At 59.0% G+C, this 57,671-nt stretch carries 42 protein-coding genes and 1 tRNA gene (1 of these 43 running past the window's edge); 20 read left to right on the top strand and 23 right to left on the bottom strand.

The genetic code is table 11. The features are described 5' to 3' along the window. Window positions 1-132, top strand: the final stretch of a protein-coding gene (locus tag NW833_RS05925; protein ID WP_414411864.1) for a hypothetical protein. The gene continues 309 nt to the left of window position 1, outside the view; 132 of the gene's 441 nt are visible here — the last part of the coding sequence; the start codon falls outside the window, past its left edge; its stop codon occupies window positions 130-132. A 72-nt stretch (window positions 133-204) separates the two neighbouring features. Here NW833_RS05925 and NW833_RS05920 read toward each other — a convergent pair whose 3' ends face one another. After that, window positions 205-321, bottom strand: a complete 117-nt coding sequence (locus NW833_RS05920; RefSeq protein ID WP_414362630.1) for a photosystem II reaction center protein I — start codon at window positions 319-321, stop codon at window positions 205-207. Between the two features lie 333 nt (window positions 322-654). Between NW833_RS05920 and NW833_RS05915 the strand changes: the two genes are divergently transcribed. Both NW833_RS05915 and hemB read left to right on the top strand, forming a co-directional pair. After that, a complete protein-coding gene (locus tag NW833_RS05915) occupies window positions 655-1,632 on the top strand; it encodes a lysophospholipase (RefSeq protein WP_414411863.1) in 978 nt (325 codons plus the stop codon). Beyond that, the gene (hemB, locus tag NW833_RS05910) at window positions 1,629-2,615 is read left to right on the top strand and encodes a porphobilinogen synthase (protein ID WP_414405813.1); all 987 of its coding nucleotides are present in this window, start codon (window positions 1,629-1,631) and stop codon (window positions 2,613-2,615) included. Before NW833_RS05915 ends, hemB begins: the two co-directional genes overlap by 4 nt. Here hemB and NW833_RS05905 read toward each other — a convergent pair whose 3' ends face one another. Further along, window positions 2,616-3,173 carry a hypothetical protein gene (locus NW833_RS05905; RefSeq protein ID WP_414411862.1) on the bottom strand — a complete coding sequence of 186 codons (558 nt, stop codon included), beginning with the start codon at window positions 3,171-3,173 and terminating at the stop codon, window positions 2,616-2,618. It abuts the gene before it with no gap. Window positions 3,174-3,370: 197 nt separating this feature from the next. On the opposite strand from NW833_RS05905, the gene NW833_RS05900 reads away from it, so the two are divergent. After that, window positions 3,371-4,300 carry a TIGR01777 family oxidoreductase gene (locus tag NW833_RS05900; protein WP_414411861.1) on the top strand — a complete coding sequence of 310 codons (930 nt, stop codon included), beginning with the start codon at window positions 3,371-3,373 and terminating at the stop codon, window positions 4,298-4,300. 45 nt (window positions 4,301-4,345) lie between these two features. On the opposite strand, the gene NW833_RS05895 is transcribed toward NW833_RS05900, so the two are convergent. From NW833_RS05895 to NW833_RS05885, 3 genes are all read right to left on the bottom strand, one after another. Then, window positions 4,346-7,144 (bottom strand): cation-translocating P-type ATPase, encoded by a 2,799-nt coding sequence (locus tag NW833_RS05895; protein WP_414411860.1) that lies wholly within the window; start codon window positions 7,142-7,144, stop codon window positions 4,346-4,348. Window positions 7,145-7,430: 286 nt separating this feature from the next. Then, window positions 7,431-9,008 (bottom strand): serine/threonine-protein kinase, encoded by a 1,578-nt coding sequence (locus NW833_RS05890; protein ID WP_414411859.1) that lies wholly within the window; start codon window positions 9,006-9,008, stop codon window positions 7,431-7,433. 72 nt (window positions 9,009-9,080) lie between these two features. After that, window positions 9,081-10,298: an HhoA/HhoB/HtrA family serine endopeptidase gene (locus NW833_RS05885; protein ID WP_414411858.1), complete on the bottom strand. Its 1,218-nt coding sequence runs from the start codon at window positions 10,296-10,298 to the stop codon at window positions 9,081-9,083. Between the two features lie 205 nt (window positions 10,299-10,503). Here NW833_RS05885 and NW833_RS05880 point away from each other — a divergent pair, with 205 nt between their 5' ends. From NW833_RS05880 to glgP, 3 genes are all read left to right on the top strand, one after another. Then, window positions 10,504-11,025, top strand: coding sequence for a nucleoside deaminase (locus tag NW833_RS05880; RefSeq protein ID WP_414396719.1), 522 nt, complete (start codon window positions 10,504-10,506; stop codon window positions 11,023-11,025). A gap of 127 nt (window positions 11,026-11,152) precedes the next feature. Further along, window positions 11,153-12,325 carry a SpoIID/LytB domain-containing protein gene (locus tag NW833_RS05875; RefSeq protein WP_414411857.1) on the top strand — a complete coding sequence of 391 codons (1,173 nt, stop codon included), beginning with the start codon at window positions 11,153-11,155 and terminating at the stop codon, window positions 12,323-12,325. A gap of 290 nt (window positions 12,326-12,615) precedes the next feature. Then, window positions 12,616-14,817, top strand: coding sequence for an alpha-glucan family phosphorylase (glgP, locus tag NW833_RS05870; RefSeq protein WP_414411856.1), 2,202 nt, complete (start codon window positions 12,616-12,618; stop codon window positions 14,815-14,817). Window positions 14,818-14,892: 75 nt separating this feature from the next. On the opposite strand, the gene ftsH is transcribed toward glgP, so the two are convergent. Then, the gene (gene ftsH / locus NW833_RS05865) at window positions 14,893-16,803 is read right to left on the bottom strand and encodes an ATP-dependent zinc metalloprotease FtsH (RefSeq protein WP_414405805.1); all 1,911 of its coding nucleotides are present in this window, start codon (window positions 16,801-16,803) and stop codon (window positions 14,893-14,895) included. Between the two features lie 170 nt (window positions 16,804-16,973). Here ftsH and NW833_RS05860 point away from each other — a divergent pair, with 170 nt between their 5' ends. Beyond that, window positions 16,974-17,447: a phycobilisome protein gene (locus NW833_RS05860; protein WP_414396686.1), complete on the top strand. Its 474-nt coding sequence runs from the start codon at window positions 16,974-16,976 to the stop codon at window positions 17,445-17,447. On the opposite strand, the gene NW833_RS05855 is transcribed toward NW833_RS05860, so the two are convergent. The 10 genes from NW833_RS05855 to NW833_RS05810 form a co-directional block, all read right to left on the bottom strand. Further along, a complete protein-coding gene (locus NW833_RS05855) occupies window positions 17,444-17,695 on the bottom strand; it encodes a ferredoxin-thioredoxin reductase variable chain (RefSeq protein ID WP_414396683.1) in 252 nt (83 codons plus the stop codon). The genes NW833_RS05860 and NW833_RS05855 overlap by 4 nt on opposite strands. Window positions 17,696-18,145: 450 nt before the next feature. Beyond that, window positions 18,146-18,754 (bottom strand): precorrin-6Y C5,15-methyltransferase subunit CbiT, encoded by a 609-nt coding sequence (cbiT, locus tag NW833_RS05850; RefSeq protein WP_414405802.1) that lies wholly within the window; start codon window positions 18,752-18,754, stop codon window positions 18,146-18,148. Between the two features lie 108 nt (window positions 18,755-18,862). Next, window positions 18,863-18,935 (bottom strand) — tRNA-Thr (locus NW833_RS05845). Between the two features lie 60 nt (window positions 18,936-18,995). Further along, a complete protein-coding gene (locus NW833_RS05840) occupies window positions 18,996-20,606 on the bottom strand; it encodes an apolipoprotein N-acyltransferase (RefSeq protein WP_414411855.1) in 1,611 nt (536 codons plus the stop codon). An 88-nt stretch (window positions 20,607-20,694) separates the two neighbouring features. Further along, entirely contained in the window at window positions 20,695-21,333 is a 639-nt protein-coding gene (locus tag NW833_RS05835; RefSeq protein ID WP_414411854.1) for a DUF305 domain-containing protein, read from the bottom strand. Between the two features lie 91 nt (window positions 21,334-21,424). Further along, a complete protein-coding gene (locus NW833_RS05830) occupies window positions 21,425-26,197 on the bottom strand; it encodes a response regulator (protein WP_414411853.1) in 4,773 nt (1,590 codons plus the stop codon). A gap of 145 nt (window positions 26,198-26,342) precedes the next feature. Further along, window positions 26,343-28,697 (bottom strand): methyl-accepting chemotaxis protein, encoded by a 2,355-nt coding sequence (locus tag NW833_RS05825; RefSeq protein ID WP_414411852.1) that lies wholly within the window; start codon window positions 28,695-28,697, stop codon window positions 26,343-26,345. 299 nt (window positions 28,698-28,996) lie between these two features. Continuing rightward, window positions 28,997-29,515 (bottom strand): CheW domain-containing protein, encoded by a 519-nt coding sequence (locus tag NW833_RS05820; RefSeq protein WP_414411851.1) that lies wholly within the window; start codon window positions 29,513-29,515, stop codon window positions 28,997-28,999. 100 nt (window positions 29,516-29,615) lie between these two features. Then, on the bottom strand, window positions 29,616-29,981 hold the full coding sequence (locus tag NW833_RS05815; RefSeq protein WP_414410687.1) for a response regulator transcription factor: 366 nt from the start codon (window positions 29,979-29,981) through the stop codon (window positions 29,616-29,618). A gap of 296 nt (window positions 29,982-30,277) precedes the next feature. Continuing rightward, complete coding sequence (locus NW833_RS05810; RefSeq protein ID WP_414411850.1) at window positions 30,278-31,417, bottom strand: response regulator; 1,140 nt, start codon at window positions 31,415-31,417, stop codon at window positions 30,278-30,280. A 172-nt stretch (window positions 31,418-31,589) separates the two neighbouring features. Between NW833_RS05810 and NW833_RS05805 the strand changes: the two genes are divergently transcribed. Further along, entirely contained in the window at window positions 31,590-31,883 is a 294-nt protein-coding gene (locus NW833_RS05805; RefSeq protein WP_414396663.1) for a YggT family protein, read from the top strand. Here the strand turns inward: NW833_RS05805 and NW833_RS05800 are convergent. Together NW833_RS05800 and NW833_RS05795 are read right to left on the bottom strand one after the other, a co-directional pair. Continuing rightward, entirely contained in the window at window positions 31,880-32,992 is a 1,113-nt protein-coding gene (locus NW833_RS05800) for an electron transfer flavoprotein subunit alpha/FixB family protein (RefSeq protein ID WP_414411849.1), read from the bottom strand. The two genes, NW833_RS05805 and NW833_RS05800, sit on opposite strands and share 4 nt — an antisense overlap. 29 nt (window positions 32,993-33,021) lie before the next feature. Then, entirely contained in the window at window positions 33,022-33,846 is an 825-nt protein-coding gene (locus NW833_RS05795) for an electron transfer flavoprotein subunit beta/FixA family protein (protein WP_414410684.1), read from the bottom strand. Window positions 33,847-34,399: 553 nt separating this feature from the next. Here NW833_RS05795 and argS point away from each other — a divergent pair. After that, window positions 34,400-36,196 (top strand): arginine--tRNA ligase, encoded by a 1,797-nt coding sequence (gene argS, locus NW833_RS05790; RefSeq protein ID WP_414411848.1) that lies wholly within the window; start codon window positions 34,400-34,402, stop codon window positions 36,194-36,196. A gap of 86 nt (window positions 36,197-36,282) precedes the next feature. Here argS and psaB read toward each other — a convergent pair whose 3' ends face one another. Both psaB and psaA read right to left on the bottom strand, forming a co-directional pair. Continuing rightward, the gene (gene psaB / locus NW833_RS05785) at window positions 36,283-38,517 is read right to left on the bottom strand and encodes a photosystem I core protein PsaB (protein WP_414396655.1); all 2,235 of its coding nucleotides are present in this window, start codon (window positions 38,515-38,517) and stop codon (window positions 36,283-36,285) included. 21 nt (window positions 38,518-38,538) lie between these two features. Then, the gene (gene psaA / locus NW833_RS05780) at window positions 38,539-40,806 is read right to left on the bottom strand and encodes a photosystem I core protein PsaA (RefSeq protein WP_414411847.1); all 2,268 of its coding nucleotides are present in this window, start codon (window positions 40,804-40,806) and stop codon (window positions 38,539-38,541) included. Window positions 40,807-41,200: 394 nt separating this feature from the next. Between psaA and NW833_RS05775 the strand changes: the two genes are divergently transcribed. From NW833_RS05775 to NW833_RS05750, 6 genes are read left to right on the top strand one after another with little or no spacing between them, the layout of a single operon-like run. Next, window positions 41,201-42,466 (top strand): metallophosphoesterase family protein, encoded by a 1,266-nt coding sequence (locus tag NW833_RS05775; RefSeq protein ID WP_414411846.1) that lies wholly within the window; start codon window positions 41,201-41,203, stop codon window positions 42,464-42,466. A 2-nt stretch (window positions 42,467-42,468) separates the two neighbouring features. Then, the gene (locus NW833_RS05770) at window positions 42,469-46,029 is read left to right on the top strand and encodes an AAA family ATPase (protein WP_414411845.1); all 3,561 of its coding nucleotides are present in this window, start codon (window positions 42,469-42,471) and stop codon (window positions 46,027-46,029) included. Window positions 46,030-46,047: 18 nt separating this feature from the next. Then, a complete protein-coding gene (locus NW833_RS05765; RefSeq protein ID WP_414411844.1) occupies window positions 46,048-47,241 on the top strand; it encodes a DNA double-strand break repair nuclease NurA in 1,194 nt (397 codons plus the stop codon). Further along, complete coding sequence (locus NW833_RS05760; RefSeq protein WP_414405786.1) at window positions 47,241-47,837, top strand: hypothetical protein; 597 nt, start codon at window positions 47,241-47,243, stop codon at window positions 47,835-47,837. Before NW833_RS05765 ends, NW833_RS05760 begins: the two co-directional genes overlap by 1 nt. Beyond that, window positions 47,834-49,546 (top strand): helicase HerA domain-containing protein, encoded by a 1,713-nt coding sequence (locus NW833_RS05755; RefSeq protein ID WP_414396639.1) that lies wholly within the window; start codon window positions 47,834-47,836, stop codon window positions 49,544-49,546. The genes NW833_RS05760 and NW833_RS05755 overlap by 4 nt, the downstream gene beginning before the upstream one ends. 16 nt (window positions 49,547-49,562) lie before the next feature. Further along, window positions 49,563-50,135 carry a hypothetical protein gene (locus NW833_RS05750; RefSeq protein ID WP_414411843.1) on the top strand — a complete coding sequence of 191 codons (573 nt, stop codon included), beginning with the start codon at window positions 49,563-49,565 and terminating at the stop codon, window positions 50,133-50,135. Between the two features lie 371 nt (window positions 50,136-50,506). On the opposite strand, the gene NW833_RS05745 is transcribed toward NW833_RS05750, so the two are convergent. Together NW833_RS05745 and hisA are read right to left on the bottom strand one after the other, a co-directional pair. Then, window positions 50,507-51,700, bottom strand: a complete 1,194-nt coding sequence (locus tag NW833_RS05745; protein WP_414411842.1) for a M20 metallopeptidase family protein — start codon at window positions 51,698-51,700, stop codon at window positions 50,507-50,509. Window positions 51,701-51,817: 117 nt separating this feature from the next. Then, window positions 51,818-52,603, bottom strand: coding sequence for a 1-(5-phosphoribosyl)-5-[(5-phosphoribosylamino)methylideneamino]imidazole-4-carboxamide isomerase (gene hisA, locus NW833_RS05740; RefSeq protein WP_414396631.1), 786 nt, complete (start codon window positions 52,601-52,603; stop codon window positions 51,818-51,820). 63 nt (window positions 52,604-52,666) lie between these two features. Here hisA and NW833_RS05735 point away from each other — a divergent pair, with 63 nt between their 5' ends. Further along, entirely contained in the window at window positions 52,667-54,013 is a 1,347-nt protein-coding gene (locus NW833_RS05735; protein WP_414411841.1) for a 16S rRNA (cytosine(967)-C(5))-methyltransferase, read from the top strand. 9 nt (window positions 54,014-54,022) lie between these two features. Further along, on the top strand, window positions 54,023-54,832 hold the full coding sequence (locus NW833_RS05730) for a TrmH family RNA methyltransferase (RefSeq protein WP_414411840.1): 810 nt from the start codon (window positions 54,023-54,025) through the stop codon (window positions 54,830-54,832). On the opposite strand, the gene recA is transcribed toward NW833_RS05730, so the two are convergent. Beyond that, a complete protein-coding gene (gene recA, locus NW833_RS05725; RefSeq protein WP_414411839.1) occupies window positions 54,829-55,962 on the bottom strand; it encodes a recombinase RecA in 1,134 nt (377 codons plus the stop codon). The genes NW833_RS05730 and recA overlap by 4 nt on opposite strands. Before the next feature lie 166 nt (window positions 55,963-56,128). Between recA and lgt the strand changes: the two genes are divergently transcribed. Together lgt and tsaE are read left to right on the top strand one after the other, a co-directional pair. Further along, window positions 56,129-56,983 (top strand): prolipoprotein diacylglyceryl transferase, encoded by an 855-nt coding sequence (lgt, locus tag NW833_RS05720; protein WP_414411838.1) that lies wholly within the window; start codon window positions 56,129-56,131, stop codon window positions 56,981-56,983. Then, a complete protein-coding gene (tsaE, locus tag NW833_RS05715) occupies window positions 56,958-57,581 on the top strand; it encodes a tRNA (adenosine(37)-N6)-threonylcarbamoyltransferase complex ATPase subunit type 1 TsaE (RefSeq protein WP_414411837.1) in 624 nt (207 codons plus the stop codon). The genes lgt and tsaE overlap by 26 nt, the downstream gene beginning before the upstream one ends. Window positions 57,582-57,671 lie beyond the last annotated feature (90 nt).

Here is a 57,671-nt window from a genome sequence, read left to right as displayed (position 1 = left end):
TTCTGTAGCTTCAACACCGACTTCCGGGTTGCTCCTGGCGATCCTGCCGGCGTTTGGCAGTTCCGCATCACCGCCTTTGACCAGCAGAATCGCTCTGGATCCCAAACCCTGCTCATCACAGCGCTGCCGTAGGCAAGCCAGGCCGCCGTGTTGGGTTGAAAGCTACCGCAGCGGGGATGCGTTGGGCACCCCCTCAAGGTTCCCTCACTCCAAATCCCGACGGTTGGGGTTACGGGCCGGATCGTTGCTCAAGAAGCCAAAGACAAACAGCCCGACAAAAAAGATCACCACTGCGTAAACTGAGATTTTCAGTAACAGCATAGTTTCAACAACCCATTTCCAACTAGACAAAGCTGACAAGCAGTAGAGCAATGCTCAAGGGAAAGGAGAAGCCGTAGCGACGGGATCCCGTCAACTTGAGGCTTGGCAAAACTTCTTCACAGGATCATACCTCCCCAGCGCCTCTTTTTAACCCGAAAACTCTTTCCCCCCTGCTCCCGGAAAAAGCAGAAAGCTTGAACTGACACGGATCCCCGGCAAGAGGTGAAATTGTTAAGAAATATTTTAAAGCGAAAAGCAACATTGCGGTCGCTTAGCGACAGGGGAGTGGGAAGATGGGATCTGCGGCTTTGCCGGCTGGTATCTCATCTGCCTATGCCCTTCGACTTGTCCGGTCATCCAGGTCGCCAGTTAGGCCACTGGGAGGCTCCAGAAGAGCGGCTGCCAAGTCAGACGAGACCTCCGTCGCCTCAAGAGATCTATCGATCCCAGGAACTGGAGCTTTCGGACGGCACCACGGTTTTTCTCCGCCACTGGTCACCGGGATCCCCGCGCGGGCGGGTGTTGCTGTTGCACGGCAAAGGGGATCACGGCGGCGGGTTTGGCCCCTTGGCGGAAGAACTAGTGGCCCGGGGCTGGGAGGTTTTGGCGCCTGACATGCGGGGATTTGGACGCTCAGATGGCATCCGCTGTTGGATCGATCACTTTGGTCAGTACCGGGCGGATCTAGAGGCAATCGTCGAGCAAGTTTGGCCCCAGCCAGGGATCCTCCAAGTCTGGTGCGGGTACAGCGCAGGGGCCAATTGGGCTACGGAATACGCGCTCGCTCACCCCGACCAAGTGCAGGGGCTGATCCTCATCTCCCCTGCCTTTCGTATCGACCACTATTTCAACCGCTTTACCTGGGGTCTTCTGCAGGTTTTGGACAAGGTTGTGCCCCAGTTGGCCCTGACTGGCCTCTACGAGCCGGTGCGGGTGACTTCCCTACCGGAGCAGCAGGCGGTCTTGGCTGCAGATCCTTACGTGTGTGGCGTTACCCGGGCCCGGTTTACGGCGGAGTTGGTGCGTAGCGGGCAGCGCTGCCTTGGGCAGGCCCACCGCCTGGAGCTGCCGGTTCTGGTGCTCTACACCTCCGCCGATATCGTCGTCAACCCTGCCGGCGCCGTGGAGTTTGCCCGCCGGCTGCCCCAGGGAGAGATCTACGATTTCTCCTGCTCACGCCACGACCTTTTACACGACTGCCAAGCCGAAGCCGTCCAGGAGACTCTCTACCAGTGGCTGGATCGGCACTTTCCCTGCCGCTTGGGCCCTCGTGGCAAAATAGAGAGGCCCTCTTTCTGCTTGCTCCCATGAGCCTAGACCTAATCTACCGTCCCCGCCGGCTGCGGCGCACTGAGGCCCTTCGCCAACTGGTTCAGGAAACCCACCTGCGGGTGCAGGATCTCATCTACCCGCTGTTTGTTATGGAGGGAGAGAACCAGCGGCAGGAAGTGGAATCCATGCCCGGCTGCTACCGCTACACTCTGGATCTGCTCCTGAAGGAGGTGGAGGAAGCAGCCAACTTGGGGATCCCAGCGGTGGCTCTCTTCCCAGTGGTGCCGGAAGAGAAAAAGGATCCCACGGGGCGGGAGTCCTTTAACCCAGAAGGGTTGATCCAGCGGGCGGTGCGGCGGCTGAAGCAGGAAATCCCCGAGATCCTGGTGATAACGGATGTGGCCTTGGATCCCTACAGCAGCGAGGGCCACGACGGCATCGTGCGGGACGGGGTGATCCTCAACGACGAGACAGTGGAGGTGCTGGTTAAGCAGGCCCTCTCGCAAGCGGAAGCGGGAACCGATATTGTTGCCCCCTCCGACATGATGGACGGTCGCGTCGGCGCCATTCGCGAGGCCCTGGACGAGCAAGGCTACACCGACGTGGCCATCCTGGCCTACTCGGCCAAGTATGCCTCTGCCTTCTACGGCCCTTTCCGCGATGCCCTGGGATCTGCGCCCAAGTGGGGGGACAAGAAAACTTATCAGATGGATCCCGCCAACGCCCGCGAGGCCCTCAGAGAAGTGGAGCTGGACGAGGCGGAAGGGGCGGACATGGTGATGGTGAAGCCGGCCTTGGCCTACCTGGACATCATCTATCGGGTTAAGGAAGCAACAAATCTGCCTGTGGCTGCCTACAACGTTAGCGGCGAATACGCCATGATTAAGGCTGCCGAGCAAAAGGGCTGGATCGACGGCAAGAAAGTGATGATGGAATCGCTCTTGGCCATGAAGCGAGCCGGCGCTGACATGATCCTCACCTACTTCGCCAAGGAGGCGGCCCTGCTTTTGCGGCAGTCCTAGCTAAGGCCTTCTAGACAACTGGGGAGATTGTCCAATCCAGGCAAGAGGCACCTCTTTCTCCGTGTCGGCTACTAGAGCGCTGGGATCCACCAGGCGCACCTGGATTTGATCCGGCGGCACTCGGTTGAGGCGTTCCTTGATGAGGGCCTGCTGCTGCAAGGGATCCATGCCGCGATCCAACTCCTCCCGCAGTCGCGAGATTCGCGCTGAGAGGACTTCGAGGTTCTGCTCCAAAACCTTTAGACGGTGATGCTGGGCCAATTGCACGGGCAAAAGGCGGTACAGACCGCTGAGAGCAGCCGCCGTAAACAGGAGATTCACTCCGATGCGACAGAGCAGTTCCCAAGCTTGAGGCTCTGGCCGTCTCCGCAGTCGGGGCGAGGTTCTAGAAGGCCGGACAGGGATCGTCCGTCGGTTGGCAGCTAGCGTTCCCTGCCCCCGCACCCGAGCTAAGGATCCCTGGGAGCGACTGGAAAGGCGCAGTCTAGGCCCAGCAACTTGCTCCACCTGTAGAGGCAAGGAGCGAGCCAGAGTGCGGGAAGCAGACTTAGGTGCCATAAGGAGGTAAAGAGCCGCCGCTGCTACCAGGAAGCGCAGCTAGGGCTTATTGAAGCCGATTTTTCCGAGCATGTCAGGGGCTGGCCCACGACTTTTCTGTCTTTTAGCGCCAACTCAGCGCGGCGGAGGCGGGGTAAACCGCAGACGCGCTAGGCTAGAGGTTCGACAGGGGGAATGCAAGGAGTCGGGATCCGCCTATGCGCATAGCGGTTACGGGTGGGAGTGGCTTTATCGGGCGCCGCTTGGTGGCCCACCTGCTGGAGCGAGGAGATGAGGTGTTGGTTTTGAGCCGCCGCCCTGAGCAGGCCCGCCGCGTTCTGGGAGCCTCCTCCAACCTCAAGCTGCTGGGGTACAATCCCTATCAACCGCAAAGCTGGGCCTCAGCTCTGGAAGGGTACGAGGCAGTCGTCAACTTGGCCGGAGAACCCCTGGCTTCTTCCCGCTGGACAGAAGCTAAGAAAAGAGAGATCCGCCGCAGCCGCGTGGAGACCACCCAGGCCCTTGTCCAAGCCCTCGCCTCCCTTGGCCAGAAGCCCCAGGTGATGATCAGCAGCTCGGCGGTGGGCTACTACGGATCCCGACCCGAAGGAGAGCCCCTGACGGAGGCAGATCCCCCTGGCCAGGGCTTTTTGGCAGAAGTCTGTCAGGCCTGGGAAGCGGCTGCCCGCCCGGCTGAGGAGCTGGGGATCCGCTTGGCCATCCTGCGCACGGGGATTGTCCTAGGGCCCGATGGAGGAGCCCTGGGTCAAATGCTTGCCCCCTTTCAGTTCTTCCTCGGCGGCCCCATTGGCTCTGGCAAGCAGTGGGTCTCCTGGATCCACCGCGACGACTGGGTGAGTCTAGTCTGCTTCCTGCTGCAGCAGGGATCCGGCGTCTTCAACGCCACTGCCCCTAACCCAGTGCCAATGGAAGAGTTCTGCCGCACGTTGGGGCAAGTTCTGGCCCGCCCCTCGTGGCTGCCAGTGCCAGCCCTAGCCTTAGAACTGCTGCTGGGCGAAGCAGCTCAGGTGGTTCTAACGGGGCAGAAAGTGATCCCCCAAGCCGCGCTGCAGCTGGGGTTCACCTTCCAATATCCCCACCTCAAAGAAGCCTTGCGGCAACTCCTCATCCCCCAGGGCAACCGCTGAGCGTAGCCATCTAGGAGGCAAGCCCTTGCCGCCGTCCCCCAAGATTTAGGTTTTCCTGGGTAAGCGGGCCAGCGAAGCGCCTTCCGGATCCACCCGGTTGGCCAGTGCTGCCACCACAATCATTGGCAGGCTCACCACCAAGCAGAAGCCCCACTGCTCCCAAGTTAGCGGTGCCGTGTCGAAGAGAGTGTTGAACAGGCTCCATTGGCTGAAGAGGATCTGCAGCAGGATGGCCGCTCCAATGCCGATGGTGATAGCCGCCACATCCATCAGGCGTTCGTGGCGTTCCAACTGGCTGGCGCGCCCGCGGCCCAAGAGGGTAGGGATAGCCTGGCTGAGGCTGAGCAAGTAGAAGATGCGCCCAATCACCAGCGTCTGAATGGCCATGCTGCGGGCCAGGTTGAGGTTGCCGGTGGTTTGTTCGATGTATTCAAAAACCCCGAAGATCAAGAGCCAGTTAAAGGCTGAAACCAGCAGAATGCGTTGCAGCAGCCGGGGAGAAAGCAAATTGGCGTCGGGATCCCGCGGTGGTTGGGTCATCTCCCGCCCCGTGCTGGGCTCAAAGGAGAGGGGCACCGTCATGGTGATGGAGTTGATCATGTTGAGCCACAACACCTGGATGGCCAAAATGGGCAGCTCGCGGTTGAGGAGGACGCTGAGGAGAAGGGTCATTGACTCCCCTCCGTTCACCGGCAGGATGAAGGCGATGGCCTTGAGCAGGTTGTTGTAAACGGTGCGCCCCTCTTCGACGGCGGCCTCGATGGAGGCAAAGTTGTCATCGGTCAGGATCATGTCGGCGGCGGCTTTGGCCACTTCGGTGCCACCCCTTCCCATGGCGATCCCCACGTCCGCCTGCTTCAAGGCCGGGGCGTCGTTAACTCCATCGCCAGTCATGGCCACGATATGGCCCTGCGACTGCAGAGCTTCCACCAGGCGCAGCTTTTGCTCCGGGGCCACCCGCGCAAAGACGGATCCCTCGTTGGCGGCGGTAACAAACTCCTCTGGGCCGAGCTGCTCCAGATCCCGGCCGCTGTAGGCTTTTACCGGTTTGCCACCCCCCAGGCCCATCTGCTCGGCAATGGCTTGGGCGGTGAGCACATGGTCGCCGGTAATCATCTTCACCTGGATCCCGGCGCTCTGGCAGGCGCGCACGGCGGCAATGGCCTCCGGCCGCGGCGGGTCAATCATCCCCTGCAAGCCCAAGAAAATCAGCCCTTCCTCTAGATCTGAGTGATCCACCTGAGTTTGGCTGCTGGGGACGGTTTTTTGGGCAAAGGCCAGAACTCGCAGCCCCTGCCGCGCCAAGGCCTCCACCTGCTGGCGAATCGGCTCTGCTTCCAAGGGCTGGATCTCCCCTTGGGATCCCATCTGGCTGCAGCAGCGCGGCAAGAGAGCTTCTGCGGATCCCTTGACGTAAATGCAATGCTCCTCCGGCCCCAATCTGTGTAAGGTAGCCATGTACTGAAACTGGGATTCAAAGGGGAGGGTATCTAGGCGAGGGCGGCAGCGCTGCAGATCTTCTCGATTCAAGCCCCCTTTCTGAGCCGCCACAAGCAGAGCCGCCTCGGTCGGATCCCCTACAACTTCCCACTGGCCGTTGTCTTTGGGTTGGAGGCGGGTGTCGTTGCAGAGGCAGCCAGCTACGAGGCAAGCCTCAAGAGCAGGCAATTGATGGATTTCGATGGGGGAATCAGCCGCCGGGGACAGGATCTGGCCCTGGGGGCTGTAGCCGCTGCCGGTAACCCGGTAGAGCTGGGATCCGGCGTAGATGGCCTGCACCGTCATCTGGTTTTCTGTAAGGGTGCCGGTTTTGTCCGAGCAAATTACCGTGGCGCTGCCCAGGGTTTCCACTGCCGGTAGCTTGCGAATAATGGCGTGGCGTTTTGCCATGCGGGAAACCCCAATGGCCAGGGTTACGGTAACTACTGCCGGCAAGCCTTCGGGGATAGCACTCACCGCCAGCGCCACTGCCGCCTCAAAGACAGTCGCTGCCGCTTGGCCCTGCACCAGCCCCACCAGGAAAGTAAGCGCAGCCAAGGTGAGGATAATTTTCAGCAAAGTCAGGCTGAACGCCTCAAACTTACGTGTCAGGGGAGTTTGCAGGGATCCCCCTTCCTCGATCAGCTTGGAGATGCGGCCTGTTTGGGTCTGGTTACCGATGGCCACCACCACCCCCGCCCCTTGGCCAAAGGTCACGAAGCTGCCGGCATAGGCCATGTTCTGGCGCTCGGCCAACGGCGTGTCTTCGGGGAGGGATCCCAGCCGTTTTTCCACCGGCACCGATTCTCCCGTGAGGGCCGATTCGTCCACCCGCAAGTTGCGCACGCTTAGCAAGCGCAGGTCGGCGGGCACCCGGTCTCCCGAGCTCAAGAGCACCACATCCCCTGGCACCAGCTCCCGTGAGGGCACCCGCACTTTCTGCCCCTCCCGCATCACGGTGACTTCAGTGGCCACCGACTTGGCCAGGGCAGCAATGGCCTCCTCCGCTTTGGACTCTTGGATGTAGCCGATGAGGGCGTTGATCACCACCACCGCCCAGATCACGATGGCGTTGCGCCAGGATCCCAGGAACGCCTTGATTGCCCCGGCCACCAGCAGGATGTAGAGCAGCGACTGGTTAAACTGCTGCAGGAACTTAAGCCAGGCCGGGGTAGCTGCCTTGGCCTTCAGCTCATTGGGGCCATATTGCTGCTGCCGCCGGGCCACCTCGGCTTGAGAGAGGCCCTTTTCCAACAGCCCTGCCAAAGACAGCTCCTCTCCGAAAAGTTTCTGGATGACTTGCTCCTCTGGCAGAGCATGCCAGGCAATGACCGAGAGCGGCTCGGGAGATGAAGATCTTGCCATGATCGGTGAGCCACCACAACACAACAGTAGGAGGGGCTTCCCGCCCTTCTCTCTGACAGCCTAGCGGATGCCGTCTGCCCCTTCCCAGCAAGACGCTCCCCAAGCGGCTCTCTCCAACCCTGAGGCATGACAGCTACCCCTGCTGTCCCCTGACCATAGCCGAGTTTGCCTACGACGGGAAGCTGGCCCTCTCATTTCCTCTAGCGGGAGCGCTACTCCATGTAGCTAGCCAAAGTGCACCTGTTGCCTTACCCCCCAGCCCTTCTCCCCAAGAGGGATGCTCTATTTACAGGCAAGCTTTGAACTTTTTCAGCACCGCTCGATCTAGCATCAGTAGGGCCGCGCGCACTCCTCCTGAGTAGCCCCAGAAAAAGCCCACTGGCAGATGGCCCTTGGGCGCTTCCAGGTTGGTTTTAAGCTCCTCGTACCCCAGCCAGCGGCCCTGCACCCACCAGCCGACTCTTTCTCCCATGCACTCTTCGCGGGGCAAGGCGGAGAAAGATCTCGAACGAAGCCCTCCTCTTCCCTCCGAGTCACACTCCTGCCAGAGCTGCTTCTGGACAGTAAAGCCAAAGCGCCCATGGCTGGCCTGCATCCAGAGTTGGTCGATAAGCCGCAACATAGGGCACGGGAAAGCCTCAACATCCTTGGGGTCGAAAAAGCCTACCTGGGAGCGCCCACTGAGTTTGAGCATCAAAGCTGTCGTCCACCGATCAGCTTCCCCCCACTGGCCGGCCCGCAGCCGATCCCACAGCCCTTGCAGGGCAGGCGCCGCTTCTCCCACCCAGTCTGGCCAGGGGAGAGTTGCAGGCAGGGATCCCTCTCGAGAGACCTCAGGGAAAATCAGGGCTCTGGATCCCGCCTCCCCTTTTGTTGGGGCAGGGGTGGGGGGTGCCACCATTTGCTCCAGCTCTTCTGCGGAGTGGTTGGCCAGGAGCTGCTCCAGCTCATCTTGGGGTTGCTGCTGGGCCAGAAGCTGTTCCAGTTCCCGCAGTTCTTGGGTGCGGATGGCAGGCTCAAAGGTAGCTGGCTGCTTCTCTTGCAGGGCTGAGTCTGCCGACAGCAGGGCCAGCCACTCAGCTACCGTTTGCGGGCGGTCTTCGGGGTGGAGGGCCATCCCTTTGAGGATAGCAGCCTCCACATCTTCAGGAATGCTGGGGTTGAGGCGGCGGGGAGGATCCAACTGCCGACCTGTGGCCCGCACCGGCGCACAGAGGGGCACCATCCCCGTCAGCATGGTGTAGAGGGTAGCAGCCAAGGCATAGACATCGGTAAAAGCCCCGCGGCGGCGCAGGCTGTCGTACTGCTCCAGGGGAGCATAGCCATCGGTGCCGTAGGAGGTGTGGCGTTGGATGAGCCCCTGCCTATAAGTCCGCGCTAGCCCAAAGTCGATCAACACCGCCTGTCCGGATCCCTCCCGCACCAAGATGTTGGCGGGCTTTACATCGCGGTGCAGGATCCCCTGTTCGTGCAAGCACATGAGGGCAGATCCCACCTCCCGCGTCAGGCGCAGAGCCTCTGGCAGGGGCAACGGCCCCTTTTGCTGCAAAAGCTGGTGCAGCGTCTGGCCGCGAACGTACTCCATCACAATGCACCAACAATCCCGCTCCCAAATGACCTCCTCCACCTTCACCACGTGGGGGTGACGGCAGCGGGCCAGTTGCAGCGCCTCGTTCATGAAGTTTTGTTGAAAGCGAGGATAGTCTGGATCCTTGCGGAGGCTGTCGCTCAAGACCTTGATAACCACCTGCTCGGCGCGAACGCTATCCCAGGCCCGGTAGGTGATGCCGAAGCCCCCTTCCCCCAAAACAGCCTCAATGCGGTAGCACCCCCCCTGCAATGTTTCGCCAACTGCCCAAGCCATGCGCACCCCTCTTCCCCGCTCCTAGAGTCATTCTGTTACGGGGATCCATGACTTGAGGGCTTGGAAAGCTCCCTAGAAGTCTGGGGGCAGCACCCCCGTTTTCACCTGGAAGATGCGCACTTGTCCATCGCGGATGACCCGCAGCGTCAGGGTCTTGCCCACGCCGGCGGCATCCACCAACTGCTGCACCTGCTCGGCGTCGCGAATAGGTTGGCCGTCGATCTCAACAATGACATCCCCTTCGCGCAGGCCAACTTGCTTAGCCGGCGAGCCCGGAACCACCTCCCCAATCAACACCCCTTCCTGCACCGTCAGCGGGCTGAGCCGCGCTGGGTCGCGGTTGAGGCGGGCTACCAAATCGGGGTTGAGGGTAATCATGCGAATACCCAGGAAGGCGTGCTCCACCCGGCCGTCGCGGATCAGCCGCTCGGCAATTTCCATGGCGCGGTTGATGGGAATGGCAAAGCCAACACCCTGAGCCCGCTGGAAAATGGCCGTATTCACCCCAATAACCCGACCTTCCGCATCCAGCAAGGGACCGCCAGAGTTGCCAGGGTTGATGGCAGCGTCGGTTTGCAGGAAGGTCACCCGCTTGTTGGCAGCCCCGATTTGCCCAGAGGAGCGTCCAACGGCACTGATGATCCCCGCCGTTACCGTGTTGTCCAGGCCCAGTGGGTTGCCAATGGCAATGGCCCAGTCTCCTGGCCGCACCTGGTCAGAGTTGCCCAGGGTCACCGTGGGCAGATTTTCTCCCTCGATCTGGATCACAGCGATGTCGGTCACCGGGTCTGAGCCTTTGACTTTCCCTTCAAAGGTGCGCCCATCGAGCAGATGCACCCTAACCCGCTCGCTACCCTCCACCACGTGGGCATTGGTGAGGATCAGGCCGTCGGCGTCGATGATGAATCCGGATCCGGTGCCTTCCTGCTGGAACTCTTGCGGCAGTTGCGGGAAGAAGTGGCGGAACAGGGGATGGTTAAACAGCTCCGGATCAAGGGGGTTGGCCACGGTGCGGGTGGCGTCGATGCGCACCACTGCCGGCCCCACCTTTTGGGCAACCGCGGCAATAAAATTGGAGGGCCGGACGGCGTCAGCAGGAGCAGCAGAGTTGGCAGCCTCGGGGCGAGGCAGAAGGGATCCCACCCCCTCACTGGTCCGCTGCGACCAAGAGGCAAGGGGAGTTTGCTGCAGCCACTCCTGCCCCCTTGGCGACGACAGCCAAACTCCGTAGGCGAGGCCGCCGCTAAACAAAGCCATTGCCAGAAGTGTTTGCCGTAAAAGCCGCGCCATGATCTCTCCCACAGCTAAGCCCTATTGCCAAGAAAACGAATGCAAGCATAGGGAAGGCTTAGACCCAATCCGCTGACTAAGGCCAGCTTGGTTAACCCCGCCTCTATACCCTATCCTACCTGGCCCCCCGTTACCCTTTAGATGAGTGAGAGCCCTGTGCTCAACTTAGCAAATCTAGCAGGCAACAGCAGTGCTCAAACGCTCAATGACGATCGGCAATTTGGGCAAGATCCCCTCTTTTTTGCCCCAGGAGCGGGATCCGTGGCAGCGCCACCGCGCCTGGATGCAGTTAGCTCTAGAAGAAGCTAGGCAAGCGGGGGAGGCGGGCGAGGTGCCCGTGGCAGCTCTGGTGGTCGGGCCAGGGGAAGAGTTGCTGGCCCTGAGCGGCAACCGGCGGGAGCGGGATCGGGATCCCACGGCCCACGCGGAGATTTTGGCCCTGCGGCAGGCGGGGCAGCGCCTGGGCGATTGGCAGTTGCAGGGCTGTCGGCTGTACGTGACCCTGGAGCCCTGCCCCATGTGTGCGGGGGCGATCAGCCAATCGCGGCTGGCCCAGGTGATCTACGGTGCTGACGATCCCAAGGCCGGCGCACTGCGCAGTGTGCTCAACTTGCCTGCTTCTGCTGCCAGCTTCCATTGCCCAGAAGTCATCGGGGGGGTCTGCGAGGCTGAGTGTCGTCGTCTATTGCAGGAGTGGTTTAGCCGCCGGCGGGGGAGCTCTTGGTGAGGAGCGAGAGCCCAAGAAGGTGCCTCTACAGGCAGTTTTTGATATATCGTCATAACGGGTTGGCCAGCCTTGCGGGCAATCGGGAGGTTTTCTGCTTCCAAGTAGTCTCGTGCGGAGGATAGGGGCTGTGCCTGAAAAGCAGTTTTCTGCTCCACTAGCTCGGCTAGCTGGCTTTCTGGTTTGGGCTTGGCTTTGCTTGACCTTCCCAGTTCAGGCGCGGGTGCTGCTGCGGGTGGGCATTGCCGTCAACAAGCCACAGGTTAGGCTTGGCAGCTCTACTCCGGCCCGTCTCCTAAACCCCCAAGGCCAGCTGCTAGCTGAGATCCCGGCCATGCAGCCCCTTCAGGCCATTCGGGTAGGCTCAGCAGTAAGCGTAGCTGGTCACCAGGCAGAGCGCCTCTATCTCCAGCCTACGGAGCCGGAGGGGCTGGTGTTCATTGACCAGAACTGGTACCGCGGCTGGGCAGAGCTGATCCCCGGCGAGAGGGGAGTGATCGCCATCAATCAAGTGGGTTTGGAGGACTACGTTTCCAGCGTGGTGGGCAGCGAGATGGGTCACCGTTTCCCGATGGAGGCCCTCAAAGCCCAAGCCGTGGCCTCCCGCACCTATGCCCTCTACCATCGCAGTCGCCGTTCTCACCAGCCTTTTGACATCGGAAATGGCGTCGATTGGCAGGTCTACAAGGGGGTGGCGGCTGAATCCAACCGCACCCAAGCGGCGGCCCGCGAGACGGCTGGGCAGGTTCTCGTCCACCAGGGGCAGTTGATCAATGCCGTTTTCCACTCCTCTAGTGGGGGGCACACAGACGATGCCGGCAATGTTTGGCTGGAGTCGCGGCCCTACTTGCAGGGAGTGCCCGACTTCGATCACCACTCGCCCGTGTTTAGCTGGACGGCCACCATTCCTGCTCACCAGATCCAGCAGTTGGCCGACGGGATCGGTGCCATCCGTTCCATCGAGATCCTGCGCAGCTCCCCTTGGGGACGGGCCATTACCCTGCGCCTAGTGGGATCCCAGGGCAGTAAAGACATCAGGGGTAACGAGTTTCGCAAGGCCCTGGGGTTGCGCAGCACAATGATCACCATCAGCCCGCGTGGGGAGACAGCCACCACCGCCAGCCTGACTCCTGCTAGGGCAAGCTTCCCTGCTTTCTTCGAGATCCAAGGGCGCGGCTACGGGCACGGAGTGGGCATGAGCCAGTGGGGAGCTGCCGCCCTGGCTAGCCAAAACTACTCCTACCAACAGATCCTCAGCCACTACTACCGCAACACCAGCTTGGCCGTGGTGGAGGGACGCTAGGTTCAGTGGGAGCTCCTATCGAAAGAACTCATTGGGTAGCGAAGGCAGCTAAAGCTTTTCCGAGCTTGTGGCAATTACCCTCTGTTAACCGGATGCAGCGCCATCTCTCCAGACGGGCCGAAGACTGGCCAGCAGCCCTCTTTAAGATTGAAAGCTGAGCTGCTGGGATAATAAAGGCTGAGGAAATCTGGCTTGGAGCTACTGCAGGTTGTAGAGATCCTGCTGAATCTAAAATCAGTTAGAAACGCTTACCAGTACAATCAAACTTCGCCGCCCCAGGTATCTATCCTATGTCCCTTGCTGCTCTAGCCTCTGCTTTTCCCGAACGTTGCCCGGCCCTGCCGCCGGCGCTTGCCCCTTTGTGCGAGATTGCCCGCAACTACTGGTGGACTTGGAACCCGGATCACCTCACCATTTTTCGGGAAATGGATCCTGCCCTCTGGGAAAAAACCTCCCACAATCCAGTGCGCATGCTGGAGGAGGTTTCTTACTTGCGCTTGGCGGCCTTGGCCACCGATGTCAACTATCTCAACACCCTCAATCGGATGGTGCAAGCCTATCGCAAGTACATGGCAGCTGAGGACACCTGGGCCAAGCGCACCATGAAAACCTACGACTGGCAGCGCCCTATTGCCTATTTCTGCGCTGAGTACGGTCTACACGAGTCCTTGCCGATCTACTCCGGTGGCCTGGGCATGCTGGCCGCCGATCACCTCAAATCCGCCTCCGATCTAGGGGTGCCGATGGTGGGCGTGGGGTTGCTCTACCGCCAAGGCTATTTTCAGCAGCGCCTCGACATCAGCGGCTGGCAAGGGGAGCTCTACGAAGACTGTGAGGTTGACTCCCTGCCCCTAACGCTAGTGCGGCGGCCAGATGGCAGCCCCCTACTGGTGGAGCTGTCAATGCGGCAGCGGTTGGTCAAGGTGCGCGCCTGGCGGGTCGATGTGGGCCGGGTTCCCCTTTTCCTCTTAGACACTAACCTGCCGGAGAACGATCCTATTGACCGCTGGATCACCGCCCACCTCTATGGCGGGGGCACCGACACGCGCCTTGCCCAGGAGTGCGTCCTCGGCATTGGCGGGGTACGGCTGCTGCGCCAGCTGGGCTTGGATCCCATGGTCTACCACATGAACGAGGGGCATTCCGCCTTCCTAACCCTGGAGCTGCTGCGGGAGGAGGTGGCGCGGGGCACGCCCTTTGAGGCAGCAGAGGCCAAGGTGCGCGAGAAATGTGTGTTCACCACTCACACGCCGGTGCCGGCTGGCCACGATGCCTTCAGCCCCAGCGAGATGGATGCGTTCTTTGCCTCTTTCTGGCCGCAACTAGGCCTGACGCGGGAGCAGTTTTTGGCTCTGGGAGCGCGGCGCGGCGGGGATCCCTGGGAGCCCTTCAACATGACGGTGCTGGCTTTGCGCTACGCACGTGCGGCTAACGGAGTAAGCCAGTTGCATGGTCGGGTCTCACGCCAGATTTGGCATGTGCTCTACCCAGAGCGCTCCGTGGATGAGGTGCCCATTGGCTCCATTACCAATGGGGTTCACGCCCGCACCTGGGTTGCTCCTCTTTTCTGGAACCTCTACAACCAATACCTAGGTCCCGACTGGCCCGAGCGGGTATCCGACCCGGAGCTATGGGCCAAGGCAGAGGAAATACCTGATGAGGAACTGTGGCGGTGCAAAGAAGCCCTGCGGGAGCGGCTGGTGGCTTTTACCCGTCACCGGGTGTTGCGGGCGCGGCGCAGCCGCGGAGAGAGCAACGAGCGCATCCAGGCTGTCAACCAGTTGCTGGATCCCAAGATCCTGACGATTGGGTTTGCCCGGCGCTTTAGCACCTACAAGCGAGGAGACCTCATCTTGCGGAATTTGGAGCGGGTTACCCGCATCTTCACCAACAAAGAATACCCTGTGCAAATTATTTTTGCTGGCAAGGCTCACCCGCGAGATGAAGAGGGTAAGCGCATCATCCAACGGGTGGTCGAATGGTCAAATCGGCCTGAGGTGGCCCACAGGGTTGCCTTTATTGAAAATTACGATGCCTACGTCAGCCGCAACTTGATCCAAGGGGTGGATTTGTGGCTAAACACCCCGCGGCGCCCTCTTGAAGCCTCGGGCACCTCTGGGCAAAAGGTGGGCTTCAACGGCGGGCTCAACCTCTCGGTTTTGGATGGGTGGTGGCCTGAGGGCTACAACGGTCGCAACGGCTGGGCCATTGGACAAGCCATTGAAGGCCTAGATCCCGCCATCCAAGATGAACTGGATGCCAACTCCCTCTACGATGTGTTGGAGTACGAGATCATCCCCATGTTCTACGAGCGGGATGAAAAGGGGATCCCGCGCCGCTGGGTTGCCCGCATGAAGGAGGCGATCCGCACGCTCAACCCGGTTTTCAACACCGACCGCATGGTGGCCGAATACGTGGTGAAGATGTACGAGCCTCGAGCCACCGAAACAGAGGTGAGCCGCCTCTTGTCGGGCTCGGCTGTTGTCGACTAAGGCAGCCTCCTCGAAAAACTTGAGATCCCTGCCTGGAAAGCAGGGATCCCCCACCTCGCCTCCAGCGAGAGAGACCTAAGCGTTGACGTTGAGGGCCACTGGCAAGCTCACTGGCTCCTCCTCAGGTGGCAGCATCACCACTTCAGAGCTCTCGATGATTGCCTGTAGCTCTTCCCCGTCGATGGTTTCCGCCTCCACCAGGCGACGGGCAATGCGATCCAAGAGAGCGCGGTTCTCCCGGATGAGATAGGTAGCCCGCTGGTAGGCTTCGTTAACCAGACGCCGCACTTCCTCGTCGATAAGGGCTGCTGTCTCTTCGGAGAAGTCCCGCTCGGCAGCAATCTCGCGACCTAGGAAGATGTTGGCGTACTGGCGGCCCAGGGCCACATTGCCTAGGCGGTCGCTCATGCCAAAGCGAGTCACCATGTTGCGGGCAATACGGGCTACCTGCTGCAGGTCGCTGGCTGCCCCCGTAGTCACCTCCGCCTCGCCATAAACCACCTCTTCGGCCACCCGTCCGCCTAGGGCGACAGTCATCATGTTTTTGAGATGAGCACGGCTAGTCAGGCCCATGTCGTCATCGTTGGGCACAAACCAGGTAAGGCCGCTCGCCTGGCCGCGAGGGATGATGGTGACCTTTTGGATGGGATCGTAGTTGGGCAAGAGGGCTCCCACCAGGGCGTGGCCCGCCTCGTGGTAGGCCACCAGCTCCTTGCGCCGCTCGCTCATGAGGCGATCCTTCTTCTCTGGGCCAGCCAGCACTCGATCCACCGCGTCGTTGATCTCGTCCATCGAGATCTCCGTGAGGTTGCGGCGGGCCGCCAAGATGGCTGCCTCGTTGAGCAGGTTGGCTAGATCCGCCCCCGTAAACCCAGGGGTACGGCGGGCTAACTTCTCCAAATCCACATCGGCGGCCAGGGTTTTGCCACGGGCATGCACTTTGAGGATCTCCAGGCGGCCTTGGAAGTCAGGGCGGTCCACCGTTACTTGGCGGTCAAAGCGCCCCGGTCGCAGCAGCGCTGCATCCAACACATCGGGTCGGTTGGTAGCTGCAATAACAATGACACCGGAGTTGCCCTCAAAGCCATCCATCTCGGTCAGCAGCTGGTTGAGAGTTTGCTCCCGCTCGTCGTTGCCACCTCCCAAACCCGCTCCCCGCTGCCGACCAACGGCATCGATCTCGTCGATAAAGACAATGCAGGGGGCATTTTGCTTAGCTTGCTCGAATAGATCCCGCACGCGCGAGGCCCCTACCCCCACAAACATCTCCACAAACTCGGAGCCGGAAATGGAAAAGAAAGGCACCCCTGCCTCCCCAGCCACAGCGCGCGCCAAGAGAGTTTTGCCGGTGCCTGGGGGGCCGACCAGCAACACCCCTCGCGGGATCCTCGCCCCAAGAGCGTTGTAGCGCTCAGGGTTTTTCAAGAAGTCTACCACCTCCGCCAGCTCCAGCTTGGCCTGGTCTACACCTGCCACATCGTTGAAGGTAACTTGGGTTTTGGGCTCCATCTGCACCCGCGCCCTCGACTTGCCGAAGTTAAGCGCTTGACTGCCAGGGCCATTCTGGGCTCGCCGTAGCAGGAAAAACAAACCCAGCAGCAGCAAAACAGGTAGAAGGAAGGTGCTAAAGATGCGCCCCAGCAAACCCTCATCCTGAACAGGGCGCACTGCCAGTTCTACTCCTTTGGCAAGCAAGGTGTTCTCAAAGTCGGGAGTGAGGGGGGGCAGATTGACCTGCACTCGAGTGGCGCGGCTGTTGATCTCCGCGTCAGCAATGGCAATTTGGCGGCCATCAGGAGTAACCTCAACCAAAACCTTGCTGACCTCGCCCCGCTCTACGCGGCTCATGAGATCCGAGTAGCTGATCTCCAGGCGCTCAGCCGGGCGGGTGCCGAAGAAGGTTGTGGCCAGCGAGATCAAGACGATGGCCAGCAAGGCATACAAGCCGGCACTCCTCCATTTTTTGTTTTTACTTTTCTGACTCACGGAAGTGTTTCCTCCCAAAGGGTGCTTTCTATCCAATGGTGCCTGGGCCCACTGGCAGACTGTTAACCAATATTAACCTAGCTGAGAAGCCAGCGGAAATCAAATGGCACACCTTCTGCCGCTAGGCTTAAAAGCAAGCGAATGCCCTCCTGTATTCCTCTGGTATCCCGATGCTGACCCAACTGCGCCAATTGAGCCTGGCCGCCGACGGACGCTATCTCCGAGATGAGGAGATGCAGTTCATGGAGGCCTACCTAGCTTCTTTTGAGTTGCGGCTAAGCGCCTACCGCAAAATTCAAGCGGCGGAAGCCCAGATTGTCGGCGAGGTGGAGGCCAAGCTGCGCGCCTTGGATCCCTACTTGCTCATGCGGGGGATAGAGGACTTCAGCAACAAGTGGAAGGCAGACACAGTGCGGGTTTTGCGTCTTTCCGCTTTGGCCATGCTTTTGGACGATGAGCAGCGCTACAAGGAGCGATTCCTCTACTGGTTTCAGACCTTGATGCGGGCCTTTCGCACGCAGCGCAGTTGCGAGGCCACCTACCGCCTTCTGCAGGAGGTGATTGCCAAGTACCTTACCCCGGCGGAGTTTGCCTTAATCCAGCCAATTCTGGAAACCAACCGCACCCTGCTAGGTCTCTCCTAGGCAGGAGTTTCCGGCAAGGGGGCCGCCTCGATCAGCTCCAGTTCCTCCGCCTGCAGATGGGCGCGGAACTTGTTACCAAACTGCACCTGAAAGGGAAAGTTGGCGCTGACAGGGCGGCCATTCCAGTCCCGGATGACAGCTATTACTTCTCCCTCCATGCCCTTGAGGTCAAACGGTTGATTGCGATGTTCCGGGTGGTGATAGACAATCACGCTGGCGCGCACCCGTACTCGATCTCCAACTTTCATCCTTTGCTCTCCCGAAGAGGCAATTGTTCTGGAAATACTCTACCTCGATCCCTAACAAAGGCTTCAGAATGTAGAGAAATATGTATGAGGCAGCAGTTGCCTTCCTTGGGCTCCCAGTGGGGGATTGGCAGCTGCTACTAGGGTTTCGGGAAGAGTGGGGAAAGCGAGGAGGCATCGCTAGCCCAAGCTGGCTTTTCCTTCGGCTGGCTTGGCCTAAATCACTTCCTGTCGGCAGCGATTGCCAATGCCCCAGTCCCCATAGCATTCAAGTCGCTGCAGGTCGAATCAACAGCCGCCCCAGCCTTACTGCCTGCAACTCTGGAAAGGGGACGTGAAATCTCTCCATTGCCCTCTGCAGCTGGAGAAAATTGGAGTCCTGGTGGTTCGGTTTGGTTGATTCACATTGCTTTAGAAAAAGCTTTGCAAGCAGCGGAGAAGAAACCTCTCAAGCTATTTAGAGCTTTTCTCTCCGCTTAACACAAAAGTAGGATCCAAAGCCAGCAACAGTTGGGTGCGGCCTCGCGACTCCAGACGGTTTACTGCTGCCTGGATAACTTCAACCTGGTGGGCTCCCACCGCAGCCAGGCCGGCGGAGAGGCCGTAGAGATCTTCTAGCGAATTGGTGGTGGCCACGACTCGGCCGTTGGGTTTGAGATAGTGCCAAGCAGCCTCTAGGATCTGGCGGAGGGGATGGCCCCCTTCAATGCAGAGGCGGTCGGGGGGCGGAGAAAGCTGATGCAGACACTCGGGAGCAGTGCCCTGGATAACTTGCACGTTGCTGAGGCCAAATTTCTGGCAGTTACTCTCGATCAAGCTGACCACCTCCGCATCGCGCTCGATGGCAATCACGCAAGCGCGGGGGCAGAGAATGGCCGCCTCGATGGCAATGGTGCCAGTGCCAGCGCCGATATCCCATAGGCAGTGGTCTTCTCCCAAGCGTAACTGGCTCAGCACTAACACCCGCACCTCGCGGGGGCTCATAGGGATCCCCGGGATCCGCTCAAAGGCAGAGTCTGGAATGCCGGGGGTGCGGTAGGGCCAAGGAAAAGGGGTTGTCATGGCCAAAAACTGCGGCCGGGAAGGTGAGGAGACAGCTGATCACCTAGCCACGCTTAGGGGGCAGCCCCTCCCGCCCCACAGCCCTTGTAAAGCTAAGGCAGGTTTTAAAGCTGATGATCGGACTCGAACCGATGACCTGCTCATTACGAGTGAGCTGCTCTACCAACTGAGCTACATCAGCAAGGAGGGCTCGGATTCCATTTAAGCGGAGCTAGGCACTGCCTGCCGCAAAGCCCTAACCCTACCTGAGAATTTTAGCGTATCCTGGCTTGGCTCGGGATCCCCAGGCCTTCAATCCCAGAGAAAGGCCTAAGGTCAACCAGGCCAGCCAGTCGCCTGTGCGCGTGTAGAAGGTTAGCTGAGATTGCCGCCTCACCTCCCCAGTAACCACTCCGCGCTGAAAAATCGGGCCCACGCGTTGTATTCGACCGGAGGGATCCACCACCAAGTTGCCGCCGGTGTTGTTGACAAAAACCACGCTGCGCCGGTTTTCAACCGCCCGAAAGACCGAAAGCCGGCCGTGGAGCATGGGCCAGTGGCTGTTGCCAAACCAGCTGCTGTCGGAGATCACGATCAACGACTCCGCTCCCGCACGAGTTAGAGCTCGGCTGGGGGCCGGCAAGACGCTCTCCAGGCAGATCATCACCCCCAAAGGCCCAAACAGCTCTCCTCCTGCTAGCGGCCGATAGCCATCGGGAGAGGGCACGTAGCGGCCCGACTCGAAGTAGGGAAAGATCCACTGCTTGCCAAACCAATCCTGCACCTGGCCCTGGGCGTCGAAGAGGAGGGCTGTGTTGAAAAACCGCTGCTCCTCCGCTGGCAGATGTACCGTGCGGGGATCGGGCTCCGTTGCCCCGGTAATCAAGGCCCCTTCAGGGGGAAGGATGGCTCGCATCGGCTCGATCACATAGAGTTGCAGCGGGGTGTTCAGCAGGCGGGCTCGCAGCGCTCCTTCTGGCCAGATCACCAACTGGGCCCCCTCGGCCACCGCTTGGGCCGAAAGCTGGTGCAGCTCGCGGTAGCGCTGGCTGCGGTAGTCCCAACTGCGATCGGCTTCTAGCCAGGCCACCTGCTGCACCGTCCCCACGCGAAAGCTGGGATTCCCTCCTCTTGCCGCCAGGACATCGAAATAGGCCAGCCGCACGCTCCCGTAGGCCAAGACTGGCCCTGCTAGAGCCAGGCCGCAGGCCAAGATCCGCCAGAAATCCGGGTTTCTGCGCCCTGCACTCAGCACCCCCCGCAAGGAAAGCTGGGGAAGCTGGAGGGCCAGCTGCCAGAGCACGCCGTTGACGAAGACCGCAAAAAAGGTCACCCCCCAGATCCCCGCCAGATCAGCCACTTGGATCCCCAGCGGCCAATCGAACAGCAGGGAGCCCCAGTGGAAGGGAATCGGCCAGCGGAGCAGGCCCAGCAGCCCATCTAGCCCTGTCCAGACCGTGGCCACCCCTAGGGGACGGGCCCAGGGGGGAAGCGGCTGGCTCAACTGCAAACTTAAAACGGTGGCCGTTGTGAAAAACAGAGGAATCAGGGGGGCCACCACCATTCCCCCCAAGACTTCCCAAGCGCTGAGCACTTGAAGGGAGAAGGGATCCACCCAGAAGGCGTACAGGCACACGCAAAACCACAGGCCATAGGCCAAACGCCACCGCCTCCACCCCTGTTGCTGTTCGCAGAGGTAAAACAGGGGTGCTAGGCCCAGTAGTGCCCCTGGGAACCAGTGCAACCAGCGGTTGGGGGATCCCAAGCACAGCAGCAAAACAGCTAGCCCTGCCAGCCAGCGGGATCTCCGGTCTTGGCGAACCGGTGGAAGCAAATCGGGGTGTTGAGGGAGAGAGGGCAGCTCCAGGGCCATTGGCAATACGGGGAAATCCTTTGGGTGCTGCGGGCAGCCGTAAGAGCTGGTCTTGCTCGCATCCCCTCATCTTTCTACCCTAGCGGCCCTACTGCGGATACCACCGCTTTTGCCAGGCCCGCATTTGCTCAATCTCCGCCTGCTGGGTAGTGACAATGGCTGTTGCCAGCTGCCGAATCTCGAGGCGCTGGGATTTTTCCAGAGCCTCTCTAGCCATGACCAGGGCTCCTTCGTGGTGCTGGATCATGGCTTGCAGGAAGCGCAGGTCAAACTCAGGGTCAGCGGATCCCAGGTTGGTATCCATGCGCATGGCAGCAGCCATCTCCGGAGTCATGGCCATCTGGTGGCCCATCTCTTCATGCCCCATGACGGGATCCCGGGGAGCTTGCGGGTACCAGCTCAGCCGCCAGCCTTGCATCTGCTTGATTTCTTGGCTCTGGGCAGCCATGATATCCTTGGCTAACTGACGAATGTCCCGCCGCTGGGATTTTTGCAGGGCCTCCGCGGCCATGCTCACCGCTCCCTCGTGGTGGAGGATCATCGCATCCAGCAACCGCAGGTCGAAGGATTCGTCGGCAGGGCCTAGGCTTATCTGATGAGCTCTATGGATCGAGAGCTCCCCCTTCCCCTTGCTCTCATGAGCAGTTGCCTCCAGCTCCCTGCCAGCCCAGGAAGCCCCCAGGACAAACCCACCAGCCAGGATGAGAGCCCAGGCCGTCAGGCGCATCGCCACTTCCCCCCGAGGACAACAGGCCAATATCCTACATCTTCCAATCTCCTCTGGAGTCAAGCCCTTTGGCGATCCTGGCGTCGCCCCTTCAGGAAGGGGGGGCAGGCTTCAACAACTGCTCCCCTTGCAGCATGCGGGCAGCGGCGCTGAGCAGCTCCTCCTCCAGGTAAGGCTTGGTGAAGTAGGCAGTGGCCCCCAGCTCCCGGGCTGTTTGCCGGTGTCGTTCTGCCCCTCGCGAGGTGAGCATAGCTACCGGAATATGCTTGAGGTTGCTGTCTGCCCGGATGCGGGAGAGCAACTCTAGGCCGTCCATGCGCGGCATCTCGATGTCGCAGAAGACGAGATCGCAGCGCAAGCCGCCACGCAGCTTTTCCCAGGCATCCTGGCCATCGCGGGCCTGCTCCACCCGGTAGCCCACCTTTTGGAAGGACATGGAGAGCAGCTCTCGCACGGTAATCGAGTCGTCCACAATGAGCACCGTGGTCTGATGGGTTTCCTCGGCCCTTGGCTCCTCAGCGCGACGCTCTGCCCAGAGGCGGCTGAGATCGCGACGGCGGCCTTGAGCCATATCCACCAGCTCGAGGACGTCAGCAATCGGCAGCACCCGCCCGTTCCCCAACACCGTTACCCCAGAGATTCCCGGCGGTTTGGGCACAGGGCCGCGCAGTTGCTTGATCACGATCTCCTGCTCTTCCACAAAGCTGTCCACCTGCAGAGCAAGGTACTGGCCCGCACTTTGGAGGACAACGATGGGAATGATACCCTCATCCTGGGTGACGGTATAAACCTCAGAGCGGCTGCGGCTGTGGCTGCGGCTGTAGGACAACAAGCTGGAGAGGGGCTGGAAGGGAAGACGCTGATCCCGCCAGGGAATGGTGGGCCGTCCCTGCTCATCAGGCTGCACGGCGTCGACGGGAACATCCAGCATCTCCTCCACGCCGTCGAGGGGGAAGGCAATCAGGGCCTTGTCGCTGACACACACCATCGCCTTGGAAATGCTTAGAGTGAGCGGCAGGCAGATGGTGAAGGTGGTGCCCCTGCCGCGCACAGAATCCACCTGAATGCTGCCGCGCAGTGCAGTGATGTTGCGCCGCACCACATCCAAGCCAACCCCTCGCCCAGCCAGATCGTCTACCTCGCTAGCCTCGCGGCTGCTGAAGCCGGGGTGGAAGAGAACCCCAAATACCTCGTCTTCGGTTGCTTCCTCTGACAGCAGCCCCAACCTTTGCGCCTTGGCCTTGACCTTCTCCACCGGGATCCCCGCCCCGTCGTCGGAGACGACAATGATGGCTTGGTTGCCCTGGTAGAAAGCCTTGACGGTAATCTTGCCCTCAGGGGGCTTGCCCAAGCGGCGCCGCTCTTCCGGCGGCTCGATCCCGTGCACCAGGGCGTTGTTCACCAGGTGGGTTAGCGGGTCGGAGAGCTCTTCCAGAATGGCCTTGTCGATAAGGGTGTCCCGGCCTTCCACCACCAGGCTGGCCTGCTTACCGGTTTTGAGGGAGAGGTCGCGAACGGCTCGGGGCAAGCGGTCGGCAATTTGCGCAAAAGGCACCATGCGCGCTCGGTTCAGGCCCTCTTGCAGTTGGGCGGTGACCTGCCGGAACTGGCGGGCAATCTGCTCCGCCTCATTCACGGCAAACTCAATGTCGGAGGAAGACTCACGCACCCGCACAATGAGCTCGATAATCTCCTGGGCCAGGGCGTGGAAGGCCGTAAACTGGTCCATCTCTAGCTTGTCGAACTCCTGGCCTGTGGAGTGACCGACTCTGGCGCGGCTGGATCCCTCGCCGTTGCGACTGGAGCCCACTGCTGCCGTGCTCCTGCGGCCAGAAAACAGCGCTGCTTCCAGCAGGGAGCGGTCGTACTGATCCCGCATGCGCTGGCCCAGCTCCCCAAGCTGCTGGACACGGCTCAATAGGCCATCGAGAAATTGGCGCAGGCGAGTTTGGTTTTGCTCTATGCTGTTGCGGATGACAACCAGCTCTCCCACCAAGTTGTTGATGAAGTCCAGGTGACGCACCTCCACCCGCATTACAGAGCTACCTAGGGCAGCCCGCCGGCTGGCCGGTGTTGCTGGCGTAGCGGGTACTGCTGGGGTGGCTGCTGGAGCAGTAACAGCAGGGGGAGGAGGCGCAGCAGGAGCCTGGGGAGCGACCTCGAGGTCGCCTAGGAGCAATTCCAGTTGGGCTGCGAAGTCGCTGGCGGCTTCTGCAGGGGGAGCAGAAGCCTCTTCCAGCTTAGGAGTCGCTGCTGGTTCAGCAGCATCAAAGAGAGCAGCCAGATCGTCCAAGCTGGGGCTGGAAGAGCCTTCTAAAGCTTCTTCTGCCGGGGTCTGCATCTTGCCCTCAGCCACAGTTGCGCCCAGGGCGGCCAAGGGCTCATCCTCGGCAAACAGGCTTTCCAGTTGCCTGGCCAGGTCTTCCTCTGCTGACTGCAGAGCCCTACCCTCCTCTGCTACCTCTGGCGGAACTTCTGCAGCTAAGTTGCTTGCTGGCGAGGCTTCTAGGTCACCCAGGGAGGCTCCTTCCTGCGTGTCTGCCGCTGCGGCAAAGAACCGGCTCAGCTCCTCCAGATCGATCTGGCTGTCGCCATCGGTATCCACAGCCGATGAAGGTTCGCCAGCCCCCCTGCCCAGCTCTTCGGCCTCGGCCTCCTCGGCAAACAACGCCTCGAGACGGTTGAGAGAATCCTCCGAGAAGGAGGCAGCAGCTGCTGCAGAAGGCTCCTCTTCTGGGGCTGGGAACATCTGCTCCAGGAGCACCCACTCCTCCTGGTTTTCTGGGGTCTCCCTGGCCAAGAGCTCAGCCAGGCTCAGCTCAGCCGTGAAGCCCTGGGCTGCCGCAACCTCTGGCTCCTCGAGGCTTTCAGACTGCTCGGCTGCTTCCGACCAGGCCAGCTCTGCCGCCCCAAGAAGATCCTCTAGGCTCTCCTCGGCAGGGGATCCCTCCTCGACCTCTGCCCAAAGCTCCACCCTGGGAGTTGACTCCAAGTCAGGCAAGGGAGAACTCTCAACGGCTAGCTCCTCCAGCTCAAACGGGGCCTCCACTCCACCACTTGCAGCCGCAAAGTCGAGGCTCGCCGTAGGCCTTTCCGCAGGTGCTTGGACCGTCAACTCCTCTTCGGTGACGTTCCAGAGAGCTTGACCTGTGTCCTCAGCCTCTGTCTGCTCAGCAGAGCCAGCCTCCGCTGTGGCTTCGCCCACCACTTCCGCAAACAGCGCTGCCAGATCCGCTTCCGCTCTCCTCTCTTCTGGGATGAGCTCCTCGAACGCTGCTGAGGAGAGTTCAGAGGCAGGAGGGATCAGCTCTGGTGGAAGTTCTTCGATATCGGATAGCTGTTCCGCGTTGGCAAACAGCTCCTCAAAGGCCAAGGAGACCTCTTCCTCCAAACTCAAGGGAGTGGCGTCGAAGTCACCTCCACCCACGGCCCAGTCGGCTCGTGGCGCCCCCTCCTCCTGAAGCCAGTTCATCTCTGCGGAGCCAGCAAGGCCTTCCTGGGTAAGGTCGGCGGCAGCTTGCCCGTCTTCCTCTATCCCCTTCTCGGCAGGCATCTCCGGCCGGCCTAGCTCTGGGTGTTCTGTTTCTTGGCTTTCGGCTTCTAGGGCTTCCTCTAACCCAGATTCTCGGCTTAGAGCCGGAGCAGAGAGGACGGCCTCGGGTTCGGCAGAGGACAGTTCTGACTCAGCCTCCTCAGCAACTGTCGGCACGCGGCGGAAGGCCAACAACTCTGCAGAGGGCTGGATGCTCTGGGCTGATCCGCTAGCCAGAGCCTGGTGGCCCTGCTTGAGATCTCGCAACACTGGCAGAGCCACCTGCCGTAAATCTTGGGCAGGATCTGCCAAAATCTCCCCAACCAGGCGCGCTAGGGCTGTCCAGCCGCCCAGATCCACACCCTCGGCCTGCCCCACCTCCTGCAGGGATTGGGCGATGCTCTGCAAGGCGGGCCGCGTAGCGGGGTCGTCGGGCCGTTTGAAAAGCTCCAGCATCTGGCGCAGTAGGGCCGGGATCCGCTGCTGGATCACCACGTCCAAGGGATCAGGGGGTGCAGCCGGCGCTGCCGGGCGGGCCAGCTGCTGCAATTCTGCCGAGGCACTCACCTCCTCAGCCCTGCCTGCCAAGATCAACTGCTGCCCTTGCTTGAAGTCCCGCAGGGCAATCAACGCCAGCGTTCGCAGATCGGCATTGGGGTTGCCCAGCGCTTGCTCGAAAGTTTCTGTGAGCTGTTGCCAGCCTTTCAAGTGATGAGTTTGCCCGATTTGCTTGAGGACGGCATTTGCCTCCCGCAACTGCTCGCGCACGCCCGGCTGATCCCCTTGCTTGAACAGCTCCAACATCTGCCGCAACTGCTGCGGCACCACTTCCACCATCTCCTGCTGAAGGCTGCGAGCTGCCGACGGCGGGGCAACAGCCGGAGCGGGAATGGAGGGGGGTCCTTCGCCCAGAAGACTGCGAATGTGCTTTTCGGCCTCCTGAAAAACTGGCTCCAATCCTGCCAAAGTGGAAGCGCTGAACTCCTGGGTGAGGCCTTGGGGGCTCTGCAGCTCGTCCAAGAGCGCCGTCAGACCATCAAAGACCTGCAGCAGCAGTGTTTCCAGGTGCTGATCCACTGGCACCTCGCCCGGACGAGAGCGAAAGATGTTAAAGAAGTCTTCTAGGCGGTGGGCTGTTCGCTGAATGCTGGTAAGGCCCAGCATGGCTGCTCCCCCCTTGATGGAGTGAGCAGCTCGGAATAGCTCATTGATTTGCTCAGGGTCGCCGACCGTGTCCCGCAAGCTGAGGAGCCCTTGCTCGATAGTGGCCAAGTGGTCGCGGGCCTCTTCGATGAAATAGTTGAGAATCCGCTTTTGTGCTTCTTCATTCATGGCAGGAGGCTCCTCCTACGGCCCACAGTCTTAGTAGTAACAAATTGGACACAGGAAAACTTGCCTCTGCGCTGATTGGCAGGGGGCTCCCAAGGAGAATCGGGATCCTTACTCCCTAGAGTGCCCGCGAGCCAGGCAAATTTGCTCATTCATCTCCCACTCGGAAGCGACCCACGGAAGCTTGAAGCTCACGGGCAATGCCCACCAACTGCTGCAGCGAAGCAGCCACTTTCTGCGCCTCTTCGGATGTCTCGTTGGCTGTCAGCGCCACTGATTGCATGAGGTGGGCCACAGCGCGAGAGGTCTCTGTTTGTTGTACGGTAGCCTGAGAAATGGCCCGCACCAACCTATCAATCTGGTGGCTGACCTCGATGATCTCGTCCAGACTGTTTTTGGCCTGCTCAGCCCGCCTTGTTCCCTCGATCACCACCTGGGTTCCCTCTTCCATGGCTGTCATGACGTTGCTGGTCTCCGACTGGATCTGCAGCACAATCTGCTCGATCTCTTTCGAAGCTTTGGCGGCTCGGTCAGCCAGTTGTCGCACCTCATCGGCCACAATGGCAAAGCCCCGCCCCGCCTCGCCGGCCCGCGCGGCCTCGATACTGGCGTTGAGGGCAAGCAGGTTGGTGCGCGAGGCAATTTGTGAGATCAAAGCCACAATCTTGGAGATCTCCTGGGAGGATTCTGCCAAGCGTTTCACCTTGCGGGTCGCCTCTGCTGCCACTTCCCGAATCTCCAGGATGCTGGCCACCGTGCGATCCACGGCTTCTCCGCCTCGGGCAGCTGCTTCTGTAGCCTGGGCAGCGACATTGGCTGCCTCGCGAGCATTGCCAGCCACCTCCTGAATGGAGTCTGTCATCTCCTGAATGGAGTTGAGGGAGTTGGAAATCTCCTCCGCCTGGCGCAGGGCGTCGGCAGAAAGGTTGCGGGCAAAGTCCTCGCTCTGTAAAGCTGCATCGTTCACAGCGGCTGCGGCCCGCTTCACTTGAATCACGATGTCCCGCAGGCTTCTAATGGTCAGGTTGAAAGAGTCAGCAACAGCTCCGAGCACGTCAGCGGTAACCTCCGCCCGCACCGTCAAGTCCCCGCGGGCTGCCCCCTCCACATCGTCCAGGAGGCGGATCACTTGGCGTTGCAAGTCTTCCTTAGCCTGCCCCTGTTCAGCAGCCCGCTGGCTGAGGTCAGCAAAATGGGCCTCTAGGGCAGCAGCCATCCGGTTGAAGCTGTCGGCCAAGCGCCCCAGCTCGTCATCTCCTCTCGCCTCTGCCCGCACGGAATAATTCCCCTGGGCCAGGGCGGCAAAGTGTCCGGCCAGCTCTTGGGTAGTGGCGCGAAGGCGCTGGGCATGGCGGGAGGCAAGGACAGCCCCAACTCCTGTGCCAATGACCCCCCCGCCAACTACGCCGGCCAGCAGGCGGGCTCCACCGTTGGCTGGGATCCCTAGGCCAATGGCCAAGCCGGCAGCCAAACTGACCACCCCTTGCATCAGCGCCAGGGTCAGCTGATTGGCTGTCAGTCGGCTAGGCAGTTCCCCTCTAGGTATGCTGGGGAGAGGAACGGAGAGAGTCGGCAAGCTTTGTAGCGTTCTAGCCGTTTCTCCTGTCTTGCCCTCATCGGCGCCGAGGGCCGCCGGCTCGCTCCTGCCTGTGCCGGCCAGTTCGCGATCCAAGCTGTTCAACTCGTCAGGCTCAAAGAGCACCGTAGAGCCAGCGCTGGCTGTATCTTCGTCGGGGGCAGGGATCGGCTCGCTCATGGGGGCGGCCAATTCCGTCGGCAAGCTTTCTTCTAGGGATCCCCCTTCCTCAAAAGTGGGTAGAGAAAAGCCTATCTCCTCGGGAAAATCGGCACCGCTAGCCAATTGAGTAACAGCATCGCTTTCCAGATCTTGCGGCTGTTGCTCAAACTCGTTGAGGAAGGCAAAGTCGTCCTCGAGCATCGGCTCTGCCTGAGGTTGCTTCACACCCCCTCCCGTTGTTCGAGGAGTCGTGGGCAGGGGCTGAGAGGAGCCCAACGGGGCTGCTGGCTCCACTGAGAGTCTCGTCTCGAAAGGTTCGGCAAATTCTCCAAAGCTGTTGCTCTCCGCAGCAAGGGGATCGGCCCCAGCTTCTCTCCTCTCCTCAAACGCAAACTGGGAAAAAGGATCCGACTCCTCCAGTTGAGCAGCAAACCCCTCCCGAGGCTGAAGCTCGTCCTCCTGCGGTAAAGGGGGAGCCTCTGCTAGCTCCGGCGCCACCTGCAACAGCTCCTCCAGGCCCCTACGGGCTGCTTCCAGATCCTCAGGATCGCTGGCCGTTTTGAGGATGGTATCGTAGGTATGGCGGGCTTCCCGCAGTTGCCCTGCTTGCTTCTGGGCCGAAGCCAGCAACAGCTTGACCGCCGTATCCTGAGGTTGAGCAGCGGCCACCTGGCTGAATAGACGCACTGCCTCAGCGTAGTCTCCCCGCCAAAAGGCAACCATTCCCTCAGTGAAGTCTCTCTGATTGTTTGCGCTGGAAACCATGGCTCCTCCCTTCCCTGCTTGGCTACCTCTGGGACTGCTTTAGCCTCAATGCACAGAACTCACCCCACACCAACCCCTCAAAGTCGCTAGGTCGCCATAAAGCTGTAGTACCTGGTCATGGACTGCTTTTCCCCTCCAACCCTAAAGCTTTGGGGGCAAGAGCTAGCACAACACATCCCCAGCAAGCTTGGGGCAAATCTCTTGGGAACAGGCTCCAAGCTGTTTCCCCTGTCTAGGGGGCAATCTCGATAAGAACTATACATCCTCCTTTTCCTGGCGAACTTATAGGTGGCTCCTCATCAGCCCCAACGATTAGATTTCAGGATGGCCGACGGATCCAGGAACGGCAAGTGAGCCCCTGTCTCTGGCATCACCCATTCTCCGCGCAAGAAGGGAGCTAGCGACTCAGGAGCCTTCTGAACAGGTTGCAGCGATTCCGTCTTGAGCCACTCTATGCCCCCAATGGAGTCCACAGCCAATCCCATCAGCAAATCCTGTTGATCCATCACAGCCACCACAGGCAGCTCGGCACGCTCAAGATTGAGGGGGGGACTGATCCCCAAGAATTGCCCCAGGTCTGCAACCCAGATCACTTCACCCCGCAAGTTGAGTGTGCCCAGCAAAACCGGTACCACATTGGGCATGGGGGTAATCTTCTCAGGGCCAATGCTCATCACTTCCACAATTGATACTGCCGGCAATGCAAATTCTTCGCCGGTGGCAACCTTGAATTTCAGGAATAGCTCACCTTCAGGAGCCTCAATTTCTCTCAATTCCTGGGTTTCGTCCCCCATCAACAAGTCCAGATCCCCCACCATGATGCTCCCCCCTGTGGATGGTCCTGTGGAGAGGTGGCCACCGCTCCCTTGCCCGGGTCTAGAGCCCCCCCTGGGCTCTGCCGGAAGGCATAGAAGCGGGCTAGCCCCTTAGTAATCGCTTAATCGTACCCACCAGTTCCTGGGGCTGAAAAGGCTTGACGACATAGGCATCTGCTCCCTGGCGCAGCCCCCAGTAGCGGTCGGCTTCCTCACCCTTGGAAGAGCACATGACAATTGGAGTGTTCTGAGTAAGCGGGTCAGCTTTGAGAAGACGGCACACCTCGTAGCCGTTCATGCGGGGCATGACGATGTCCAGCACAATCAGGTCGGGTTTGTTCTGCTTTACCGCCTCTACAGCTTCCACTCCATCTTCCACGGTCATGACCTCGAAGCCGTTTTCCTGCAGCAGCTTACTGATCATCTCCCGCTGGGATTGGCTATCTTCTACCACCAAAATGCGACTCATTTTTGGCCGGTCTCCTTGATCTCTTAACCATTAACCTAATTGGTGGAGCAAAGACTCCGCAAACATGTCTGGCGCCTTCATTTCCCTTCACCGGAGCACTTCGTAGCCGTTCCTGCGTGGCCTCCAGGTAGGTAACTGGTTATCCACTATCACTTTGACCATCGCCTGCACCCCCCAGCCATTGGCCTGCTGCGACTGAAGCCTATTGCTCAGCTCTGGGGCTGTGGGCCAGCCGTGCTACCCCTATTGTTTCGATGCGGCATGCCTCCGTCCGGTACTCCCTCTCCCGTTTGATCCTATTTGCCGCCCTGTTTGGGAGGTGGGCCCACGTAGGATTCGACGACGGTCAACAACTCCTTCTCAGAAAAGGGCTTGCTCAGAAACTCGTTGGCCCCCGCCATGCGGGCTTTAATTCGGTCAGAAAAACCATCCTTGCCGGTGAGCATCACGATGGGGGTTTCATGGAACTGGCTGGATTTGCGCAACATGGCGCACAGCTCATACCCATCCAGCTTGGGCATGGCCACATCGCAGAGAATCATGTCGGGGTTGAGGAGAAACACCTGTCCCAGAGCTTTGAGGGGGTTGCCAATGGTGGTAACCTGGTAGCCCTCGTTTTGCAGGATGAACTCCACGGTTTTTTGGATGGCCATGGAATCGTCGATGCAGAGGATGTGAGCAGGCTTGTCGCTAGGTTTGAGGGGTCTACTAGGCTTGGGACCAGCAAGGGGGACAGGCTCGGACAGGTGGATTGCCCCCTGCTGCACATAGGGATAGAAGGCTTTGGCCACTAGCAGGATGTCTCGGCCCAGGTAGCGGGCCATCTGGCGAATGCTGGTTTTGCCGTCCGACCACTCACTCAGAGCTTTGAAGACGGCGGCTGGCAGGGTTTGCTGGAGGGGCAGGGGGTTGACGATGGTGGGGGCTTGGTTGGGAGTCTGGATGTAGGGATGCAGCTTCTTCCACTCCTGCACTTGGGTCACCATCTCAGTGAGCAGGGAAGTGACCGGGAAGGTGGTCAGTTGGGGGGCCAGAGGAGGGCCGGCCTCGAAAATAAAGGAGCCGTGGTGAAGGCTGAGCAGATCAAAGAGGACTTCCCGCACCATGCCCAGAAGGATTTGCTTACCTTGGTTGGGGTTGAGCTTGTGGTTTTCCAGCAAAGACCAGAGGCGGCTGTACTCGGGGATGTTCACCGCTGCTTTGGGTGGCATCTGAATTTCGTCTAAGGCAGCTTCGAGCTGGAAGCGGCGCAGGTAGTCCCTGAGACGAGCAGCGTTGCCTTCGCCTTCAGAGGCATAGATGATTCGCCCATTGAGGAAAAAGATGAACCAGTAGAGGGAAGGGTTTGCCTCCACGAAAAGTTCGCCGGTGCGCTGGCCCAACTCGATCAGCTGGAGAATGCTGCGGATATCGATCTCTTGGAGTCTTCCCTGCATGGGATCCCTCCCTGCAGTCAGCAAGATACGACCATTATGGCGCTAGTCTCTAACGGCTGCCTGTAGGACTATCTTGGAAATGGAGTTAAAGTTTTAAGAAGCTGAGTCTAAGGTTAGAGCCGAGCGCCTACATCCCCGTTGGGCTCGGAATCCCCTAGTTCTTGCAAGACGTATGCTGCCGATATTCGCTGCCTGGGTGCTAGGTCCGCTGTTGGCAACCTACACCGTGCTGTTTGTGCTGCGCATTTTCCTGTCCTGGTATCCGCAACTGGATACTTCCCGCCTGCCCTACTCCCTGGTGGTCGGCCTAACAGAGTTTCTGTTGCGCCCGACACGCCGCCTGATCCCGCCTCTGGGGGGTGTAGACATGGCGCCTGTAGTTTGGGTGGGCCTAGTAACCCTGTTGCGGGAGCTGTTGCTGGGGCAGCAGGGTCTGCTAACGATGGCCCTACACCCGTCCTTCTAGGGCCTTTGTAGAAGAGGGAGCCGCTGCTGGAAGGGTTGTTGGACATTGGCTCCTTCTCGCCTCTCCTCCTGAGCCTGTTTCAGGTGCCGAATTAGCTCTGGCACCACCTGGTAGAGATCCCCCACAATGCCGTAGTGGGCAAATTTGAAGATGGGGGCGGAGCTGTCCTTGTTGATGGCGATGATGAGCTGGGACTTGTCCATGCCAACTCGGTGCTGGATGGCTCCCGAGATGCCACAGGCAATGTAGAGCTGAGGACGGACAGTTTTCCCCGTTTGGCCTACCTGGTGGGCATAGGGGATCCAGCCGGCATCGACAGCCTTGCGAGAAGAGCCAACGGCGCTGTTGGGGAAACAGGCGGCTAGCTCCCTCATCAGCTCAAAGCCTTCCGCGCATCCCAGGCCGTAGCCGCCTGCAACGATGACTTTGGCGCGGCTGAGATCCACTGCCTGGGAAAGGTTGCGCACCGTTTCCACAATGTGCAACTTTAGATCCTCCGGCTTCAGGTTAACCGGCACCGGGATCACCTCCCCCTGGCGAGATCCGTCCCACGGCAGGGGCAGCATCACCCCAGGGCGCACCGTGGCCATTTGCGGATTCTTCCAAGGTCCAAGAATGCGGGCTTTGAGCGATTCGCCAAAGCTGGGCCGAATGGCGTACAGGCAGGCGGGGAAGAAGCCAGCCTTGCTGGGATCTCTGCTGTTGGTGTACTCAAAGGGGCCGACGTCCAGCTCGGTGCAATCGGCGGTCAAGCCTGTTTCCAGGTGGGCTGCCAAGCGGGGGGCCAAGTCGCGGCCAGTGGTGGTGGCCCCAAACAGCAGGATGTGGGGCGGCTGAGGCCAGCTTTTGATGAGATCCACGATGACGCGGCGGTAAGGCAGAGTGCGGTATTGAGCCAGCTCTGGGTGATCGGCAATGAAGACTTGATCCGCCCCGTGGCCGATGAGGAGGGGGGGCAAGTGGGCGATGTTGTGCCCAAGGACCAAGGCACTCAGGATCCCTCCTAGCTTGTCCGCTAGCCGTCGCCCCGCTCCTAACAACTCCAGAGCGATGGGCTGTAGCTCCCCGTCTACTTGCTCGGCAAAGACCACTACCCGCTTGCTATCCATAAGTTGGGACTCCTCTTGGGGTGGGGAAGCTAGAAGGTCAGGGTGTAGCGGAACAAGTCAACGGCTTGGGTGAGTTGTTGCACCAGTTGGGGCAGCGGCTGCCCCTGAAAAACTTGACACCGGCCGCCCATCTCCCCAACTTTTTCGGTAGCGGCCACAATGGTCGGGGATCCCTTGAGGCCACAGCGATCTGGATCGGCCCCTATGTCGTCTAGGCTAAGAATCTGGATGACCTCAGCCCGTGCTGCCTCGTCCCGCATGAGCCGCTGCACCCGCTGCATGCCGCGCAGGGTAGGGTAGGCCAAGCGTCGCGCTGTGTTGGCCACTGTAACCAGAACCGGCAAGGGCACCCTTACTGTCTGGGATCCTCCTTCGATAGCCCGCCGCGCCACCAAGATCCCTTCTTGGATCTCGAAGGCCTCGCAATAGGTAACCTGAGGGATCCCCAGCCGCTCCGCCAACTGGGGCCCCACTTGGGCTGTATCGCCGTCGGTGGTCTGGAGCCCGCAGAAGAGGATATCCGGCTGGCCCGCATAGCGAACTGTCTGGGCCAAGGTGTAGGCAGTGGCCAAGGTATCGGAAGCAGCGAGGCGGCGATCGGTTATCAGAATGCCCCGATCCACGCCGTGGGCAATGGCCTCGTAAAGTACCTCGATGGCTGGCGGTGGCCCCATGGTGATTGCCGTCACCCTGGCCCCGTGCTGGCGTTTGGTTTGGAGAGCCGCTTCCAGGGCGTAGCGATCAAAGGGGTTTAACATCCGCTTGGCCTTGGCCCGGTCGATGGTGCCATCGCTGTTGACGCCCGTTTTGCTATTAGGATCGGGCACTTGCTTAATCAAAACAAAGGTCTCCAAGGGCGCTTGTCCCCTACTGATCTCCTCCAAGGTAGAAGGGATTTCCTGTCCCACGAAACTTATTCAGCTTTTTTTTGGGATCACTACCAGCTTTAGTCAGCCGTTACTTGTTGTTACCGTTTATCTGTTGCTAGCAGCCTTTTGGCGAGCCCAATCGGCAAGCTTACTAGACCTTGCCAAGCCGATGGAGTTAGCCTGCTTAATTTCACTGGAAGACAAAGTTTCTTGTCTACAGGTAAAGTGCCGGTGGTTACAGTCAGCATTAAGTAGCAACAGACTTCACGCCGTAACTTTGGCGGTGGCTGAGGTGAAGGCCCCTGAACGCCTCTTGCGCAGCGCAGGGCAATCAAAACAAGAGGTGTAGCCGCAACTGCTTCGCGGCAAGCAGACTGCTCTCATCCGTTGGAAATTGCCATCCTCGAGACACTAGGATTTTGGTCTTCACTCCCTAGAACCAGGCCGGCTGGAGCAGAGAGGAGGCAGTTGTGTCAAAATCAAGAGACGCGCTGGTGCCCAGTTGAGCTTTCGCAGAGTTGTCTTGGTACCCTCAGCCATGGTCACCCAGTCCCTATCCACCTCCCTGATTCGCTTTCTCACCGCTGCCGTAGCCGAAAGCATTCAACGGGCAGCCGCAGCAGGGCAACTGGGATCCTTGACTCCCGAGCGGGCAGCCGGCGTGATGCCAGTTGTTCAGATCCCCAGCGATCCTCGCTATGGCGATTACGCCTGTCCTACTCCCTTGGGAATGGCCAAGCTCTGCCGCCTAGCGCCGGCTCAGATCGCTCAAACTCTGCGAAAACACCTGGATTTGCCGGATATTGAAACTGAGGTGGCAGGGGGAGGGTACCTCAACTTTCGGCTTGGGGATCCCTTTTTGGCCAGGCGACTGCAAGAGTTGTTGAGGTTGGGGGACGACTTTGGCAAAACCGCCAGTCCTCATCCCGAGCGCATTTTGCTGGAATATGTTTCTGCCAACCCAACAGGGCCGCTGCACGTAGGGCATGGCCGCTGGGCGGCGGTTGGCTCCACCCTGGCTAACCTGCTGCGCTGGACAGGCCACCAAGTGGAGCGGGAGTTCTACATTAACGATGCCGGCAATCAGATGCGGCTCTTAGGTCAGTCTCTAGAGGTGCGGGTGCGGCAACTCCAGGGCGAAGAAGTGGCTCTGCCAGAGGACGGCTATCACGGCAGTTACTTGATCGATATTGCTCGGCGGCTGCTGGAGCAAGTGCAGGCTGGGATCCGCCCTCTGCCAGCCAGCCTAGAGGAATACATAGAGTTTGCTTATGAGGAAATCCTGGCCTGGCAAAAGCAGACCCTACAGCAGTTGCGCACCGAGTTCGATCACTGGTTTAGCGAGCGCCGCTTGCATACGCCAGATCCCCAGACGGGCCTGAGCGCTATCCAGCAGGCTTTGCAAGAGCTGCAAGAGCGCGGTTTTCTCTATAGGGCTAGAGCGCCGCGAGGCGAGGATCCCAAGCTAGGGGCCGAGGAGGCCGTTTACTTCAAAACCCAAGAATTTGGCGACGACAAGGATCGGGTGGTGCAGAAGGCTGATGGCTCGTTTACCTACCTAGCGGCTGATATCGCTTACCACCGCGACAAAGTCCGGCGGGGCTACCAGCGGCTGATCAACATCCTTGGCTCGGATCACCATGGCTATATTGGTCGCCTGAGGGCAGCGGTGGCGGCCTTCAACCCAGAGGTGAAGCTGGAAATCCTGATTGGCCAATTTGTCAAGTTGTTTAAAGCTGACCCGGAAACTGGAGAGAAGGTCGAAGTGCGCATGTCCAAGCGCACTGGCAATTTTGTTTCGCTAAACGATCTCATCGAAGATCCAGAAATTGGCGTGGGGGTCGACGCAGCGCGCTGGTTTTTGCTCAGCAGCAGCATGGACAGTCCCATCAACTTTGATTTGGATTTAGCTGTCAAGCAAACTTTCGATAACCCAGTGGTCTATGTCCACTACAGCCACGCCCGCTGCTGTACCCTGTTGCGGCGGTTACAGGAGGAAGAAAAAGTGAAACTAACTGACGAAGTTGCCCTGACGGAGCAACGAAGACTGCCCTACAGAGAACCCGAAGAGCGAGCCTTGCTGTTGCGCCTGTTGGCTCTGCCGGATGAGCTGATTGCCGCTGCCGAGGAGCGCGCCCCGCATAAAATCATCCGCTATGCAGAAGCCGTTGCTGCCGATTTCAACAAGTTTTACGACAACTGCCGCATTTTACCTCTCTTGAAAGAGGATCCCCTCTTGGCGCAAGCCCGCATTCAACTAGTGCAAGCTACGCGGCAGGTCTTGTTTAACGTGCTCACTGGCATCCTTGGCCTAAGTGCCCCCGAGTCCATGTAAAGCTTGACCGAGTTCCTATCCAAGGTTCGAGCAGTAAAAAAGGGATCCCACTTATAGGGATCCCTGGAGTTGCTTTAGCTAGGCAGTTAGCCCGACAAGGAAGCCGTCGAGGCGATGAGGAAGGCCGCGTAGGTCAGCACGTACCCCACTGTGAAGTGAGCTAGACCCACCAAGCGCCCTTGCACAATCGACAGGGCCACTGGCTTATCCTTCCAGCGGATCAAGTTAGCCAAGGGAGTGCGCTCATGCGCCCACACCAAGGTCTCGATCAGCTCTTGCCAGTAGCCGCGCCAGGAGATGAGGAACATGAACCCCGTGGCCCACACCAGGTGGCCGAACAGGAACATCCAGGCCCAAACCGACAGGTTGTTCATCCCGTAGGGGTTGTAGCCGTTGATCAACTGAGCGGAGTTGGCCCAGAGGTAGTCCCGCAGCCAGCCCATGAGGTAGGTGGAGTTCTCGTTGAACTGGGCAGTGTTGCCGCTCCAGATCCCCAGGTGCTTCCAGTGCCAGTAGAAGGTGACCCAGCCAATGGTGTTCAGCATCCAGAACATGGCCAGGTAGAAAGCATCCCAGGCGGAGATGTCGCAGGTGCCGCCCCGGCCCGGCCCGTCGCAGGGGAAGCTATAGCCGAAGTCTTTCTTGTCCGGCATCAGCTTAGAGCCGCGGGCATCCAGCGCCCCCTTGACCAGGATCAACGTGGTGGTGTGCAGGCCCAGAGCAATGGCGTGGTGCACCAGGAAGTCCCCAGGGCCAATGGGCAGGAAGAGGAACCCATTGGGGTCGTTAATGGCTTGCAGCCAGCCTGGCAGCCACACGTTGCCGTGGTTGGGCCAAGCAGTGGAGGCAATGCTGTTGGGATCCGACAACAGCACGTTCATGCCATAGAGCATCTTGCCGTGGGAGGCCTGGATGAACTGGGCAAACACCGGCTCGATCAGGATCTGCTTCTCCGGCGTGCCGAAGGCCTGCATGACGTCGTTGTGGACGTACAGCCCCAGCGTGTGGAAGCCCAAGAACAGCGACACCCAGCTCAGGTGGGAGATGATCGCCTCCTTGTGATCCAGCACCCGCGCCAGCACGTTGTTCTTGTTGGCCTCGGGATCGTAGTCCCGCACCAGGAAGATGGCTCCGTGAGCAAAAGCTCCTACCATCAAGAAGCCAGCAATGTACTGGTGATGGGTGTAGAGAGCCGCCTCCGTGGTGTGATCCATGGACATGAACACGTAGGGGTTGAGGGCGTACATATGCTGGGCCACCAGCGAGGTCACCACCCCCAAGCAGGCCAGAGCCAGTGCCAATTGGAAGTGCAGGGAGTTGTTGACCGTGTCGTAGAGGCCCTTGTGCCCTTCGCCCAACAGGCCCCCAAAGGGAGTGTTCTTGGGTGGGTTATGGGCGCCCAGGATCTCGCGGATGCTGTGGCCGATGCCCCAGTTGGTTCGATACATGTGGCCAGCCACAATGAAGAGCACGGCAATGGCCAGGTGGTGGTGGGCCATGTCCGTCAACCACAGAGACTGGGTGTTGGGGTTGAAGCCGCCCAAGAAGGTAAGGATGGCCGTGCCCGCCCCTTCTGCGGTGCCCCAGACGTGGTTGGCCGTGTCTGGGTTCTGGGCGTACACCCCCCAGTTGAGGGTGAAGAACGGCTTCAGGCCCGCTGGGTGGGGCAGGGTGGTGAGGAAGTTGTCCCAACCTACGTGCTGACCGCGGGACTCGGGGATGGCCACATGGATCAGGTGGCCCGCCCAAGCCAAGGAGCTGACGCCAAACAGGCCGGCCAGGTGGTGGTTGAGACGGGCTTCGGCGTTCTTAAACCAGCTCAGGCTGGGGCGGAAGCGAGGCTGTAGGTGCAGCCAGCCAGCAAACAGGAACACCGCTGCTAGTAGCAGTAGGCCAATGGCGCCGGCGTAGAGATCGCCGTTGGTGCGTAGGCCAATGGTGTTGAACCAGTAATAGAGGCCAGAGTAGGCAGCATTCACAGGGCCACCGCCACCAGGTTGGGTGAAGGCCTCCACTGCCGCCTTGCCAAAGTGGGGATCCCAAATGGCGTGGGCAATAGGCGTGACGCCGGTGGGGTTGGCCACCCATTGCTCATAGTTGCCCTGCCAGGCGATGTGGAAGACGTTGCCAGAGGCCCACAGGAAGATGATCGCCAGATGGCCGAAGTGAGTGGCAAACAGCTTTTGGTAAAGCCGCTCCTCCGTCATGCCATCGTGGGTCTCGAAGTCGTGGGCGGTGGCGATGCCATACCACAGACGTCGAGTAGTGGGATCGCTGGCCAGGTCTTGGCTGAATTGGGGAAAACGAGTTGCAGTGGTCATGATTGTCTCTTCCTCCTTGCCTTAGCCGAGTGCGGCAAACCGTGCCAGGAAGAACGCCCAAGTGGTCACGATTCCGCCCAGCAGGTAGTGGGCCACACCGACCGCCCGCCCCTGGATGATGCTGAGGGCGCGAGGTTGAATGGCCGGAGCAACTTTCAGTTTGTTATGGGCCCAGACGATGGACTCGATCAGCTCCTGCCAGTAGCCACGGCCGCTGAACAGGAACATTAAGCTGAAGGCCCAGACGAAGTGGGCGCCCAAGAAGAGCAGCCCGTAGGCTGACAGAGCTGAGCCGTAGGAGTTAATCACCTGCACCGATTGCGCCCACAGGAAGTCCCGCAACCAGCCGTTGATGTTGATAGCGCTGGCTGCAAAGTTGCCTCCGGTGAGGTGCTCAATCGTGCCGTCCGGGTTGACGGTGCCCCAGATGTCGCTCTGCATCTTCCAACTGAAGTGGAAGATCACAATCGAGATGCAGTTGTACATCCAGAACAGCCCCAGGAACACGTGATCCCAGCCGGAGACTTGGCAGGTGCCGCCACGGCCTGGGCCATCGCAGGGGAAGCGGAAGCCCAGCTTGGCCTTATCGGGGATCAGGCGAGAAGAGCGGGCAAACAGCACCCCCTTGAGCAGGATCAGCACCGTGATGTGGATGGTCATGGCGTGAATGTGGTGAACCATGAAGTCCGCCGTGCCCAGCACCATCGGCATCATGGACACCTTGCCACCCACAGCCACCACATCACCCCCAAAGATGGGGCTTACCGAAGCGCCCACATAGGGAGCAGTGCTAGCGATGGCCTTGGTGTGCAGCGATTGAATCCACTGGGCAAAAATGGGCTGCAGCTGGATGCCCGTGTCCGAGAACATGTCCTGCGGACGGCCCAGGGCCTGCATCGTGTCGTTGTGAACGTAGAAGCCGAAGGCGTGGAAGCCTAGGAATAGGCACACCCAGTTCAGGTGGCTGATGATGGCGTCGCGGTGGCGGATCACCCGATCCAAGACATTGTTGCGGTTCACCGCCGGGTCATAATCGCGAACCATGTAGATGGCCCCGTGGGCAGCGCCGCCAACGATAAACAGGCCCCCTATCCACATGTGGTGGGTAAATAAGGAGATCTGGGTGGCGTAGTCAATGCCCATGTAGGGATAGGGGTTCATGGCGTACATGTGCTGGGCCACGATGATGCTCAGGGATCCCACCATGGCCAGGTTGATGGCCAGTTGGGCGTGCCAAGAGGTGGTCAGCACTTCGTACAGACCCTTGTGGCCCTCGCCCGTGTAGGGGCCCTTGTGGGCTTCCAGGATCTCCTTAATGGAGTGGCCAATGCCCCAGTTGGTGCGGTACATGTGGCCAGCCACGATAAAGAGCACGGCAATGGCCAGGTGGTGGTGGGCCTGATCCGTCAGCCAGAGGGCGCCCGTTTGCGGATCCAGACCACCCTTGAAGGTGAGGAACTCCGCGTACTTGCCCCAGTCCAAGGTAAAGAAAGGCACCACCCCGCTGAAGAAGCCCCAATCCACGCTGGGGAACATCTCCTTCATCAGGGCCGGCTTGAGGATGAATTCATGGGGCAGAGGGATCTGGGCCGCCGGCACGCCGGCATCCAACATCTTGTTGATGGGAATGGCCACGTGGATTTGGTGACCAGCCCAGGCCAGAGCGCCCAACCCCAGCAGGCCCGCCAGGTGGTGGTTGAGCATCGACTCTACGTTTTGGAACCACTCCAGCTTGGGAGCCCGCTTGTGGTAGTGGAACCAGCCAGCAAACAGGCAGAGGGCGGCCATCACCAAGCCGCCAATGGCCGTTACCAGGAGCTGAAACTCATTGGTGATGCCGGCAGCCCGCCAGAGGTGAAAGAGGCCCGAGGTGATGCGGATCCCTTCAAAGCCGCCGCCCACATCACCGTTGAGGATCTCCTGGCCAAAAATGGGCCAGACTACCTGGGCGCTGGGCTTGACATTGATGGGATCAGCCAGCCAAGCGGAGTAGTTGGAAAACTGAGCGCCGTGGTAGTACATGCCGCTCAGCCAAACGAAGACCACCGCCAGGTGGCCGAAGTGCGCCGAAAAGATCTTGCGAGAGATGTCTTCTAAGTCGCTGGTGTGACTGTCGAAGTCATGGGCAAGAGCATGCAGGTTCCAGATCCAGGTCGTGGTCTTGGGCCCCCGCGCCAGGCTGCGATCGAAGTGCCCTGGCTTGGCCCATTTCTCAAATGAGGTGGGAACTGGATCGATATCAACCGAAACCTTGACTTTTGGCTCTCGCTCCCTAGGTGTAGTTGTCATCAAGAACTCCTCTCTTGCGACCAGGAACGAAGCACCCCCGCCCTAGCAAAACTGGGGATTCTCCCCTGGGCGGGACTTACCTGGCATTATAGGTCAGCCTCTGTAAACCCCCTGTCGCTTCACAATAATTAAACTCAGGCGCCAGGCATCCCCTCCCACCTGAGGGATTACGGCAGGCTGGGGATCTCTCCTTTGCATAGTTGTGTAACGGACTTTCAGCTTGCGGAAAGAGCTGGCCGGGATGGATCACTCGTTTCAGTGGCTAGCCCAAATAATCGGTCTGGCAGCAGAAGGGCAGTGCCTACCCCAGCGGCGTGAAGCCGAAAATTGCGGGGCAGGGATCCCTCAAGATCCGTTTGCTAAACTGTGAGCAATTTGCTGACAAGCTCTGGCAATGGCCACTTCTACCTGCACCTTTTTGCATTTGGCCGATGTGCATCTGGGCTGCGACCGCTACGACAGTCCAGAACGGAGCAAAGATTTTTTCTTGGCCTTTCGGGATGTGGTGCGCCGCCATGCCATTCAAAAGCGGGTAGACTTTGTCCTCATTGCTGGCGACCTGTTTGAGCATCGACAAATTCAGCCTGGAGTTCTCAACCAAGCCCAGCTTGTCTTGCGGGAGCTGAAGCAAGCAGGGATCCCGGTTTTGGCCATCGAGGGCAACCACGACAGTCGCCCCTATGGTGTCAAGACCAGTTGGCTGCGCTACTTGGCCGATCACGGAGAGCTCATTTTGCTGGAGCCAGAGGAAGGAGAACAGGGCCTGGAGCTGCACCCCTGGTCAGATGGGCGGGGGAGCTACTTAGATCTCCCCTGTGGAGTGCGGGTCATCGGTTCCCAGTGGTACGGGTCAGCAGCTCCCAAGTCCATTGAGCAGTTGGCGGCAGCTATTCGGCAGTTGCCTCCTGGCCCCGAGCGGGTGGTGTTGATGTTCCACCACGGACTGGAAGGGCAAATTGCCCGCTACCAGGGCGCCTTGCGCTACCGGGATCTCCTGCCTCTACGGGAGGTGGGGGTGGGCTATCTAGCCTTGGGACATATCCACAAAAGCTATGCAGAAGAAGGCTGGATCTTCAATCCAGGATCGCTGGAGGCCACCAGTACTGCTGAATGGGATCTTTCGCGAGGGGCTTATCGCGTCCGCTGGGGAGAGGGACCGCCCCAGGCAGAGCTGGTGCAGGATTACTACCAAAGACCCTGTCAGCGACTCTACCTCGAGGCTAAGGGTCGAGAAACGCCTGCCGAAATTGCTGCAGCAGCCCTTGCCATGGCCAAGGAAGTTGGGCCGCCAGGCGACGGGCCAGAGCCGCTGGTAGAGTTGCGGCTGGTAGGTCAGGTGGGCTTTGCCAAGCACGAGCTGGATAGCCGAGATCTGCAACGGCAAATTCAGCAGCTTACTGGTGCCCTGGTTGTCCTGTTTCGTTTCGAGGCCAATTCTCTTGAGATTGGCTCGGCCGCTCTTTCCCTTGAAGAAGAGCAAAGGCTCCAAGTTGAAGAGAAAATCTATAGGGATCTGCTGAGCAGTCATGCCCACTACCGGAAGCGCAGCAAGGAGCTGGCGCAGCTGCTTTTGGATCTCAAAGAAAGAGTCTTGGAGGGACAAAGCGAGGCAGAGATATACACCCGCCTGAGCGGAGCCTTTGTAGGAGAAGAAGACTGATCATGCGGATCCTCTCGGTAGCTCTCCAGAACTTTAAGGCCTACGAGGAAGCTGTCTTTGAATTTGAACCCGGTATCAACGCTATCTGTGGAGAAAACGGAGCCGGAAAAACCAGCATTCTGGAGGCCATTGCTTGGGTTCTGTTTGACTACTGTCCCTACAACCAAGAGGAGCTGATTCGCACAGGCGCCAACGATGCGGTGGCCACTGTACAGTTTGTCTCGAAATGGGATCAGCGCACCTACAGTGTCCGCCGCAGTGTAGCCCAGGGCTATCGCCTCTTCGACCCACAGCTCAAGCAGCGCCTAGACTGCGAGCGAAAGACGGATGTACTGGCTTGGCTAAGGCAACACTTGGGAGTGCCGGCGGGTACAGATTTAGCACGGCTGTTTGCTACAACTATCGGCGTGCCCCAGGGTACATTTACAGCAGACTTTCTCAAAACAAGCAAAGAACGAAAAGAAGTCTTCGACCGTATCTTGAAGGTAGAAGAATACCAGCAGGTTGCTAAGGACTTGCAGACGGTTGAAAAATACAGTGAGGCACAGGTTCAGGCTGTTAAGCACCGAATCGAGCTGCTTCATCAACAACTGCAAGACTGGGATCTACTCCAATCAGAACAGCAAGAGATTGAGCGGGAGTTAAACTACTGGCGAACACATCTCAATCACTGCACCCATACCCTAAGTGAAACTAGGCAGAAGCTTGAACACCTGGAGAAGCTGCTTGAGCAAATCCAAACACTTGAACAGCAAATCGTTCAACTGGAGCAAAAGAGATCGCTACTAAATCTATCCCTTGAGCAAGCAGAAAAGCTATGGGCAGAAGCCAAGCAAGCTCGAGCAGAGCAAGAGCAATCTCGAGCAGGGGCCCAGCGCTTCCTAGCCATAGAGGCTCAGCTGCGGGAGTTGGAAAAGCAACAGCAGCAGCGCTTGGAGTGGCTAAGGCAGCGAGAGAACCTACTCTTGCAAAAGCAGAACGTTGAAAATCAACTGGCAAGACTTCAGGAAAAACTAAGCCAGCTACAGCGCTGGAAACAGGAGCTAGAAGATCTTGCACCTAAAATTCAGCTCCAGGAAGAGCTGGAGCGCCAACAAGACCGCTGGACTCAGCAGCTCAATACCCTGCTACAGCTATACCAGGAATGGGAACAACTACAAGGAAAGTGGTCAGCCCAAGCTGAATGGTGTCAACTCCTACAGAGCCGAGTTCAAGAAGCGGAGCAAGCCCAGATCATTTGTCAACAGCATCAACCAGCCTATAGGCGCTATCTAGAGCTGGAAAACCTCATTGTCGAGCAAGAAAAGCTACGAGGGATCCGACAAACTCTAATGGCCCAGCGGGAAGCGCTGAGGCAGCATCTTCACCAGCTACAGTTGCGCGGATCCGAATATCAGCAACAGCTTCAGCTTTTGCAGAAAATGGAAGCCGATAGGCTTTCCTTGCAAGCTCTCTGCCAAAGGCAGGCTGAATTGGAACAACGTTATAACCAAATTAGCCAAAAGCTAGCCTACTTTCAGACCTTGCGCCTTGAACTTAAACAACAAGAGAGAGAGTGGGAGCAGGCCCGCACCCAACTGGAACACCTGCAGCAGCAGCTTCAACAACGACAGGCCGACCTGGAGCGACTAGCCAGCCTACCCAGCCTAGAGGCTCAACGAGAACGGCTGCAAACTCAGCTAAGCCGCATCGCAGCAGCACGGCAGTTTCAACAAGAGCTGAAAGACCTTTTTGAGGAAAGCTCTTGCCAACTTACCGAGTGCCATCGCCGCATCCAGGAGCTTATCCAAGAGCTAGCTGTCTACCAACGCAACTACCCTCAGTTTCAGGCCCTATGGCAGCAGCTCCCGGAAGTCCTGTATCAGTCTTTGGTTCTGAACCAACGTTTGCTGCAGTCAATCCACCAAATCCTTCAGGATCTTGCCCCACAAACAGATGAGACTCAACTGCGCCAGCAACTGGCTGACATCCAGAGGCAGCTCAAGGCCCTGCAGCCCCTAATTGGCTTGACTGCCCAGATCCCTGAGCTGGAGGCTCAAATTGAGCAATTGACACACTTGCAAAACGAACGGCAACGCAAAATTGAGGATCTTCAGTGGAGCCTTGAGGCTGAGCACAACTTTCTCCGGCAACACCAGGAAATTGGACAAGCTCTCCAGGCATTGGGAGATCCCAAAAGCCAGCTCCAGCGCCTAGAAAGGGAGCTCAGCCACAAGCCACAAGTAGAGCAAGAGTATCAGCGGATTGAGAATCAGGTTCATCAGCTTCAGCAGCAGATTCAAACTCTAGAACAGGACCTCAATCCTCTTTTGGATCTGGATGAAAAGATCATTGCTTTGCAGGAGGAACAGAGGCGCCACCGCGACGGCTACGAAACTTTTATTCGCATGCAGCTTCTAGCCCAAAGCTTGCCCCAGCGCCAAGATGAACTTCAAGCAGCTCAGCTAGTCTTAGACCAAATACAGAAAGCTAAGCAAGAAAAGCAAGCCCAGATCGACCGTTGGGAACAGATAGAGGGCTCCAAAGATTACCTGCAAGCTCAAATTGCAAAAACTGCTGAAACTTTAAGAGAATTAGGGGATCCCAGAAGCCAAGCTGAGTGGCTAAAGGCAGAGCTTAAGCTGGAGGAGCAGTACCTAGGCCTGCAAGCCGGCTACCTTCAGCAAATCCAGGACTTAGAGGCAGTGCTCCAACCTCTTGAAGAAGCCCTGTCCCAAACTGAACAGCTGGAGCAGGAGCTGGGATCCCTACAGGAAGAACGCGAAAGATACCGCTTAGATCACGAACGCTACCTACGGGCGGAGCCTATTGCCAAATTGCTAACCGAGCGGGAACAAAAACTAGCCGAACTCAAGGCCCAACAGCAAGAGTTGCAAACTCAACTAGCTCAACTGCAGGCAGATCTGGATCCGCTAACCTCCTTCTACCAGCCGCAGGAGCACCAACATCTTCGATCCCTTTTGCAGTCTACCGAGATCCAAAAAGCCAAAGCCCAAGCTCGACTGGAAAGCCTTTCCCCGCAGTTGCAGAAAATCCAGGAGAGACTGCAGCAACTGGAACAGGTGAAGCAAGCCTTAAAGCAAGCTGAGGTGGAAAGAGCTGAAAAAGAGCGGCTGCACCGCTTCATTAAGTTTAGTCGAGATACCTACAAAAAAGCCGGTCCTCAAATTGCCCAGTACTACCTGCAACAGATCAACATTGTTGCCGATCACCTCTTTCGCGAAATTCTCAACCGCTCTGATGTCAGCCTTACTTGGGAACCCGACTATGAGATTCGCATCCAAGAAAGAGGGGGGGCCAAACGACGTTTTGCCAGCCTTTCTGGAGGAGAGCAAATGTCAGCAGCTCTAGCTGTTCGCTTAGCTTTGCTCAAGGTACTGGGACAGTTGGACATTGCCTTTTTTGACGAGCCTACTGCCAACATGGATGCCCAGCGCCGCCAGCGACTAGCGGAAGCCATTACCAACTTGCGTTCCTTTGAGCAGCTATTCGTAATCAGCCATGACAATACCTTTGAGCAAGTGACGGAAAACATCATTCGCGTGGAAAGGCACTCCGGATGATGAGGAGGAATGACAGTCATGGTTTTTAGAGCTGACCGGGTGCTGGCTGTTTTACGGCAGAAGCGCGAGGCTTTTGCTACTTTCGATCGAGGGCTTTCAGAGCGCCGAGAGTGGTACCGCCAGGCGATGGAGAAATTATGCCAGTGGTCAAGCGCAAAGATTGCTGAAAGAGTAGCTCGATTGGCTTTCCCAGGTGCCTTGCCTACTCAGGAATGGGATCTTTACTCCAGCTGGACAGTCCCTTTTAAGCAAAAGTGGAATAGCTATGAAGAAAGCTATGAATGGGCAAGACCAGTTATTAAAAACATCCCTACCTTTGCAGTAGATGGATCCCAAATCTACCCCAGCAAAGATTTGTCAATACCGGTAGCCCTAGTGCAGATTGGCTGGTATGAGAACTATCACTGCGACCAGGGCCTATACCAAAAGGATATTCAGGTCGATGTGCTAACGCCAAGAGATTTGGAAGCGGGAAGTAGCGGCGAGCCCAAAGAGAGTATCGTCAACAGGCGCCGCTTTCAGATGGAAACAGAAAAAGTTGCCGAATATATTTGGCAATCTCGACCTGGATCCCAAAAACTAGCCTTCTTGGATGGGGTATTGGTGGCCACTTTTGCTGAAACTCTTGATGCTAAGAGTCAAGACTTCTATGTGGAGTGCTTGTTACAGGTACTGCGAGCTAGTGAGCAAAACCGGATCCCTGTTGTAGCTTACATTGACACTACGTACAGCTCGGATTTGGTAACACTGCTAAGGCACTGCTTTGATCTTCCTGAAGCTCCCTACCTACACGATGCGCAGCTCCTTAGCTCCTGGTTAGAGTGGGGAGACCGAACCCCTTTCTTTGTCTGTGCCTGCAGTGGCGTTCTCAATCCTCAAGAGGGGATCCTCAGCCGCTATCAGGAAATGCAAAGGCGAGTGGGGTTTGTTTACCTACGCACCACTAGCGAGAACTTTCCAGCTCGACTAGAGATTCCCGTTTGGGTTTACGAGGCAGGCCTGTTGGACTGGCTGGTAGATTTGGTACGCTGTGAGGTAATTATTGGCCGAGGCTACCCGTATGTACTGGAGACGGCAGATCAGGTGGCCGTTATCCGCAATGAAGATCGCAACCTTTTCTTGCGCCTAATGCAGGAGTGGGCCAGCCGCGAGAAGCTTAACCTCCGGCTATCGCGGAAAACCCTTAGCAAGCTGCAGCGGAGACGGATCTGATGAGACTGGGCAAGGTGGTTCGCTCCAACAGTCACTGCGACTACGTGGTACAGGTGGATGATGCTCTAGAGGTCAAAAACCCTCCCTCCCCTGAAGACTATGGCTTTGGCAGCTTTGTCAAGCTGGAAAGCAACCAACGGCACTGGGCTGTGGGCTTAGTTTACAACAGTCAAATTTTAAACCCCATGTTTCCTAACGCTGGGCCCCGTCTTTCCAGCCAGCCGGATCCTTATTTCTCTCCTGATTTGCAAAATGAGGTGCGTACATTACTTTCGGTAATCCTCATAGGAGCTTTGGACGAAGAAAGGGGTTGTGGCTGGCAAGGGATCCCGCGCGTAGTGGTGCCTGTCAACACGCCTGTCTTTCGCATGAGCCAGGAGGAAATTCTACGCTTTCATCTCAACCCTCAAGGCCAAACCCAATTTTCGTACTATGGACTGCTCTTAAGCAGCGGTGGTAATTTTGCCAACCACCTTGTCTATCAAGTCTTAAACGATATCATACCTATGTTTTCTGACCCCGCCCAGCGACGAGCTCTGCAAATTTTAAGCAAGGAACTGGCTTGGAAAATAACCGTAGGAGCTATACGCCGATGAACCAAAAAACTCTGGACACTTCCAATGGCCGCCCTAGAGAAAGCCCCTCTTTCCCGGCGGAGGATACTCCGGAGGTGATCGGCACCGTCAAAGGCCCTGGCGAGACCTCCAACCAATATGTGTTTATTACCTCCAATACCCAAGCGGTAAAGGTGGGCGATTTTGTCTATTACGAGGTGCGAGATTCTCAGTCCCAACCTCTAAAGATCTTGGGTAAAATTAGACAGGTTCAGCTTTTGGATCACATCCCCGACCGCATCTTTGCCGACACGGAGATCGATCCCAGCACCATTGTGGCCCTAGTTGGCTTTACCCATCCCAACCCGGAGATCTACGCTGTAACCGTCGAAGTCATCGGCTATTTCGATCGGGCTATGGGCTTTATTAACCCCCGCCGCTCCCCGGAGCCGGGCGCTAAGGTCTTTTTGGCTTCCAATCAGCTTTTGAAATCCGTCTTGAACAAGCGGGAGGAAACAGCAGTTGGGGGGGCCCATTTGGGCAGCCTGCTGCTGCGCGAGGAAGGAGCAGTTCCTGTGGTCCTGGATGTCAAAGAAATGGTCAGCACTCATCTAGCCATTTTGGCGGGAACTGGCTCCGGCAAATCCTACACAGCAGCAGTTTTGGTGGAAGAGCTAATGTTGCCTAAAAACCGCGCTGCTGTCCTGATTTTTGACCCGCATGGAGAATACCACACTCTAGCGGAAATGCAGTCTCATCCCAAGTTTGTAGGGGAAGATGGCTACAGACCTAGGGTCAAGGTTCTTTCTCCTCAGGAAATTAAGATTCGGGTGTCTTCTCTCAAATTTTTTGACATCCTTGCTCTGCTTCCAGAGACCACCGAGCGACAGAAATCTTTTCTGGAGAAAGCCTTCCGCAAGGTTACTCAGTTTGACCCGCTGCACTGGACAATTCAGGATCTGATCGAGGCCGTTAACGAAGCAGACTCCAGAGAAGACGGATCCCAAGGATCCTCGGCCCCTGCTTTGGAGTGGAAGCTGGAACAAATTGCTCGCTCCCCTTACTTTAGTAACGTAGAGCACCTGGCTCCTAGGGATTTATTTGAGCCGGGTCAAGTAACCATTCTCCAGATGCACGAAATCAGCCAAGAAGAACAGCAAGTTATCGCCGCTGCTATTTTGCGCCAGGCTAACCATGCCCGCATCAACACCGAAAAGGGCAAAATTCAGCCAGGAGATGAGAACTACCTGCCTTATCCTGTTTTCATTTTGCTAGAGGAAGCGCATCGCTTTGCTCCTGCGCATGAGCCCTCCCGCTGCAAACAAGTGTTGCGCACTATTCTTAGCGAAGGACGCAAGTTTGGGCTGGGGGTAGGGCTGATCACGCAACGACCCGGTAAGCTAGATTCAGATATCCTTTCGCAGTGCATGAGCCAGTTTTTGATGCGAATTGTCAACCCTGCCGATCAGGAAAACTTGCGCCATAGCGTCGAGGCTGCTGGCCGGGATCTCCTCCAAGAACTACCCGCTTTAAGTAGAGGGCAGGTGATCGTCTCTGGCGTATGCGTCAATACCCCTGTCTTGTGCAAGGTGCGGCAGCGCTACACTCGGCATGGAGGCGACACCCTCGATGTCCTTAGCCACTGGCAGGGTTACTTCCGAAAGCACCGCCAACAGGAGCGCCTCGCTCACTCTGCCCCCCTCAAGCCGCGTCCTCAACCCCAAGTGGTGGATGGATTGAGCATCGACTAGTTTTGGGGCAAGCAGGATGAGGAAACAAATTTTTTTGCAAGGGTGGCTGGGCATCACCGCTGCCTTTTTGCTAGAAGCGGGGCCTGCCTATGCCCAGTTGCGGCTAATCCCTGACGCGGCGCGGCGGGTGTATGAGGCCCTGCCGGATCTGCCGCTGGAAAACACCTACACTCCCATTAACCCCAATGACAGCGGCCCCCGGCCTGAAGAAGATACCTTGGTGCGCCGGATGATGCTCTATCACCTGCAGGTGGCTGGGCGTTCCCCCACTGATCGCTTTGATTGGCAACTGACACTAGCTGACTATTGCGATGCCAACGAGCTAATGGTTGCCCAACAGTACCCTGGGGCTAACCGTCTTACAGTCAACCCCTACACTCGGGACAAAGCCGTTGTGCAATCTTTGAGCCGCCAGCAACGTCAAGCCCTGCTGCGGGCCCTTGTGCTGGCCTTTGGCGGGGATCCCGATCCCAAGCCTCTGTACATTCCTCCCGACTTGAAGGCTGCCCCTGCCCTTCCCACTCCAGATCCCATGAAACCCTTGCTACTGCCGGGGAGGGGAGGGGCCGACTTGCTGAGGCCGCTCTGAAAGACTTATACAACCCCGGGCAAAAGCAGACTTTCGCTCGGGGTTGAGGCTTTCTTCCTGCTTCAGCGACCCATGGCTAGTGGCAGAGTCCACCCCTACCACCCCGCCAGAGGGATCTCCACAGGCGTGACTTCCCCGCAAGCTGCAGGTAGTTGCTCCTTGCCCCCATAAGGCCCACCGGCTAAAGACGGAGCCAACTTTAGCCTAGGCAAAATGCCTACCAGAAAAGATGTACTTGCAAGACTACTAGCTCAGCCCATCTACGTCAAGGCAGAAGGTTGGTTATGCCACAAAGTGGCCAATTGTCCGGTGAATCAAGGACTAGAGGAGAACCCTAGCGGACTCCATGTTACAAGCTGTCTCGCTGCTACTTACTCCAGAATGCGCTTTCCAGTGTAGTTTTCAATGCAGCGCAGAAACAGCTCCACGCCGAGGCTGAGGGCAGCCTCATCAAAATCAAAGCGGGGGTGGTGGTGAGGATAGTCCAGCCCCTTGGCAGGGTTGGCAGATCCCAGGAAGAAGTAGCAGCCAGGAACCTCGTTGAAGAAAAACGAGACGTCCTCACCCCCCATGGTCATCTCGGGGAGGATGGCGGCCTCTGGGCCGAATACCTGCCGGGCAGCTTGTTCCACGAGGGCTGTTAGCCTGGGATCGTTTTCAACTGCTGGATAGCCCCGCTCGTACTGAAACTTGTAGGTGGCTCCGTGAGCCTGGCAAATGCCGGCCACGATTTCTTCTATGCGCTTTGCAATTAGCTCCCGCACCTCTAGTTGAAAGCTGCGCACAGTGCCCCAAATCTCAGCCCTAGGGGCAATGACATTGAAAGTGTCGCCAGCGCGGAACCGGCCTACTGTTACCACGGCTGGCTGCAGCGGATCCACATTGCGGGAGACGATGGTTTGCAAAGCGCTCACGATGTGGGCTCCCACCACAATGGCATCCACCGTCTGCTGGGGAAGGGCAGCATGGCCACCTCGCCCAATGACCTTGATGTGAAAGCGATCGGCAAAGGCCATCAAGGGGCCGCTTTTGACGCCAATGGTGCCCAGCGGACGGTTATTCCACAGATGGAGAGCTAGGAGGGCTTCTACATCCGGGTTCTTCAGCACCCCCGCTTCTACCATTGGCTTGGCGCCACCGGGGCCCTCCTCGGCGGGCTGAAAGATGACCTTGACAGTACCTCTGAGGCGGTGGCGGTGCTGCTGTAGCAGCTTAGCCGTGCCTAGGGCGATAGCCATATGGCCGTCATGGCCACAGGCGTGCATGACGTTGGGGACAGTGGAACGGTACTCCACCTCATTAGCTTCGTGGATGGGCAGGGCGTCCATGTCGGCCCGCAGTGCTAAGACCGGCCCTGGCTCTTCTCCTGTAATGGTGGCTACAATGCCAGTGCCAGCAATGCCGGTTTGGTGCGGGATCCCCCAACTTCTTAGGCGCCAGCTGAGGTAGGCGGCAGTTTGCTTTTCCTGAAAGCCCAGCTCTGGGTATTTGTGCAGGTGGCGCCGCCAGGCCACCAGTTCCGGCTGGAGGGCTTGAACGGCAGGGCGCAGGGCGGGAAAGGACATAACCGGTGGGAACTAGGATGGACAGCGTCAGGGCAAGGTTCTCTCGGAGCTGCAGGCAGCTGCCTATCGGTTTACCCAGTATGGCAAAGCTAGGCCAGGAGGGGCTTTGCTCGATACCTAAGCCCATAGGAAGTTGGTTTCCGGAGGCAGATCCTGCCAGCGGCCCGGCCCCACCGCGCGCAACGCCTCTGGCAGGGAGATGGCCCCCGAGTAAAGGGCTTTGCCCAAAATGGCTCCCGCCAAGCCGGGCAAGCCGAGTAGGGCAAGCAAGTCGGTGAGCGAGCCGATCCCCCCAGAAGCGATGACAGGCAGGCGGGAAACAGCCAGGATCTGGCGCAACTGCTCCAGGTTGGGCCCAGCTAGGGTGCCATCTCGGCTGATGTCGGTGTAGATGATCCCAGCAGCTCCCTGAGCTTCCACTCGCTGCACCAGTTCAGTGGCCTGTAGAGGCGTAGTACTCAGCCAGCCGCGGGTGGCCACTTGCCCTTGGCGGGCGTCGATCCCCACCCAAATCCGACCAGGTAGGGCCTGGGTCATCGCCTCTAGGGTCTTGGGATCCTCTACAGCCACAGTGCCGACAATTACCCGATCCACTCCCAGATCCAGCAACTGCCGCGCCCGCTCCAGGGATCGGATCCCGCCTCCTACTTGGACCGGGATGGCTACCCGGCGGACAATGCGCTCGATCGTGGGGAGGTTGATCTGGTCCCCACTTTTGGCCCCGTCCAGATCTACCACGTGCAGGCGAGGAGCACCCTGGGCCGCCCACACCTCGGCCTGGTGGATGGGGTCAGCAGCCACTTGCTCGGCTTGGGCGTAATCCCCCTGGTAGAGGCGCACAGCGCGGCCCTGGAGGAGGTCAATGGCGGGGATGACCTCTAGAAAGGCGCTGCTGTAAGGCATGATGAGATCCCTTAGGGAGCTTCTCCAGTATCGCCCAGGAACAAAAAGCCTGGCGGGGCGAGCATGAACGCGCGTCAACTGGCCCTGTTGGCCTTGCAGAAGATTGAGCGACACAACGCCTACGCTGACGTCGTGCTAGAGCAGCTGTTGGCCCGCAGCCACCTGAGCCCTGCCGACTGCCACCTGGTCAGCGAGCTGGTGTACGGTGTTACCCGCCGTCGCCGCACCCTCGATGCCCTGATTGACTGCTTCGCCCGCCACCCTGCTTCCAAGCAGCCCCCCGACTTGCGGCTCATTCTCCACCTTGGCCTTTACCAACTGGCCTTTTTGGATCACATCCCGCCCAGGGCCGCCATCCACACCAGTGTGGAACTGACCCGCCAAGTGGGTCTGGGATCGCTAGCAGGGGTGGTGAACGCCATCTTGCGCGCCTACCAGCGCCAGGTGCTAGCGCAGCCGGAAAGGGATCCCCTCCAGCCCCTGCAGGAAAGGCTGCCTGCTGATCCCATTCAAGCCTTGGGGATCCGGCACAGCTTTCCCGACTGGCTGGTGCGTCTGTGGTGGGAGCGCCTAGGGCCGGCTGAAACCGAAGCCTTGTGCGCTTGGTTTAACCAGCCGCCCCATCTGGATCTGCGGGTTAACCCCCTGCGGGCAGGGATCGACAAGGTTAGCCAAGCCTTTGCAGCCGTGGGGATCCAGGCTACCCCTCTCCCCGACGTGCCAGGCGCTCTGCGGCTAGGACATTCTGCCGGCGATATTCGAGCCCTACCTGGCTTTGCCGAGGGCTGGTGGAGCGTTCAGGACGCCAGTGCTCAGCAGGTAGTGCACTGCCTGGATCCTCAGCCGGGGGAACGGGTCATTGACTGCTGTGCCGCTCCGGGGGGCAAGACCACGCACATAGCCGAGCGGATGCAGGATCGCGGCGAGATTTGGGCTTTGGATCGCCACCCCCACCGCCTGCGCCGCCTGGAGGAAAATGTGCAGCGCTTGGGCTTGAGCTCGATCCGTCCCCTGGCCATCGACCTGTTGGCCCTGAGCGCCGCTGCCCAACCCCCTGCCCCCTTGCCCCCGTGGCAAAGCGCCGATCGCGTGCTGCTGGATGCCCCTTGCTCTGGTCTAGGCACCCTGCACCGCCGTGCTGACGCTCGCTGGCGACAAACCCCCGAGCGGATTGCCGAGTTGGCCCAGTTGCAAGCTCAGCTTCTGCAAGTGGCAGGCCGTTGGCTGAAGCCGGGAGGGCTGTTGGTGTATGCCACCTGCACGCTGCACCCTGCTGAAAACGAGGGAGTCATCCAGTCTTTCCTCAAGACCCATCCCTATTGGGCGCCAGAAGGGGATCCCTTGCTCATCTGGCCTCACCGGCAAGATCGGGATGGGTTTTTTATCCAACGGCTGCGCCGCTGCGATTAGATCCTCTCTATGGCTTCTGAGCTGCTCACCAGCCCCAAAAACCCCTGGATTCGCAAGTTGCGGCAGTTGCACCGCAGCAAGGGCCGGCAGGAACAGGGCGCCTTCTTGGTAGAGGGATCCCACCTCATCGAGGAAGCCCTGCGAGTTGGCTGGCCCCTCCAAGCTCTCTGCTACACGCCCGAGTGGGCTGAGCGTCACCCTCAGTTGCTGGCCAGCCTACCCAAGGATCTGCGGCGGCAGGCCGTCAGCTTGGAGGTGATGGCGGCGCTCTCGACAACCGAGTCTCCGGAGGGAGTTGTGGCAGTGGCTGTCAGCCAGCCGATCCCCTCTCCTCCCTTGTCGGGGGTACGCCTGGGCCTTGTGGTAGAAACCCTGCAAGATCCAGGCAATTTGGGAGCTCTGATTCGCGCCGTAGCTGCCGCAGGAGCCGATGGCCTCTGGCTAAGCACAGACAGCGTTGATCCCGAAAACCCCAAAGTCCTGCGGGCTTCTGCCGGCCAGTGGTTTCGCTGCCCGCCGCGGGTTTTGCCCGACTTGGCTAGCTGGATCCAGGCCTGTCGTCGCCATGGCATCCAAGTCTTGGCTGCTACCCTCTCCCCCAGCGCCACCTGTTACTGGGATCAAGACCTCACCTGCCCCACCCTCTTTCTCCTGGGCAACGAAGGGTCGGGCTTAAGGGAAGCAACCATCCAGCAGGCCAATGCCCAAGTGCGGATCCCTATGGCCGAGGGCGTCGACTCCCTCAACGTGGCCATGGCGGGAGGACTGCTGCTCTACGAGGCTCTGCGCCAGCGGCGCTCCCAGGGAGGAACTGCTTAGCTGCTCTCCCAGAGCTCCTCCTCTGCAAAGGCTGCTTCCTCTTCCTGCTCTCCTTCTCTTACTCCCGCTGGATAGCTAGTAGAAACCGGCACTCCTGCCGAAAGTTTTTCGCGCACAGCTGCTTCTACCTCCGCCAGTAGCTGCGCGTTGTTCTTTAGGAAAAGAACCAAATTGTCTCGCCCTTGGGCAATGTTTTCTTCCTTGTAGCTATACCAAGAGCCGCGCCGCTTAAGAATGCCCATCTCCTCGGCTAGGTCAATAATGCAGCCGACGTTGGAGATCCCTTGGCCAAAAATGATGTCAAATTCCGCCCGCCGAAACGGGGGAGCGACCTTGTTCTTCACCACCTTAACCCGCGCTCGGATCCCGTATTCTTCTGCACCTTTTTTCAGAGTTTGCACGCGGCGAATATCTAGCCGTACTGAGGCATAGAACTTGAGGGCATTGCCGCCCGTGGTGGTTTCCTGGGGACCGTAGCCGACGCCACCAATTTTGGAGCGCAACTGATTGAGGAAGAGAACGATCGAGCCTGTCTTGCTAACGCTGCCCGCAATCTTGCGCAGGGCTTGGCTCATCAGGCGGGCCTGCAGCCCTAGCTGGGCATCTCCCATCTCTCCCTCCAGCTCGGCCCGAGGGACCAGCGCCGCCACTGAATCCACCACGACAATATCCACAGCCGCAGAGCGCACCAGCTGATCGACAATTTCTAGGGCAACCTCTCCCGTGTCCGGCTGGGAAATCAGCAGATTCTCGATATCCACCCCCAAGGCTGCCGCGTAGGCTGGATCCAAGGCATGCTCCGCATCGACAAAAGCAGCCGTTCCCCCTTGTTTTTGCACCTCGGCAATGGCGTGCAGGGCCAGCGAGGTTTTCCCCGACGACTCCGGCCCAAAGATTTCAATGATGCGCCCCTTGGGGTAGCCGCCGCCCAAAGCCAAATCAAGAGTAAGAGCACCACTGGGGATGGTCTCCACCCGTATCTGGGCAGCATCCCCCAGGCGCATGATTGCCCCCTTACCAAAATTCCGCTCGATCTGGCCCAGGACCTGCTCCAGCGCCTTGCGTTTCTCTGCCTTTAGCCTCTCCAAGTCGTCCCCATTGTTTACGGCAGCAGCTTTGCCTTGGGCCATAACCCGCACCCTCCCCCACTCGTGGCGGTGAGAAGTCGAGCCTGCATTCTAGCATTGCCGTTCCCTTGGCCTAGGCGGATCCCTGTTCTCTCCCTCAGCTTGCGGCTGGAGCGGGGGGGCGGGAGATGGGTAGAGTGGGCTAAAGGATCCACTCAGGAAGGCTCCTGTGTTCACGACTTTGGTCTTACAATCCCCCGGCCCACTGGTGTTCAGTTGGGGGCCCTTTAGTCTGCGCTGGTATGGCCTGCTGATTGGCCTATCCACTGTTCTGGGCCTTTTTCTAGCTCGCCACCTGGCAGAGCGGCGTGGCCTTTCCCCGGATGTCATGCCCAACCTGCTGCCGTGGCTGGTGGTGGGATCCCTGCCTCTTGCCCGCCTGTACTATGTGGCCTTTGAGTGGGAGCGCTACCGCCATGGCCCTTGGTGGAAGGTTTTGGCCCTCTGGCAGGGAGGCATGGCCATCCACGGCGCTTTGCTCGGCGGCAGTATAGCCCTCTACCTGTTTGCCCGCCAACAGCGGCTAAACTTTTGGCTGCTGGCCGACTGCATCGTTCCTTCTCTCAGCCTTGGCCAGGGGATTGGACGCTGGGGCAACTTCTTCAACAACGAGGCCTATGGAGAGGTGTTGCCTCCAGATAGTCGTCTGTGGGTGCAACTGCAGCTTCCTGACGGCTCCCGAGTCCACCCCACCTTTTTGTACGAATCCCTCTGGAACTTCAGCCTCTTCGGGATCCTGCTCTTTTTGAGCTACCGGCGCCGGCTTCCTCCCGGTACTCTCTTGGGCTTTTACCTGGTGGGGTACAGCCTTGGTCGTTTTTGGATCGAGGGCCTGCGCACCGACAGTCTTATGCTGGGATCCCTGCGGGTAGCTCAGGCAGTCAGCCTAGTCCTCATCGCGGTCGGCTTGGCTTTGATAGGGACAGCTCAAAAACGCGCTTCTAGGCAAGAGGAGGGGAGAGCGATCCCCACTCAGCCCCTCGAAAAGGAGATCTCAAATGGCGGATCTGGCGATCACCGATGAAGGGCTTTGGCAACAAGCCTCTCCTTTGGTACTGCCGTCTGCTGCTGCCACCCAATCCCTAGCAGCTCTCCTGGGGCAGACCGCCGCCTGCCTTCTCACTGCTCCAGGGCAGCAGTTTGCCCTCCCCCAAGCGGTTGGGATCGACTCTACCCCCGGCTTGGTCATTCTTCTCGCAGGCGGCCTAGGCAGCGGCAAAACCACCTTCGTGCAGGGGCTAGGGCAGGGACTGGGGATCCCTGAGCCCATCGACAGCCCCAGCTTCGTGCTGGTGCAGGAATACCGCACGGGACGGATCCCTCTCTTCCACTGCGACCTCTATCGCCTAGGGCCTACCTCTGGTGCCCATGCCAGCGAGGCAGAGCCTTTGGCTCTAGAAGATCTGGGGCTGGAAGAGCTTTGGGGCCAAGTTGGGATCACTGCCATTGAGTGGCCTCAGTACCTCCCCTACCTGCCTCCAACCTATCTCTGGCTGCAGCTAGAGCCCCATCTGCAGGCAGAGGGATCCCGCCTGCTACACGCCAAGGGCAGGGGACTCAGGACTGCCCAGCTTTGGCAGCAAGTACTTTCCCAGCTTCCTCAGCGAGGCACCAAAGGGTAAAGGCAGTTACCAGCAAAAACCCCTTATGGGTCTTGACGGTGGGGGTGAGTGTGGGATAGGGTAGCTAGTGAAGCGCTGACAAGGCCACCA

The sequence above is a fragment of the Synechococcus sp. O70.1 genome (assembly GCF_047462215.1).
Lineage (GTDB): Bacteria > Cyanobacteriota > Cyanobacteriia > Thermostichales > Thermostichaceae > Thermostichus.
Note: the sequence above shows the minus strand (reverse complement) of the source record. Positions and strands in the feature narration are given on the sequence as shown.

Bases quoted from the DNA above. Each gene is read 5' to 3' on its own strand.
- NW833_RS05815 (WP_414410687.1), bottom strand. From the start codon at position 29,981: ATGAGTCGCATTTTGGTGGTAGAAGATAGCCAATCCCAGCGGGAGATG.
- NW833_RS05835 (WP_414411854.1), bottom strand. From the start codon at position 21,333: ATGCGCCTGACGGCCTGGGCTCTCATCCTGGCTGGTGGGTTTGTCCTG.
- NW833_RS05895 (WP_414411860.1), bottom strand. From the start codon at position 7,144: ATGGCAAGATCTTCATCTCCCGAGCCGCTCTCGGTCATTGCCTGGCAT.
- hemB (WP_414405813.1), top strand. From the start codon at position 1,629: ATGAGCCTAGACCTAATCTACCGTCCCCGCCGGCTGCGGCGCACTGAG.
- psaA (WP_414411847.1), bottom strand. From the start codon at position 40,806: ATGACAACTACACCTAGGGAGCGAGAGCCAAAAGTCAAGGTTTCGGTT.
- NW833_RS05805 (WP_414396663.1), top strand. From the start codon at position 31,590: ATGCTGCCGATATTCGCTGCCTGGGTGCTAGGTCCGCTGTTGGCAACC.
- cbiT (WP_414405802.1), bottom strand. From the start codon at position 18,754: ATGACAACCCCTTTTCCTTGGCCCTACCGCACCCCCGGCATTCCAGAC.
- glgP (WP_414411856.1), top strand. From the start codon at position 12,616: ATGTCCCTTGCTGCTCTAGCCTCTGCTTTTCCCGAACGTTGCCCGGCC.
- recA (WP_414411839.1), bottom strand. From the start codon at position 55,962: ATGGCCCAAGGCAAAGCTGCTGCCGTAAACAATGGGGACGACTTGGAG.
- NW833_RS05855 (WP_414396683.1), bottom strand. From the start codon at position 17,695: ATGAAAGTTGGAGATCGAGTACGGGTGCGCGCCAGCGTGATTGTCTAT.
- argS (WP_414411848.1), top strand. From the start codon at position 34,400: ATGGTCACCCAGTCCCTATCCACCTCCCTGATTCGCTTTCTCACCGCT.
- NW833_RS05905 (WP_414411862.1), bottom strand. From the start codon at position 3,173: ATGGCACCTAAGTCTGCTTCCCGCACTCTGGCTCGCTCCTTGCCTCTA.
- NW833_RS05770 (WP_414411845.1), top strand. From the start codon at position 42,469: ATGCGGATCCTCTCGGTAGCTCTCCAGAACTTTAAGGCCTACGAGGAA.
- NW833_RS05750 (WP_414411843.1), top strand. From the start codon at position 49,563: ATGAGGAAACAAATTTTTTTGCAAGGGTGGCTGGGCATCACCGCTGCC.
- NW833_RS05880 (WP_414396719.1), top strand. From the start codon at position 10,504: ATGACGATCGGCAATTTGGGCAAGATCCCCTCTTTTTTGCCCCAGGAG.
- psaB (WP_414396655.1), bottom strand. From the start codon at position 38,517: ATGACCACTGCAACTCGTTTTCCCCAATTCAGCCAAGACCTGGCCAGC.
- hisA (WP_414396631.1), bottom strand. From the start codon at position 52,603: ATGCCTTACAGCAGCGCCTTTCTAGAGGTCATCCCCGCCATTGACCTC.
- NW833_RS05820 (WP_414411851.1), bottom strand. From the start codon at position 29,515: ATGGTGGGGGATCTGGACTTGTTGATGGGGGACGAAACCCAGGAATTG.
- NW833_RS05860 (WP_414396686.1), top strand. From the start codon at position 16,974: ATGCTGACCCAACTGCGCCAATTGAGCCTGGCCGCCGACGGACGCTAT.
- tsaE (WP_414411837.1), top strand. From the start codon at position 56,958: ATGGCGGATCTGGCGATCACCGATGAAGGGCTTTGGCAACAAGCCTCT.
- NW833_RS05900 (WP_414411861.1), top strand. From the start codon at position 3,371: ATGCGCATAGCGGTTACGGGTGGGAGTGGCTTTATCGGGCGCCGCTTG.
- NW833_RS05735 (WP_414411841.1), top strand. From the start codon at position 52,667: ATGAACGCGCGTCAACTGGCCCTGTTGGCCTTGCAGAAGATTGAGCGA.
- NW833_RS05840 (WP_414411855.1), bottom strand. From the start codon at position 20,606: ATGGCCCTGGAGCTGCCCTCTCTCCCTCAACACCCCGATTTGCTTCCA.
- NW833_RS05745 (WP_414411842.1), bottom strand. From the start codon at position 51,700: ATGTCCTTTCCCGCCCTGCGCCCTGCCGTTCAAGCCCTCCAGCCGGAA.
- NW833_RS05915 (WP_414411863.1), top strand. From the start codon at position 655: ATGCCCTTCGACTTGTCCGGTCATCCAGGTCGCCAGTTAGGCCACTGG.
- NW833_RS05800 (WP_414411849.1), bottom strand. From the start codon at position 32,992: ATGGATAGCAAGCGGGTAGTGGTCTTTGCCGAGCAAGTAGACGGGGAG.
- NW833_RS05775 (WP_414411846.1), top strand. From the start codon at position 41,201: ATGGCCACTTCTACCTGCACCTTTTTGCATTTGGCCGATGTGCATCTG.
- NW833_RS05920 (WP_414362630.1), bottom strand. From the start codon at position 321: ATGCTGTTACTGAAAATCTCAGTTTACGCAGTGGTGATCTTTTTTGTC.
- NW833_RS05890 (WP_414411859.1), bottom strand. From the start codon at position 9,008: ATGGCTTGGGCAGTTGGCGAAACATTGCAGGGGGGGTGCTACCGCATT.
- NW833_RS05730 (WP_414411840.1), top strand. From the start codon at position 54,023: ATGGCTTCTGAGCTGCTCACCAGCCCCAAAAACCCCTGGATTCGCAAG.
- NW833_RS05755 (WP_414396639.1), top strand. From the start codon at position 47,834: ATGAACCAAAAAACTCTGGACACTTCCAATGGCCGCCCTAGAGAAAGC.
- NW833_RS05825 (WP_414411852.1), bottom strand. From the start codon at position 28,697: ATGGTTTCCAGCGCAAACAATCAGAGAGACTTCACTGAGGGAATGGTT.
- NW833_RS05885 (WP_414411858.1), bottom strand. From the start codon at position 10,298: ATGGCGCGGCTTTTACGGCAAACACTTCTGGCAATGGCTTTGTTTAGC.
- NW833_RS05830 (WP_414411853.1), bottom strand. From the start codon at position 26,197: ATGAATGAAGAAGCACAAAAGCGGATTCTCAACTATTTCATCGAAGAG.
- NW833_RS05760 (WP_414405786.1), top strand. From the start codon at position 47,241: ATGAGACTGGGCAAGGTGGTTCGCTCCAACAGTCACTGCGACTACGTG.
- NW833_RS05810 (WP_414411850.1), bottom strand. From the start codon at position 31,417: ATGCAGGGAAGACTCCAAGAGATCGATATCCGCAGCATTCTCCAGCTG.
- NW833_RS05765 (WP_414411844.1), top strand. From the start codon at position 46,048: ATGGTTTTTAGAGCTGACCGGGTGCTGGCTGTTTTACGGCAGAAGCGC.